The 55,393-nt window shown below is 70.1% G+C and carries 51 protein-coding genes (1 of these 51 cut by a window edge); 25 read left to right on the top strand and 26 right to left on the bottom strand.

Annotation, left to right across the window (positions count from 1 at the left end; translation table 11 throughout):
- The 3 genes from JMO03_RS08010 to JMO03_RS08000 form a co-directional block, all read right to left on the bottom strand.
- Window positions 1-140, bottom strand: partial view of a VOC family protein gene (locus JMO03_RS08010; RefSeq protein ID WP_202842287.1) — the beginning only. It extends 340 nt beyond the left edge of the window; only the first 140 of its 480 coding nucleotides appear in the window; it begins with the start codon at window positions 138-140; its stop codon lies off the left edge, out of view.
- A 110-nt stretch (window positions 141-250) separates the two neighbouring features.
- On the bottom strand, window positions 251-1,315 hold the full coding sequence (locus JMO03_RS08005; protein WP_202842285.1) for an ROK family protein: 1,065 nt from the start codon (window positions 1,313-1,315) through the stop codon (window positions 251-253).
- A gap of 115 nt (window positions 1,316-1,430) precedes the next feature.
- Entirely contained in the window at window positions 1,431-2,153 is a 723-nt protein-coding gene (locus tag JMO03_RS08000) for an rRNA pseudouridine synthase (protein ID WP_202842282.1), read from the bottom strand.
- 120 nt (window positions 2,154-2,273) lie between these two features.
- Between JMO03_RS08000 and JMO03_RS07995 the strand changes: the two genes are divergently transcribed.
- Window positions 2,274-3,134 (top strand): PA4780 family RIO1-like protein kinase, encoded by an 861-nt coding sequence (locus tag JMO03_RS07995; protein ID WP_202842280.1) that lies wholly within the window; start codon window positions 2,274-2,276, stop codon window positions 3,132-3,134.
- Window positions 3,135-3,340: 206 nt separating this feature from the next.
- On the opposite strand, the gene JMO03_RS07990 is transcribed toward JMO03_RS07995, so the two are convergent.
- Window positions 3,341-4,306, bottom strand: a complete 966-nt coding sequence (locus JMO03_RS07990; protein WP_202842278.1) for an alpha/beta hydrolase — start codon at window positions 4,304-4,306, stop codon at window positions 3,341-3,343.
- A 148-nt stretch (window positions 4,307-4,454) separates the two neighbouring features.
- Window positions 4,455-7,142, bottom strand: a complete 2,688-nt coding sequence (locus tag JMO03_RS07985) for a glycoside hydrolase family 3 C-terminal domain-containing protein (RefSeq protein WP_202842275.1) — start codon at window positions 7,140-7,142, stop codon at window positions 4,455-4,457.
- 377 nt (window positions 7,143-7,519) lie between these two features.
- On the opposite strand from JMO03_RS07985, the gene JMO03_RS21490 reads away from it, so the two are divergent.
- Window positions 7,520-8,377 (top strand): prolyl oligopeptidase family serine peptidase, encoded by an 858-nt coding sequence (locus tag JMO03_RS21490; RefSeq protein WP_202842273.1) that lies wholly within the window; start codon window positions 7,520-7,522, stop codon window positions 8,375-8,377.
- 40 nt (window positions 8,378-8,417) lie between these two features.
- On the opposite strand, the gene JMO03_RS07975 is transcribed toward JMO03_RS21490, so the two are convergent.
- Entirely contained in the window at window positions 8,418-9,116 is a 699-nt protein-coding gene (locus JMO03_RS07975) for a hypothetical protein (RefSeq protein WP_202842271.1), read from the bottom strand.
- Window positions 9,117-9,434: 318 nt separating this feature from the next.
- Here JMO03_RS07975 and gntA point away from each other — a divergent pair, with 318 nt between their 5' ends.
- Both gntA and JMO03_RS07965 read left to right on the top strand, forming a co-directional pair.
- A complete protein-coding gene (gene gntA, locus JMO03_RS07970; RefSeq protein WP_202842269.1) occupies window positions 9,435-10,184 on the top strand; it encodes a guanitoxin biosynthesis heme-dependent pre-guanitoxin N-hydroxylase GntA in 750 nt (249 codons plus the stop codon).
- Window positions 10,181-10,786 (top strand): DUF1989 domain-containing protein, encoded by a 606-nt coding sequence (locus tag JMO03_RS07965; RefSeq protein ID WP_337926379.1) that lies wholly within the window; start codon window positions 10,181-10,183, stop codon window positions 10,784-10,786. Before gntA ends, JMO03_RS07965 begins: the two co-directional genes overlap by 4 nt.
- Window positions 10,787-10,896: 110 nt before the next feature.
- Here the strand turns inward: JMO03_RS07965 and JMO03_RS07960 are convergent, their stop codons facing one another.
- Genes JMO03_RS07960 through JMO03_RS07950 form a run of 3 tightly spaced genes read right to left on the bottom strand, consistent with a single transcriptional unit; the run spans window position 10,897 to window position 14,032 of the window.
- Window positions 10,897-11,958, bottom strand: a complete 1,062-nt coding sequence (locus JMO03_RS07960; protein ID WP_202842265.1) for an ATP-grasp domain-containing protein — start codon at window positions 11,956-11,958, stop codon at window positions 10,897-10,899.
- Window positions 11,955-13,178, bottom strand: coding sequence for a tyrosine/phenylalanine carboxypeptidase domain-containing protein (locus tag JMO03_RS07955; RefSeq protein ID WP_202842264.1), 1,224 nt, complete (start codon window positions 13,176-13,178; stop codon window positions 11,955-11,957). Before JMO03_RS07955 ends, JMO03_RS07960 begins: the two co-directional genes overlap by 4 nt.
- Window positions 13,175-14,032, bottom strand: a complete 858-nt coding sequence (locus JMO03_RS07950) for an N-formylglutamate amidohydrolase (protein WP_202842263.1) — start codon at window positions 14,030-14,032, stop codon at window positions 13,175-13,177. The genes JMO03_RS07955 and JMO03_RS07950 overlap by 4 nt, the downstream gene beginning before the upstream one ends.
- 239 nt (window positions 14,033-14,271) lie before the next feature.
- Here JMO03_RS07950 and JMO03_RS07945 point away from each other — a divergent pair, with 239 nt between their 5' ends.
- The 3 genes from JMO03_RS07945 (at window position 14,272) to JMO03_RS07935 (ending at window position 17,413) form a co-directional block, all read left to right on the top strand.
- Entirely contained in the window at window positions 14,272-14,817 is a 546-nt protein-coding gene (locus JMO03_RS07945) for a YaeQ family protein (RefSeq protein ID WP_202842262.1), read from the top strand.
- A gap of 353 nt (window positions 14,818-15,170) precedes the next feature.
- Complete coding sequence (locus tag JMO03_RS07940; RefSeq protein WP_202842261.1) at window positions 15,171-16,229, top strand: GGDEF domain-containing protein; 1,059 nt, start codon at window positions 15,171-15,173, stop codon at window positions 16,227-16,229.
- A 140-nt stretch (window positions 16,230-16,369) separates the two neighbouring features.
- Window positions 16,370-17,413, top strand: coding sequence for a S66 peptidase family protein (locus JMO03_RS07935; protein WP_202842260.1), 1,044 nt, complete (start codon window positions 16,370-16,372; stop codon window positions 17,411-17,413).
- 176 nt (window positions 17,414-17,589) lie between these two features.
- Here JMO03_RS07935 and JMO03_RS07930 read toward each other — a convergent pair whose 3' ends face one another.
- Window positions 17,590-19,125, bottom strand: coding sequence for an alpha-N-arabinofuranosidase (locus JMO03_RS07930; RefSeq protein WP_202842259.1), 1,536 nt, complete (start codon window positions 19,123-19,125; stop codon window positions 17,590-17,592).
- A gap of 1,069 nt (window positions 19,126-20,194) precedes the next feature.
- Between JMO03_RS07930 and JMO03_RS07925 the strand changes: the two genes are divergently transcribed.
- The 3 genes from JMO03_RS07925 (at window position 20,195) to JMO03_RS07915 (ending at window position 23,547) form a co-directional block, all read left to right on the top strand.
- Window positions 20,195-20,410 carry a hypothetical protein gene (locus JMO03_RS07925; RefSeq protein WP_202842258.1) on the top strand — a complete coding sequence of 72 codons (216 nt, stop codon included), beginning with the start codon at window positions 20,195-20,197 and terminating at the stop codon, window positions 20,408-20,410.
- A gap of 31 nt (window positions 20,411-20,441) precedes the next feature.
- A complete protein-coding gene (locus JMO03_RS07920) occupies window positions 20,442-22,973 on the top strand; it encodes a diguanylate cyclase (protein ID WP_202842256.1) in 2,532 nt (843 codons plus the stop codon).
- A 181-nt stretch (window positions 22,974-23,154) separates the two neighbouring features.
- Window positions 23,155-23,547, top strand: coding sequence for a hypothetical protein (locus tag JMO03_RS07915; protein ID WP_202842255.1), 393 nt, complete (start codon window positions 23,155-23,157; stop codon window positions 23,545-23,547).
- A 237-nt stretch (window positions 23,548-23,784) separates the two neighbouring features.
- Here the strand turns inward: JMO03_RS07915 and JMO03_RS07910 are convergent, their stop codons facing one another.
- A complete protein-coding gene (locus JMO03_RS07910; RefSeq protein ID WP_202842253.1) occupies window positions 23,785-26,034 on the bottom strand; it encodes an LpqB family beta-propeller domain-containing protein in 2,250 nt (749 codons plus the stop codon).
- A 158-nt stretch (window positions 26,035-26,192) separates the two neighbouring features.
- Here JMO03_RS07910 and JMO03_RS07905 point away from each other — a divergent pair, with 158 nt between their 5' ends.
- The 7 genes from JMO03_RS07905 (at window position 26,193) to JMO03_RS07875 (ending at window position 34,139) form a co-directional block, all read left to right on the top strand.
- Entirely contained in the window at window positions 26,193-27,689 is a 1,497-nt protein-coding gene (locus JMO03_RS07905) for a PQQ-dependent sugar dehydrogenase (protein WP_202842251.1), read from the top strand.
- A 47-nt stretch (window positions 27,690-27,736) separates the two neighbouring features.
- Window positions 27,737-28,213: a heme-binding protein gene (locus JMO03_RS07900; protein ID WP_202842249.1), complete on the top strand. Its 477-nt coding sequence runs from the start codon at window positions 27,737-27,739 to the stop codon at window positions 28,211-28,213.
- Between the two features lie 247 nt (window positions 28,214-28,460).
- A complete protein-coding gene (locus tag JMO03_RS07895) occupies window positions 28,461-28,910 on the top strand; it encodes a Rid family hydrolase (RefSeq protein WP_202842247.1) in 450 nt (149 codons plus the stop codon).
- A gap of 176 nt (window positions 28,911-29,086) precedes the next feature.
- Window positions 29,087-30,910, top strand: a complete 1,824-nt coding sequence (locus JMO03_RS07890; RefSeq protein ID WP_202842245.1) for a right-handed parallel beta-helix repeat-containing protein — start codon at window positions 29,087-29,089, stop codon at window positions 30,908-30,910.
- A gap of 114 nt (window positions 30,911-31,024) precedes the next feature.
- A complete protein-coding gene (locus JMO03_RS07885; RefSeq protein ID WP_202842243.1) occupies window positions 31,025-31,555 on the top strand; it encodes a hypothetical protein in 531 nt (176 codons plus the stop codon).
- Window positions 31,556-31,888: 333 nt separating this feature from the next.
- On the top strand, window positions 31,889-33,178 hold the full coding sequence (locus tag JMO03_RS07880; protein WP_202842241.1) for an acyltransferase family protein: 1,290 nt from the start codon (window positions 31,889-31,891) through the stop codon (window positions 33,176-33,178).
- 46 nt (window positions 33,179-33,224) lie between these two features.
- Window positions 33,225-34,139, top strand: a complete 915-nt coding sequence (locus JMO03_RS07875; RefSeq protein WP_202842435.1) for an endonuclease/exonuclease/phosphatase family protein — start codon at window positions 33,225-33,227, stop codon at window positions 34,137-34,139.
- Window positions 34,140-34,192: 53 nt separating this feature from the next.
- Here the strand turns inward: JMO03_RS07875 and JMO03_RS07870 are convergent, their stop codons facing one another.
- The gene (locus JMO03_RS07870; RefSeq protein ID WP_202842239.1) at window positions 34,193-35,245 is read right to left on the bottom strand and encodes a sensor domain-containing diguanylate cyclase; all 1,053 of its coding nucleotides are present in this window, start codon (window positions 35,243-35,245) and stop codon (window positions 34,193-34,195) included.
- A gap of 388 nt (window positions 35,246-35,633) precedes the next feature.
- Between JMO03_RS07870 and JMO03_RS07865 the strand changes: the two genes are divergently transcribed.
- Entirely contained in the window at window positions 35,634-36,101 is a 468-nt protein-coding gene (locus tag JMO03_RS07865) for an FKBP-type peptidyl-prolyl cis-trans isomerase (protein WP_202842237.1), read from the top strand.
- A 15-nt stretch (window positions 36,102-36,116) separates the two neighbouring features.
- On the opposite strand, the gene JMO03_RS07860 is transcribed toward JMO03_RS07865, so the two are convergent.
- Window positions 36,117-37,076 carry a glutathione S-transferase family protein gene (locus tag JMO03_RS07860; RefSeq protein ID WP_202842235.1) on the bottom strand — a complete coding sequence of 320 codons (960 nt, stop codon included), beginning with the start codon at window positions 37,074-37,076 and terminating at the stop codon, window positions 36,117-36,119.
- Window positions 37,077-37,237: 161 nt separating this feature from the next.
- On the opposite strand from JMO03_RS07860, the gene JMO03_RS07855 reads away from it, so the two are divergent.
- Both JMO03_RS07855 and JMO03_RS07850 read left to right on the top strand, forming a co-directional pair.
- Window positions 37,238-37,720 (top strand): YciI family protein, encoded by a 483-nt coding sequence (locus JMO03_RS07855; RefSeq protein ID WP_202842233.1) that lies wholly within the window; start codon window positions 37,238-37,240, stop codon window positions 37,718-37,720.
- 322 nt (window positions 37,721-38,042) lie between these two features.
- Window positions 38,043-40,166 carry a M13 family metallopeptidase gene (locus tag JMO03_RS07850; RefSeq protein ID WP_238345992.1) on the top strand — a complete coding sequence of 708 codons (2,124 nt, stop codon included), beginning with the start codon at window positions 38,043-38,045 and terminating at the stop codon, window positions 40,164-40,166.
- 242 nt (window positions 40,167-40,408) lie between these two features.
- On the opposite strand, the gene JMO03_RS07845 is transcribed toward JMO03_RS07850, so the two are convergent.
- Together JMO03_RS07845 and JMO03_RS07840 are read right to left on the bottom strand one after the other, a co-directional pair.
- The gene (locus JMO03_RS07845; RefSeq protein WP_202842229.1) at window positions 40,409-41,038 is read right to left on the bottom strand and encodes a Rossmann-fold NAD(P)-binding domain-containing protein; all 630 of its coding nucleotides are present in this window, start codon (window positions 41,036-41,038) and stop codon (window positions 40,409-40,411) included.
- 61 nt (window positions 41,039-41,099) lie between these two features.
- Window positions 41,100-41,420: a DUF6122 family protein gene (locus tag JMO03_RS07840; protein WP_202842227.1), complete on the bottom strand. Its 321-nt coding sequence runs from the start codon at window positions 41,418-41,420 to the stop codon at window positions 41,100-41,102.
- Window positions 41,421-41,687: 267 nt separating this feature from the next.
- On the opposite strand from JMO03_RS07840, the gene JMO03_RS07835 reads away from it, so the two are divergent.
- Window positions 41,688-42,032: a RidA family protein gene (locus JMO03_RS07835; RefSeq protein ID WP_202842225.1), complete on the top strand. Its 345-nt coding sequence runs from the start codon at window positions 41,688-41,690 to the stop codon at window positions 42,030-42,032.
- Between the two features lie 51 nt (window positions 42,033-42,083).
- On the opposite strand, the gene JMO03_RS07830 is transcribed toward JMO03_RS07835, so the two are convergent.
- Together JMO03_RS07830 and JMO03_RS07825 are read right to left on the bottom strand one after the other, a co-directional pair.
- A complete protein-coding gene (locus tag JMO03_RS07830; RefSeq protein WP_202842224.1) occupies window positions 42,084-43,952 on the bottom strand; it encodes a M56 family metallopeptidase in 1,869 nt (622 codons plus the stop codon).
- Window positions 43,945-44,331 carry a BlaI/MecI/CopY family transcriptional regulator gene (locus tag JMO03_RS07825; RefSeq protein WP_202842222.1) on the bottom strand — a complete coding sequence of 129 codons (387 nt, stop codon included), beginning with the start codon at window positions 44,329-44,331 and terminating at the stop codon, window positions 43,945-43,947. The genes JMO03_RS07830 and JMO03_RS07825 overlap by 8 nt, the downstream gene beginning before the upstream one ends.
- A gap of 339 nt (window positions 44,332-44,670) precedes the next feature.
- On the opposite strand from JMO03_RS07825, the gene JMO03_RS07820 reads away from it, so the two are divergent.
- Window positions 44,671-45,819 (top strand): NAD-dependent epimerase/dehydratase family protein, encoded by a 1,149-nt coding sequence (locus JMO03_RS07820; protein WP_202842220.1) that lies wholly within the window; start codon window positions 44,671-44,673, stop codon window positions 45,817-45,819.
- Window positions 45,820-46,102: 283 nt separating this feature from the next.
- Here the strand turns inward: JMO03_RS07820 and JMO03_RS07815 are convergent, their stop codons facing one another.
- Window positions 46,103-46,471 (bottom strand): glycine zipper 2TM domain-containing protein, encoded by a 369-nt coding sequence (locus tag JMO03_RS07815; RefSeq protein ID WP_425491812.1) that lies wholly within the window; start codon window positions 46,469-46,471, stop codon window positions 46,103-46,105.
- Window positions 46,472-46,680: 209 nt separating this feature from the next.
- On the opposite strand from JMO03_RS07815, the gene JMO03_RS07810 reads away from it, so the two are divergent.
- Window positions 46,681-47,439: an extensin-like domain-containing protein gene (locus JMO03_RS07810; protein WP_202842215.1), complete on the top strand. Its 759-nt coding sequence runs from the start codon at window positions 46,681-46,683 to the stop codon at window positions 47,437-47,439.
- A gap of 39 nt (window positions 47,440-47,478) precedes the next feature.
- Here the strand turns inward: JMO03_RS07810 and JMO03_RS07805 are convergent, their stop codons facing one another.
- The 3 genes from JMO03_RS07805 to JMO03_RS07795 all read right to left on the bottom strand — a co-directional run bounded on the left by JMO03_RS07805 (window position 47,479) and on the right by JMO03_RS07795 (window position 50,720).
- Window positions 47,479-48,132 carry a glutathione S-transferase family protein gene (locus JMO03_RS07805; RefSeq protein ID WP_202842213.1) on the bottom strand — a complete coding sequence of 218 codons (654 nt, stop codon included), beginning with the start codon at window positions 48,130-48,132 and terminating at the stop codon, window positions 47,479-47,481.
- A 75-nt stretch (window positions 48,133-48,207) separates the two neighbouring features.
- Entirely contained in the window at window positions 48,208-49,296 is a 1,089-nt protein-coding gene (locus JMO03_RS07800) for a DUF2235 domain-containing protein (protein ID WP_202842212.1), read from the bottom strand.
- Window positions 49,297-49,394: 98 nt separating this feature from the next.
- Window positions 49,395-50,720 carry a PQQ-dependent sugar dehydrogenase gene (locus JMO03_RS07795; RefSeq protein ID WP_202842211.1) on the bottom strand — a complete coding sequence of 442 codons (1,326 nt, stop codon included), beginning with the start codon at window positions 50,718-50,720 and terminating at the stop codon, window positions 49,395-49,397.
- A 294-nt stretch (window positions 50,721-51,014) separates the two neighbouring features.
- Here JMO03_RS07795 and JMO03_RS07790 point away from each other — a divergent pair, with 294 nt between their 5' ends.
- Both JMO03_RS07790 and JMO03_RS07785 read left to right on the top strand, forming a co-directional pair.
- Entirely contained in the window at window positions 51,015-52,103 is a 1,089-nt protein-coding gene (locus JMO03_RS07790; protein WP_202842210.1) for an Acg family FMN-binding oxidoreductase, read from the top strand.
- A 57-nt stretch (window positions 52,104-52,160) separates the two neighbouring features.
- Window positions 52,161-53,111, top strand: a complete 951-nt coding sequence (locus JMO03_RS07785) for an alpha/beta fold hydrolase (RefSeq protein WP_202842209.1) — start codon at window positions 52,161-52,163, stop codon at window positions 53,109-53,111.
- Between the two features lie 173 nt (window positions 53,112-53,284).
- Here the strand turns inward: JMO03_RS07785 and JMO03_RS07780 are convergent, their stop codons facing one another.
- The 5 genes from JMO03_RS07780 to JMO03_RS07760 all read right to left on the bottom strand — a co-directional run.
- The gene (locus JMO03_RS07780) at window positions 53,285-53,638 is read right to left on the bottom strand and encodes a hypothetical protein (RefSeq protein ID WP_202842208.1); all 354 of its coding nucleotides are present in this window, start codon (window positions 53,636-53,638) and stop codon (window positions 53,285-53,287) included.
- Between the two features lie 103 nt (window positions 53,639-53,741).
- Window positions 53,742-54,083, bottom strand: a complete 342-nt coding sequence (locus tag JMO03_RS07775) for a hypothetical protein (RefSeq protein WP_202842206.1) — start codon at window positions 54,081-54,083, stop codon at window positions 53,742-53,744.
- Window positions 54,084-54,258: 175 nt separating this feature from the next.
- Window positions 54,259-54,549: a hypothetical protein gene (locus JMO03_RS07770; protein ID WP_202842204.1), complete on the bottom strand. Its 291-nt coding sequence runs from the start codon at window positions 54,547-54,549 to the stop codon at window positions 54,259-54,261.
- 66 nt (window positions 54,550-54,615) lie between these two features.
- Complete coding sequence (locus tag JMO03_RS07765) at window positions 54,616-54,924, bottom strand: hypothetical protein (protein WP_202842202.1); 309 nt, start codon at window positions 54,922-54,924, stop codon at window positions 54,616-54,618.
- Window positions 54,925-54,941: 17 nt separating this feature from the next.
- On the bottom strand, window positions 54,942-55,393 hold a 452-nt coding region (locus JMO03_RS07760; protein ID WP_202841847.1), incomplete at its 5' end, for an integrase core domain-containing protein.

Here is a 55,393-nt window from a genome sequence, read left to right as displayed (position 1 = left end):
CCCTGCTTGCCGGAGGGAAAGTCGCCCGGGGCGTAGTGGACGGCGACGACCCTGCTGTCGGGAAAGGTCTCGGCATAGAAGGTCGCGGCTTCGAGTGCAGTGCCGTCGTACCAGAGGCAGATCGTGTTCTTGTGCGTCATCTTCATGCTCCGTGGTGGATGGCGGGCGATTCGCGCGCCTGTCCCTTGACGAGGCGGGGACGCGGAATTCGACAACCCTGCGGACGCCGCGGCGTCGCAGGGTTCACCGTTCAGCGCATGGTGTAGCTCGCGTTGCCCAGGCCGGTGCCGATGGTCAGCACCGCCCAGCGCCGCGCCTTGCGCATGCGGCGCAGTTCGCTCAGGCCCTGCACCACGGCATCGTTGTGCATCACCACGGAGGGCGGCGTACCCGCGACCGGGTCGAGTCGGGCGCCCAGCGCCCGTGGCAGGTGGAAGGGCTGTTCCCAGTCGCCGGGGAGGTTCTGCGCGCCGGCCGACAGGCTGCCGTCGGCCTCCACCTGCCCCGGGCAGGCGATGCCCACGAACGGTGCGAGCCGGATGTCCAGGGTCCGGGCGAACGCGGACAGGCCGTTGAGCATCGCCGCCAGGCGTGCGACCGCTTCGTCGCGCCCGGGTCCATCCCCGGCGTGTCGCCACTTCAGGCTTTCGAGCACGCGCGCCTTGCCGCCGTGCCGATCCTTGTGCAACCGGTGCTGGACGATGCCGCAGCGGATGTTGGTGCCGCCCACGTCCACGGCCAGGAACGCGTCGTGGGCGCGCGCATCGTCCGGGAGCAGGGGCACCCAGCCGAGCAGGCCGCCTTCGTCCGGATCGTGGCGCAACGGGTGCAGGGTCGCGCCGGTGTCCGCCAGTTCGAGCAGGCGCATGGCGCGGCGGATGGCCAGGTCGCCGGTTTCGTGCTCGGGAAAGCCGCCGCCCAGCACGATCCGTTCCACTGCGCGCCACTGCGGCTGCGCCAGGAACACCTGCACGACGTAGGCGAGGCGGCGCGCGTACTCCTCCACGGCCAGGTGGATCGCGTGGGCGGCATCGGGATCGCCGCCGACCAGGGCCAGGTCGATCGCGTCCTTGGCCACTTCGGCCGCGGGCGTCTTGCCGAACGGGTCCTTGCCGGTCAGGTGGTGCGCGCGTGCGACGTCCAGCAGTGCGCGGAACGCGGTCTGGCTGGCGCGGTCGCCCAGAAAGCCATCGCCTTCGGGATCGCGCAGGCGCAGGTTGTAGTGACCGATGTCGAGGCCGGGCAGGGAGGTCGCCCCGTGCCGGCCGCGGTCGTCCCGCGCGGAGTCGAGTTGCTGGTTGGCCTTGCGTGCCATCGGCGGAAGCCCCGCGGGAAGAGGACTCCACGCTAGCCGGACACCGGTGAGGTCACGGTGGAGGGGAGAGGATCCGCGCGAGCCGGGCGCGCGCTTCATCCCGCTTTCCGCAATTTCAGAACCGCTCCCCCACCGGCAGGTAGCGCCACGCACCCGCCGGCATCTTCGCCAGCGACACCTTGCCGATGCGCAGGCGCCGGATCGACACCACGCCCAGCCCGACCTGCGCGCACATGTCGCGCAGCTGTCCGCCCTGCACCCCCTTGATCGCGAACCGCAGGCGGATCTCGTTCTGCCAGCTGACCTTGCACGGCGGCAGCTCACGGCCGCCATAGGACAGGCCATGCTTGAGCCTGTGCAGGCCGTAGGGCGCGATCTCGCCGCTGACCTCGACCACGAATTCCTGCTCGATTTCATCGCCGTCCTCGGTGAGCCGGCGCCACACACGGCCATCCTGGGTCAGCACCATCAACCCGCTGGCATCATGGTCGAGCGGCACCAGCGGCGTGAGCCGATGGAAGTGGCGCTGGAGCAGGCGCACGCCGGACGCATCCGCCTCCCATCGCGTCGCGGGCTCCACCAATGCAGAGGCGGGCCGGGGCCCGCTGATCGTGTCGTAGCCGGCCGGCTTGTGCAGCAGGATCGTCGCCGGCTCGACGGCTTCGAGCCGCGCCGCCGGATCGAGTTCGACGGCTTCGCCCCTCACCGGATGCTGCGGATCTTCCACCACGCGTCCGTCCACCCGGACCCAGCCGCCCTTCACGTACTGCTCGGCCTCGCCGCGGGAGCAGCGCGCCAGGTCGGCCACGCGCCTGGACAGTCGAACCGGATCGGACATGAATCGGGGCCACGGGAATCGGGACAGGCAGTGTAGCGATCAGGCACTCTGTCGCCCCGGATTCCAGCCGGCGGCGCGGCTTCGGCCCGCGCGTCGCACCGTTTTCCCCCTCGAGATGCCATGAAAACCCCTGCAGGTCTGCAAGCGCTGATCGACGACGGCGTGATCGACGAGGTGATGCGCCCGCTCAAGAGCGGCAAGGAAGCCGCGGTGTACGTGGTGCGCGCGGGCGAGGAGATCCGCTGCGCCAAGGTCTACAAGGACATGGCGCAGCGCAGTTTCCAGCAGCGCGTGCAATACCAGGAGGGGCGCAAGGTGCGCGGCAGCCGCGAGGCGCGCGCGATCGGCAAGGCCAGCAAGTACGGGCGTCGGCAGCAGGAAGCCGAGTGGAAGAACACCGAGGTCGACGCGCTGTACCGGTTGCGCGACGCCGGCGTGCGCGTGCCCGAACCTCACGGGTATTTCCACGGCGTACTGGTGATGGAACTGGTGGTCGACGCCGACGGCCACTCCGCGCCGCGGCTGGGCGAGGTGGAGCTGTCGCACGACCAGGCCTGCGGCTTCCATCGTTTCCTGGTGCGGCAGGTGGTGAAGATGCTGTGCGTCGGCCTGATCCATGGCGACCTGTCGGCCTACAACGTGCTGGTCGCGCCCGATGGCCCGGTACTGATCGACTTCCCGCAGGTGGTGAGCGCCGCCGGCAACAACGCCGCGCGCAGCATGCTGCTGCGCGACGTCAACAACCTCACCGCGTGCCTGGGCGCGTTCGCGCCGGAATTGCTGGAGACCTGGTACGGCGAAGAGATGTGGGCGCTGTTCGAGGCCGGCGAACTGCGGCCGGACACCGAGCTGAACGGCGTGTTCGCCCACGACGAATCGGAGATCGACGTCGATGGCGTGCGCCATGCGATCAACGATGCGCGCGAGGAAGCGTTGATCCGCCAGCAGGGACGCGAAGCTGCCGAGGAAGATCCGGGCTGACGTCCCGCGGAGCCGGCAGAAAGGCTGTCGGCCCTTTGCGGGACACCGGAGGCTGCGCGGTCTTGCCTTGGGCCGGTAGCGCGGAGATGCCGCGAAGGTCGCCTGTCGGGCTGCGGCCAGTTACGTCGGCAAGGGTGTCAGGCCCGGTACGGCGAAAGCAACCGCGCCGGGCAGTGCCGGCGAGCTTCCGCCCGACAGGTGGACGATCACGAGCCCTTGCGTTCCAGCATGCCGTGCATCTTCATCCACGACACCCAGGCCTCGAACCAACCGGTGCTGGTGGTGTCCTTCGGGTACATGCCGAAGCCGTGGCCGCCGCGTTCGTAGTAGTGGAACTCGACCGGTCGCCCGGCCTTCTGCCAGCTCTCGATCAGGCCGAAGCCGCTGTTGGAGAACAGCCCGTCGTCCGCGGCGAGCGCCACGAACAGCGGCGGCGCATCGCCCGGCACCTGCAGCGGGGCGATCGGGCCGTAGATGTTGCCGATGAAGGCCGGCCTGGCGTCCTCGCCGGACAGCGCGCTGACCATGGTCAGCATCGCGCCGGCGGAAAAGCCGACCATGCCGATGCGGTCGGGATCCACGCGCCATTCGTCGGCGCGGCTGCGGACCAGCGCGAACGCCGCGCGCGAGTCCTGCAACTGCGGGGCGAGCATGGCCGCCGACTCCGGCGAACCGGGATCGCGCGGCGGACGCGGGCCCGCCAGCATCTCGCGGATCGACCGCGCGAAACCGTCGAGGTCGGCGGGCGTCTGGTTCAGGCGGTACTTGAGCACGAACGCCGCCACGCCGCGATCGGCCAGCGCGCGCGCCACGTCCCAGCCTTCGTTCTCCATCGACAGCGAACGGAAGCCGCCGCCCGGCGCGACGATCACGGCGGTGCCGGTCGCCTTGTCAGGGTCCGGCAGGAACGCCGTGAGCGTGGCCTGCGTGACGTTGCGCGCGAACACGCTGCCGTACTGGCGATGCCAGGATTCCGCATTCCCCGCATCGGGCAGCGGCCCGGTGCCGAGTGCGATGGCGTCGGGCTGGGCCGGAACGTCGATGGGCGTCATCGTCTCGTCCAGCGCGAACGCAGGCAGCGACAGCATGCCCAGCAGCGCGACGAGCGCGATGGGCGCGCCCCTGCGCGTGGCGCGGACGACGGCATGCAGCAAACGTGTCTTGGGTGTCATCGGAGAGCTCCGGCAGGGCAGGGTGAAGGCGTGCGGTGTCGCTGCAGCGGCCGAGGAGAGGGCACGTGGACGGACGCGTCGGCGGTCGATCCGGAAACGCATCGGAGCGACCACCACTTGCGCAGGGCAGCGAGTCGCGACGCGAGCATCAGCGTGCCACCGGACGCAGGCGGTCGATCGCGAAGGCGGCTTCCCGGCCCGCCACGCCGGTGCCTGGCTGGCCGGATCCGACGAACACGCGATAGCGCCCGGGCATCACCTGGCGCCTGCCCTCGGCGTCCACGGCGCTGAGGTCGCGCGGATCGAGTTCGAAGCGCAGCGTGCGGCGCTCGCCGGCGGCCAGATGCACGCGCCGGTACCCGCGCAGCGCGATGCGCGGCACGCCTTCGATGTCGGGGAAATCGAGGTAGAGCTGGGCGACCTCGTCTCCGGCGCGCTCCCCGCTGTTGCGCACTTCGATGGTCACGACCAGCCCTTCGGCAGCGCCCTCGGGATTCGGCTCGAGTTGCAGCGTCGCGTAGTCGAAGCGGGTGTAGCTCAGGCCATGGCCGAACGGATAGACCGGCGTGCCTTCGAAGTAGCGGTAGGTGCGACCACGCATGTCGTAGTCGCCGAACGGCGGCAGGTCGTCGACCGACCGGTAGAAGGTCAGCGGCAGGCGCCCGCCCGGATTGACGTGGCCGGCCAGGACGTTGCCGACCGCCAGCCCGCCCGACTGTCCGGGGTACCAGGCCTCGATGATCGCGTCGGCATGCTGCTTCGCCCACGCCAGGTTGACCGGGCTGCCGTTCATCAGCACCACCACCAGCGGCTTGCCGGTGGCCTTTGCGGCCTCGAGGAAGGCCTGCTGGTCGGGCAGCAGGTCGAGCGAGGTCTTGTCGCCGCCCTTGAACCCGGGCACTTCGATCGGCGCTTCCTCCGCCTCGAGGTCGGAGGTGAGGCCCACCACCGCGACCAGCACGTCGCTCTCAGCGGCCGCGACGCGCAGGTCGTCCCCGGGCGTGTCGGAGACGCGCTTCCACACCATGCCGATGCCGGTGAGGATCCGCGCCTGTGTGGTGACCCTGATCGGATAGCGCCGGCCGCCTTCCAGCCGCACGGTCCTCATCGTCGGCAGGCTGTTCCAGGACGCCTTGCTCAGGTCGACGAAGGGCTGGCCGTCGAACTGCAACTCGCCGTTGAAGCCGCCGAGGCCGAGGCGGTAGGTGCCCGATTCCGGCGGCACCAGGTAACCGGTCCACTCGACCCGGTGCACGTCGCGCACCTGTGCAAGGTCGAGGCTGCGCGAGTTCACGTCGCGCTCGATCCGGGTGACGACGGGGTCTTCATCGAAGCCGGTGTCGCGGATCCAGGCATCGAGCTCACCGGGCGCGAAGCGCACCGGCGGTACCTTTGCGGCGTTGTAGTAGCGGGCGAGCAGGCCGGGCTCCCCGTCCGGCGTGAGCAGGGCGCTGGTGGGCACCGGGTCGCCGTCGGTATGCGATTCGCCGTACGGCACGTGGCGCACCCGCGCATCGGGCAGCGCGCGCCTGAGCCCTTCGAACACCGAGATCGGCGGTGCGGACTGCGGCGAGGAGTAGTTGCCGCGCAGCACGCGGGTCGCGTCGCCGAGCGGGCCGATCACCGCCACCCGCGCATCCGCGCGCAGCGGCAGGAGGCCGTCGTTCTTGAGCAGCACCAGGCTCTTCTCGGCGGCCTCCAGCGCCAGGGCCGCGTGCGCAGGCGCGCCGACGTCCTCCGGCGACACGCTTTCGGTGGACAGCGGCCGCAGGCCCGGCAGGTCGCCGGTGCGGTAGCGCGCGGCGAACAGCCGGACCAGGGCGCGATCGATGTCGGCCATGGTCAGCAGGCCGCGCCGCAACGCCTCGCGATAGGGCTCGGCCAGGCCATCGGTATCGGTGAGCGTGGCGCCGCTGCATTCGTTGTCGACGCCCGCGCGCATCGCCGCGGCGACGGCGCTCGCCGCATCGGGCGCGAAATGATGCTGGGCGCGGATGTCGTTGACCGCATCGCAGTCCGACACCACGTAGCCCTTGAACGACCATGCGCCGCGCAGCACGTCGCCGAGCAGCAGGTCGCTGGCGCAGGCCGGCTGCCCGTCGACGCGGTTGTAGGCGCACATGATCGAATCCGCGCCGCCCTCGACGACCGCGGCGCGGAACGCCGGCAGGTAGGTGTCCTCGAGATCGCGGCGCGACACGTAGACGTTGGCGTGGTGCCGGGTCGATTCCGGGCCGCTGTGCACGGCATAGTGCTTGGGCGTGGCGACCACGTCGATCCACTCCGGATGCATGCCCTGCATGCCCTGCACATACGCCACGCCCATGCGCGCGGCGAGGAAGGGATCCTCGCCATAGGTTTCCTGGCCCCGACCCCAGCGCGGATCGCGGAAGATGTTGATGTTCGGCGACCAGGTATTGAGTCCGGTCCCGATCCGGCCGGTGCGCCCGGTTTCGCGCGCGAGCGCGTGCAGTCCGCGAACCTCGGTGCTGATCGCGCCGGCGACGCGCCGCACGAGATCCTCGTCGAACGTGGCCGCCAGGCCGATCGGCTCGGCGAAGTTGGTGGTGGGAATCGTTCCGAGCGCCCCGTGCAGCGACTCGGTCCACCAGTTGTAGCGCGGCACGCCCAGCCTCGGGATGGCGGGCGCGGTGTTGAGCAACTGCGGCAGCTTCTCGTCCACACGCATGCGCGCGACCAGGGCCGCGGCCAGTGCCTCGGCCTTGCCAGAGTCATGGTTCGGCTGCGGCGATGGCTGCTGCGCGGACAGGGGCAGGGTGGCGAGCAATCCAAGTGCCAGCGCGAACACGCGCGTGCGGTTCACCGATGCGTGCATCGTGTTCTCCTGTCGTCCGCCCTGCGGGCGCGCGACCGGGCGTCGCGCACTCGTGGATGTCGGGCAAGGCCCGGACGGCCATGCGAGAGCGCATGCTGCCAAAACGGCGGGTTCAAGAACGGTATGGGTCGATTCGTTTTTCGGCATACCTGCATCCGCGCGCGGAATGCTGCTCGACCCGATGCGGCAAGGCATGACCATCGGACCTCCCGGCTGCCGTGCCGGCGCGGCAGAATCCATTCGTCCCCATCGCCTGGATGCCCATGCGCCGCCTCGTCTGGTCGATCCTCGCTTGCCTGTTCTGTTCGCCGGCCATTGCAACGGCTACTCCCGGGGCGGAGCCGGCATGCGCGCCCGCGCCCGCAGGCCCGCCGCGCGTGCGCGAGGTCGAGCTCGCCGGCGTCCCGGCGATCATCCGTGTGCCCGCCCGCATCGCGTCGCCGCCCGTCGTGCTCTGGCACGGCTTCGGTCCGCCCGCCAGCGAAGAAGCGCTGATGGACCTGCTGCCGCTGGACGAGGTGCCCGCGGTGAAGGTCTACCTGGGGCTGCCGCTGTTCGGCAAGCGCGCACCCGCGGATCCCGCCGAGCTGGCGCGACGTCAGGCGGAAGACCTGGCGACGGGCGTGTTCGAACCGGTGGTGCTGGGCGCGGGGCGCGAGCTGCCCGGGATCGCCGGTGCAATGCGCGAGCTCGGTTGCCTCGCGCCGGGCCAAGGCATCGCCGTGTTCGGCTTTTCCGCAGGTGGTGCGGCGGCGCTGTATGCGCTCGCGCAGCGCGAGGTGCCGGTGTCGGCGGCGGTCGTGCTGAACACCTCGACCGGGCTCGGTGCGTCGGTCGGCGCATACGAGCGCGCCACGAGGACGCGGTTCGCCTGGACGCCCGAGGCCCGCGCGCTCGCCCGCGTATCGGACGCCACCCGGCGTGCCGCGGAGATCGCGCAGGGCGAACCGCCACCGGCACTGCTGATCGTGCATGGCGCGGCGGATACCATGCTGGACGATGCCGGCGTGCGGCAACTGCATCGCGCCCTCGCGCCGCACTACACCGGCCGCAACGTGGAGCGCCTGCAACTGGAGGTCGTCCCGGACCTGGCGCACGCCATACGCTCGGCCGACGACATCTCGGCCGTGCGTGGACTGGTCGGCAGTTGGTTCCTGCGCTTCGCCGGGGATGCGACCGAGGCCGCACCCCGCACCACGACCGGACCGGGTGGGCTGGCGCAGCACGGGACGTAGAGGGGCGCCGATGCGACCGCAGACCACCGGCGCACCGGGGTCAGGCGTACTCGTCCGACCCCTGCACCCACAGGAACGACTGCAGGTCGATCATGTCGCGCGGGCGCAGGTCCGCGAGGTCCTGCCTCACCAGCCCGGCGAAGGCAAGCAGGCTGGCGTAGGTCTCCCACGATGGCCGCGAGCGATAGGGCAGTTCGAAACCATAGACGCGGGCTGCGGCGCGCATGGTGTTGGGTTTCATGAACATGTGCCTCGTCGGCTGGGCGATGAAGCCGAAGACGGTGACCAGGGGCCAGGTCAGTACCCGCGTCTGCCGGCGTGGCAGGGCGTCGATCGCGGCGACCCATTGCTCGAAACGGCGTTCCATGCTGCCGCGTCCGTGCAGGTATTCGTACAGGCCGTGCGCGAAGTCGTGTGCGCCCTGCGGCGAGCGCAGGGCGTCGCGCAGCGCCATCTTCTCGAACGAGAACAGCATGCTGTGGCGCGAACGCTGCTCGACGCGCACCGCGCGCGCGGCCGCTTCCGCCGCCTGCCGGTCGCGCAGCAGATCGCGAAAGGTATCCCGGGACAGCGCGTCCAGCCAGCGCCGGTGCGTTTCCAGCTTGTAGTCGCGCTCCCATTCCAGGTAGGCAGGATCGCGGAAGCCGCCCGGAAACCGCCGCAGGAACTTGCGTCGGCAGCGCAGCGCACCCGGAAGTCCGGACGAGGGAGTCGGCGCGGCGGGACGCGTGCGGGTCATGGCGCTGTTCTAGCACCCGCCGCTGCAACAGCGTGTTCACGTCGACGCAGGGAAGCCGTTCGCCGATACCGACGGAGGTCTGTGGGAAGGCGAGTGGGTCGCGGGCCCGTAGTCGCGTTCGGCGCAGATCGCCCCGGGCGTGGACGGGCGGATCGCCCTGGCGGCGCCACGATTGCGATCGGCGCGCCAACCGCAACATGAACGAGCCGTGCGCGAAGTGCGGCGAAGTGCGTGGCGTACACGCCGCCATGTCGCAGGCATCGCTAGCCTTGGACGCATCCGTTGCCGCGCGATGCGCGCTCACTCCCCGAGAACCCGATGAATTCCTGTCCCATCCGGCGTCGCAGCGACGCCACCACGACTCCCGGTGCGTTCGCCGACCCGAAGCCCGATGCCCGGGGGGGCGTCCTGGCGGCCGAATTTCTCGAGTTCGTCGGCTCGGCCGAGTTTCCCTGCGTCGGCTCGAAGGCGGCGCTGGCGCGCGATGCGATCCAGGCGCACGAGTTCGCGCGCATCGGCGACCGCGCCAACGACGCGTCCCTGCTCGACGCGCTGCGGGAGTTCGCGACAATGGTGGACGCGGCCGATCCCGACGACAGCACGGTGCATTCGCTCGTTGCGATCTTCGATGGCCCCCGGGACACCGACGAGCGGCGGTTCGAGGCCATGCTGTGGTCGCAGATTCAGCGCCTCCACGACCTCGATGCGCGCCGCGGCACGCGCTGGGCGCCGGACGTCGGCCGCGACCCCGACGATCCGAAGTTCAGCCTGAGCCTGGCGGGACATCCCTTCTTCGTGATCGGACTGCATCCGGGGGCATCGCGCCTGGCGCGGCGCTTCGCCTCGCCGGCGCTCGTGTTCAACTCGCACCGGCAGTTCCAGAGGCTGCGCGCAGACGGACGCTACGCCAAGATGCAGGCGGCCACCCGCGAACGCGACACGGCGCTGCAGGGGTCGATCAACCCCAACCTGGCCGACTTCGGCACCGCCCCCGAGACCCGGCAGTACAGCGGCCGCGCAGTGGAGCCGGACTGGACATGCCCGTTCCGGGTCAGGAAGTCGGGGTGAGCGGGCAGCCTTCCTGCGACCGGATACCGCCGTGCTCCGGGCGGGCGGTGGAACTGGAGCGCGGCGACGAACTGGTCGTGATCGATCCCATGGGCCAGCAGGTCAGCGATCTCACCGCGTTCTCGCGCGAGGATCTTGCCGAGTACCTGTCCTCCGGCCGATCGATCGACTACGCGTCGAAGCTGTGGCTCAGCACCGGCGATGTGCTGTATTCGAATCGCAGTCGCCCCATGTTCACCATCATCGAAGACACTTGCGGGCGCCACGACTTCACGTTGACCCCGTGCTCGAAGCGGATGTTCGAGATCCTCTACGGCGAAACCGAGGGCCGTCCCGGGTGCGAGGGCAACCTCGCCGCCGCGCTCGCGCCCTACGGGATCGACAGCGACCGCATCCCGATCGCGTTCAACATCTTCATGCACGTCACCGTGGACGGTGCGACCGGCGCGGTCGCGGTGCTCCCTCCGCTGAGCCGTGCGGGGGACTTCATCCGGCTGCGCGCGGAAATGCCGCTGGTGGTCGCGATGACGGCGTGCTCGGCCGGGCAGTCGAACAACTTCAGCTACAAGCCGATCGATTTCCGGGTGGAACGCAAGGCCTGATGAACGCAAAGCCTGATGAACGCAAGGCCTGATCGCGCCACCAGGACGCATCGCACGACCGCACGGCGCACCCGCCGCGGATCGTGCGCCTGCCGCGGGTGCCGGCGGCCCTACAGCATCGCCAGCTCGACGTTGCGCAGGGTGCCGCCGTACTGGTTGCGCAGGCGCACCTTCCGCTCCAGGTCGGCGATCACGTGGCTGCTGAAGTCGACGCCGGTCAGTTCCTCGGCCATGTTGACGCCGCCAGGGGTGTCGACGTTCACTTCCATCAGCTTGTCGCCGACGATGTCGAGGCCGGCGAAGTACATCCCGTCGCGGATGAGCTTGGGCGCGACGATCTCCGCCAGGCGCAGGGCGTCGGCGTCGGGCTCGGCGATCTCGATCTTGCCGCCGGCGCTGATGTTGCTGCGGGCGTCGCCGCTGTCGTTGTAGCGACGGAAACACGCATACCGCCCGTCGACCCGCAACGGCCGGCCATTGAGCGTGAGCAGGCGCAGGTCGCCTTCGGCAGCCCTGGGCAGGTACTCCTGCACGATCGCGTAGCCGTCGCGGATCACCGCATCGATCATCTGGTTGAGGTTGGCGCCGCCGTCGCCATTGACCACGAATACTCCCTGGCCGCCGGAACCCTGCAGCGGCTTGATCACGCCGCGACCGTCATGTGCATTGATGAAGGACTTGATCTCGTCGGCATCGCGGGTGATGCAGGTGACCGGGCGCACGTCCTCGGGAAAATGCTGGAAATAGGTCTTGTTCGAAGCGTCGGTCAGGTGGGTCGGGTCGTTGAGCACGATCACCCCTCGGCGGGTCACCAGTTGCGCGAACAGCAGGGCGCTGTTCGGCGCCCAGGGCCGGTCGACCACCTCTTCGGCCGGATCGCTGCGCAGCATCAGCACGTCGAGCGCCTCGACGTCGATCCGCTCGACGTCCGCGCCTTCGCCCTGGATCTCGGCCAGCAGCGCGTCGTCGTCGGCATAGCGGTCGCCGCGCGGCACGTGCGCCCGCGCGCGGACCGTGCCGTTGGCGTCGTAGATGAAGTCTGCCAGCCCGATCAGCGCCACTTGGTGTCCCTGGTTGAGGGCCACGCGCGCCAGGCGGATGGTGGTGTAGTTGTTCTTCTCGGTCGCGACGTCGTTGACGACGAAACCGAGGCGCATCGGTGCGCCACTCATGCGGGAAGTTCCTGGGCTGGGGTCTGGGGCGGATGGACGTGGTAGAGCGCGTCGACGCCGAGCGTCCGGCAGCGTGCGAGCGCCCGCTCGAAATCGTCCGCGGCGGTGTAGCGCGGCAGCAGCGCGGGCGGCGCGACCCAGCCGGCCTCCGCCAGTTGCTGCAGCACCACCCGGTGCGAGAGTGCGAACTTGCCGGCGAACAGCGGCTCGAACGCGCCGCCGCCGCGCAGGTCGTCGAGCAGGTCGCGCAGCCCCCGCAGGTACACCGCATCCTTGGTCAGGCCGCCGCCACGGCAGGCGCGGACCGCGACGTCGAAGGCGTCGTCCGTGGCGAAGCCGTGGGTCTCGTGGAGGCTGGCGAAGATCGCGGGGATCTGCGCGCCGTGGATCGCCATGTCGGCCGCGACCACGCGCGCGGCCAGGATCCGCAAGCGTTCGCCGGGCAGGTAGCCGGAGAGGTACTCGGCCAGCACGCCCAGACCCTCCTGCAGGGCGTCGTACTGCGCCAGGCCCACCGCCAGTTGCCGCAACGGCTGGCGCGCGCCGTTGTAGCGCGTGACCACATGGGTGCCGACCTCATGCTGCACCAGTGGCTGCACGCGCGCCCGCGGCAGGCGCAGCTCGGCATCGAGGTAGAGCCGGCCGTGGGAGACCATCATCAGCGAGCCGACGTCGGCGTCGACCCGGATCTCCAGTCCGAAGTCCGGCGCCTGCGTCCGGTACCAGGCCACCTCGTCCTCGACGGCGGCGACCACTTCGTCCACGCCGCTGTCGGCCGGCAGCGGGTCGCTGGCGGCGACTTCGGCGAGGATCCGGTTCGCCAGTTCCAGCAGGCCGGCCTCCACGCCGCCGAACAGGTCGATGCTCGCGGCGACGAAGCCATCGGTGCCGCGCAGGCGCAGCAGTTCGATCGTACGGTCCAGATAGCGCTGCTTCTCCGACAGTACGCCGGCCAGCAATGGCGATTCCACGCGCTCCATCGGCAGCGCCAGAAGCCGCCGCCGCATGGCATCGAGGTCGAGCAGGGGCTCGGCGTAGCGCAACGCGGACACGCGGGTGCGGCCGCTGGCGTCGAACTCTTCCCACAGTCCATCGGTGCCCAGCGGATTGAGTGCGAGCAACCAGTCCAGATCCGCGTCGATCGAGGCGAGCGCCGCATCGACCTCGCCCGCGACCGGCGGCAACGCCCGGACGGCGGGCGCGGCGGCATCGGGGCTCACCGCCGCCTCCCGAACAGGGGCCGGACCGCGTCGACGGCCCCGTGCAGGCCGTCGCGCAGCGCATGCAGCGCGCCGATGTCCGCATGGCCCGACCATTCGTCCATGAAGATCTTCTTGTACTCGGGCGAGATCGTGCACACCCGCTCGCCCCACCGGGCGTAGACCCATTCGGGGAAGTGGCCGCCGGTGGGAAAGCGCACGTTCGCTCGCACGTCGGGCGCGCGCCCGTGCACCGGCGCCGCCCGCAGCGCGTCGGCGAAGCGTTCGGCCGCCGCGCCCCAGCGTGCGGGATCGACCGTGGTGAGGCCCAGTTCGATGTCGGGATTGTCCGCCTGCGGTTGCGGCGCGGCGTCGGCGCCGTCCCTGCGATGGTTGTAGCTGTGGAGATCGATCAGCAGCACCGCTTCCCAGCGTTCGAGCATGCGATCCAGCAACTCGGCCACCATGGCGTAGAAGCGGTCCCACAGCACCAGCGAACGCTCGATTTCCGCATCGGGCAGGGGGGCGTGCCACGCTTCCAGGCCCCAGCAGTGCTCGGGCCGCACATAGACCGCGCCGTCGCGCGGGCGGTTGAGGTCGACCTCGAAGCGCGACGTGGGCACGCGGATGCGCACGTCGCCGGCGGTGGTCAACAACCCGGTGAGCGGATCCTCCTCGCGCAGCCGTTGCTGCGGCGAAAGCGCCAGCCATTGCCGCAGCGAGGGGCGGATGGCATGGCCGTCGTGGATCGCCGTCGCCACCACGGGCCCATCGGCCAAGGAGATGTCCCACGCCCGCGCGGATGGCGTGGGGACGAACATGTCCTGCGGCGTGAAGAAAGCGGGTGGCCGGTCGTGCGTCTCGCGTCCGATCATGGCGGGAATGCTGTCATCGGTACAATGATCGTGCCGTGATGGACCAGCGACGCCACGCCAGGCGCGCGTTGCACTGCGTCCCGAAGGCCTGCGGACCCTTGCGCCATGCACCGGACCGTCGCCGTCCCGTGTCGAAACCCGTCGGCGATCGGCAATGGCGGCAGCCGGGCCGCGCCTGCGTCGCGCCGATCTTCCCGCCGGGCCGACTACAATCGCGCCTCTTTCCCTCCGGCAGACCGATGGCGCCCAATTCGACGATCTACAAGGTGGAGCTGCAGGTCAGCGACATGGACCGGCACTACTACGCCAGCCACAACCTCACGCTCGCACAGCATCCGTCCGAGACGCCGGCGCGGCTGATGGTGCGGCTGATCGCCTTCGCGCTGTTCGCCGACGAGCGCCTGGAATTCGGGCGCGGGCTGAGCAGCGACGAGGATGCCGACCTGTGGCAACGCGACTACACCGGCGACATCGAGCGTTGGATCGACCTGGGACAGCCGGACGAGAGCCGGATCCGCAAGGCCTGCGCCCGTGCGCGTCAGGTGGTGGTGGTGAACTACAGCGGCAACGGCGCGGAGATCTGGTGGAACAGGATCGCTTCGGCGCTGACGCGGTTGAGGAACCTGACGGTGCTCGACCTCGACCCGGATGCCGTCGAGGCGACGGTGGGCCTGCTCGAGCGCGGCATGCGCCTGACCGCGATGATCCAGGACGGCGAGCTGCAGCTCATGAGCGAACATGCCAACGTGGCGATGACGCCACGCGTGCGCGTGAAACCCGCCTGACCCCGACGCCGGCGGCCAACTGACGACGCCGGCGACAACCGGTCTCGACGCGCGCTGTCCCGGCCGAGCCTCGTGCCAACGCCAGTGGTGTCGGGGAGGCGCGGCAGCCGGTCCGGACTTCGCGGCTGCAAGGCTTTCATTCTCCGGCGTTCTGGTGCGCTGCAGAACGACGCGCCAGGCGCACACCGCGGAAGCGTCGAGCCTGGCGCGGATGGGCTCCGTTCACGCCGGCGCGGCCGCCGGTCCGCTAGTGTGGCGGCGATTGCGTCCCGGGCATGCTTCCTTGCCTGTGGTCGTGCCCGTTGCGATACGGGTATGCGACGCACCCACGCAGCCACGCAGCCACGCCCCGAATGCGAACACACCGCGAGATGTGGAAGACCAGGCTCAAAGGCGATTTCCATCTCGCGATCATCGTGATGTTCGGCGCGATCACCGCCCTGGGCATCACGCCATTCGCGGTCTATCGCTTCTTGAGCGGGCAACCGCTGGTCGCGCTGGTCGACATGGTGATCGTAGTCGGCATCGTCGCCAGTTCGGCCTATGCGTGGCGCACAGGGCGAACGCCGGGTGCGGCGCTCATCGCGTCGGTCACGTACTCGATCGGCTGCGTCGCGGTGGCGCACCTTGCCGGGCTGTCCGGTCTGTTCTGGGTCTATCCGGTCCTGGTCGCGAACTTTCTCCTCGTCGGCCGCTGGCCGGCTCTCGTGGTCTCCACGCTCGCGATCGCGGCGATCATCGCGAGTGATGCCGCCCTGGTCAGCTCCCTGCAGAAGGTCATGTTCGGGGTGACCGCCGCGGTCGTCAGCCTGTTCTCGTTCGTATTCTCGTCGCGTGCGGAGCTGCAGCGGTCGCAGCTCGAGGCGGTCGCGCTGCACGACCCGCTCACCGGCGCGGGCAATCGTCGCGGCCTGGAGACGGAACTGGAGATCGCGATGGCATCGAGCATGCGCAGCGGCACGCCGCTGGGCTTCGTAGTCTTCGACCTCGACCGTTTCAAGCTGGTCAACGACGACTTCGGCCACGAAGCCGGAGACGACGTGCTCGTCCAGGTGTCCGAACTGGTGCGCAGTTCCACGCGCAAGGACGATCGCTTCTTCCGGCTCGGCGGCGAGGAATTCGGTCTGCTGTGCCCCGGCGCCAGCCCGGACGCGTTGTGGAACATCGCGGAAAAGCTGCGGGTTTCGGTGGAGCGCGAGGTGCGGTGCCACGGACGCAGTATCACCGTTTCGCTCGGCGCCGCGCCCTTCCGTCCCGGCGAATCGGCCGGCGACTGGCTGGCCCGCGCCGACGCCGCCATGTACCGCGCCAAGCGCAGCGGACGCAACCGCACCGTGATCGAGGATCGATCCGGGCCGGACGACGGCGCGCCCGTGCCGGGGCCTCTGGTTCCCGGCCGGGCGGAGGGGTGAGGAACCGTTCCCGCGTCCGCGACGGATCGGCGATCGGCTGCGGTGCGGAACGCATCCGTCGCCTCGCGTTGCGCCCGGCGGATTGTTGCGCGTGACCGGTGCTAATCTGGTCCGGAACCGGGTCCGACAGGCAGCCACACATGCACAGGCGGGACTTCCTCGGCAACGCTGCGTTGGCGGCCGCCCTGCTTCCACTTGCCGCCGTGCGCAGCGCGAGCGCGGCGCCGCACGCACGCCTGCTGCCGGTGCCGCTTGCGCCCGGCGATACCGTATGCCTGGTCAGCCCGTCGTCCGCAGTCGACGACAGCTTCGATCTGCAGCTCGCGCGCGAGGCAATGGAGGCGCTGGGCTTCAGGGTGAAGACCGGCGCGCACTACGCGGCGCGCCGCGGTCACCTCGCCGGCACCGATGCGCAGCGTGCCGGCGACATCAACGCCGCCTTCGCCGACCGGGACGTCAAGGCCATCGTCTGCGCGCGCGGCGGCTCCGGCGCGGCGCGCCTGCTGCCGCTGCTGGATTACGACGCGATCCGCGCCAACCCCAAGGCGCTGCTCGGCTATTCCGACGTCACCGCGCTGCACAGCGCCATCCATGCACGGACCGGCCTGGTGACCTTCCACGGCCCCATCGGCGCCGGCAGCTGGAACCGGTTCAACGTCGACCAGTTCCGGCGCGTGTTCTTCGAGCGCGAACTGATGCGCTACGAAAACCTGGTCGAGGCCGGCGACGAACTGGTGCCGCGCAAGAACCGTACGGTCACCATCACCGGCGGCAAGGCGCGCGGTGAACTGGTGGGCGGCAACCTGACGGTGCTCACGGCCATCGCCGGCTCGCCGTACGTGCCCGACTTCGGCGGCAGGATCCTGTTCCTGGAGGATGTGTCCGAGGCGCCCTATCGGGTCGACCGCATGCTGACCACGCTCAAGCTGATGGGCGCGCTCGACCGGATCGCCGGCTTCATCTTCGGCGAGTGCACCGACTGCGACCCCGGCGACGGCTACGGCTCGTTGACCCTGTCGCAGATCCTCGACGACCATATCAGGCCGCTGGGCGTTCCGGCCTATCGCGGCGCGATGATCGGCCACATCCGCCAGCAGTTCATCGTGCCGGTCGGGGGGCGGGTGGAACTGGACGCCGATGCCGGCACGTTCCGGCTGCTCGAACCGGTGTTCCAGCCCGCGTAATCGGGCCGGGTACGCGTACGCCCGTCGCAAGCGGCGTGCCGTCGGGGATGGGGGCGCGGCAGGGGGAGAAAAGCGGATGCCATGCGCGGGGACCGCGAGGCACGGAGGGCCATCGCATTGGCCCGCCGACGCCCGCCCTGTGGTCTCCGCGGGCCGGGTCCATGCGGACCTCGCAATTACTCCAGGGTCAACACGATCAGCGACTTGGCGGGCAGGGTGGCGGTCAATCTCCCGTCCGAGACGCGCGCGCCTTCGAACGCCACCGGGTGGACGTTGTCCGGATCGTCGAAGGTGTTGTGCGCGTCGATCGCGTCCGCGGTGAGCACTTGCCCGGTCGCGCGGGTCGCCTGCGTGCCGTGGAGCGCGAGCGAGACGTTCATCGCCGCGTCCGGATCGATGTTCACCAGCGCGACATGCAGCTTGCCGTCGCGGCCGCGCGCGGCGGTGCCGTCCACGGCCTCGAGGCTGCCGTAGGCGGGCGAGTCCAGTTGCAGCGGCAGCGAGGTGGCGCCCTGGAACGGCCGGTACATCCGGAACGCATGGTAGGTGGGCGTACGCAGCATCTTCGCGCCGTCGGTGAGGATCATCGCCTGCAGCACGTTGACCATCTGCGCGATGCCCGCGGCGCGCAGACGCCGGGCGTTGCGATGGAAGATATTGAGGTTGACCGCCGCCACCAGGCCGTCGCGGATGCTGTTCTGCTGCTGCAACCAGCCGCCTGGCGAGCCGGGCGTCGGGTCGTACCAGGTGCCCCATTCGCCTATCACCAGCGCCTTCTCCGCCTCCGGATCGAACTCGTCCATGATCGCGGACTGTTCCCGGATCATCGGCTCGATCATGTAGGTGCGCTCGAACGTGGCCCGCCATTGCGCCTGGTCGAAGCCGGTCGCCGGGCCCTTCGCGCTCCAGTCGCCGGTGGGCAGGGTGTAGTAGTGCATCGAGAATGCGTCGAGGTGCTCGCCGGCGAGTTCCATCGTGGTGCGGGTCCATTCCGCGCTGGTCGCGTCGGGGCCGGAGGCGATCATCGTCGTGCCGCCATGCGGGGCGATGAAGCCCGAGTACTGGCGGAACAGGTCGGCGAAGGTCTCCGCGCGCATGCGGCCGCCGCAGCCGTTGGGTTCGTTGCCGATGCCGAGGAAGTCGATCTTCCACGGTTCCTCGCGGCCGTTGCGGCGGCGCTCCTGCGCGAGCGCCGAATTGGTGGGCGAGGTGATGTATTCCACCCACTGCGCGGCCTCGCGCGGGGTGCCGGTGCCGACGTTGACGTTGAGGAAGGTCCTGGCGCCGAGCAGTTCCGCGAATTCGAAGAACTCGTGGGTGCCGACGGCGTTGTGTTCTTCCTTGTTGCCCCACCAGCGGTTGAGGGTGACCGGGCGCCGGTCGCGCGGGCCGATGCCGGTGCGCCAGTCGTAGATGTCGGCGTAGCAGCCGCCCGGCCAGCGCAGCACCGGGACCTGCAGTTCCTTCAGCGCCGCCAGCACGTCGTTGCGGAAGCCGCGGGTATTGGGGATGTCCGAATCCGGGCCGACCCAGACGCCGCCGTCGACGCCGGTGCCGAGCTGCTCCATGAACTGGCCGTAGAGTTCCGGCGCGATCACCGGACCGGGTTTGTCGGCCTGGACGGTGCCGGTGACGGTGGCGGCGAACAGGTGCGGGGAGGCGGAGAGCAGGGCGCAGCAGGCGACGGCGCGCAGGGAATTCAGGACGGTCATGGGCGTTTGGCGTTCCTTGGGCTGGCTGTGTTCGCGTCGGGCATTTCGTGCGCGCGATGCGCGCAGGCGTGCCCGGCAGCGGGTGGGATCGGAGTCTGTCGAAAAGCCCTTGCCGAGTCGAATCCCGCGCGGCATCGGGGTAGTACGCGGATGGGCCGGGACGCAACGGTCGGTCCGCGTGCAGCGCCGGTACCAGGACCCCGGTGCGTCGAAACGCCCGATCCCAAGGGCGTTGGCGGCGGCAGGTGGGCATCGGCTTCGGGCGGGCGATCGTTGCCGCGCACGAGGGCGACATATGCGGTCGGGTATGCACCACTGCCGTTTCCGATATGGCGGGCGCCGGTCGTGCGCACGCGCTCGCGGCCTGGCCCGTACGCAGACGTCCCGGTCAGGACTCCGGATCGACGCCGCGCCCCGGCGCCCGGGAATCGCCCGTCGCTTGGCCAGGGCCGCTGCGCGGTCCGGCCACCCGGCAGCGCATCCGGGCGGCCGCCCGGATGCGCGCGGCAAGCCGCGCACGCGATCCGCGCTCACCGGGCCGTGAGTCGCGCGCAGAACATCCATGTCTTGCTGGCGTGGTCCCAGGGGACCGGGGCGCAGATCGTCGCCGCTCCGATCGCGATGGCCCGATGGCCCGCTGGCGAGCGCGACCGCAGCCGGCGCTCCTGCGGCATCGCGGTCCGCGCGGTCGAGTGGACGCGAGGGTGTACGCGATGCCCGACGCGGGATCGCGCGCTGCGCTCTCGACGACAGGTGCCTGGTCCGGCGGATTCCGGATCAACGGGCATCGCCCGCGGTCCGGAAGTGGGCCCGCGCGGGGGCGCTCGATCGGTACCGGTCCATCCCGGACCGCCGAAGCACGCAGCACAGGCACCTTGTTTCCCGCTGCGCCGATGATGCGCCCGTGTCGGGCTGCCACCGCCGTACGGGCATGGTCCTGTGCTAATGTCGGCCTGTTCCGCGGCGCCGGAGGCGGCGTGTACGTCGGGGTGGTTGTCATGGGGTCACTGCATCGCGCCGGGTCGCGTTCGCGAGGTGACGATGCCTGGTCGATTCAGGGGGAAAGAACATGTCGAAACTGCTTGATCTGATGCGCAAGCTTGGCAGCGATGCGGCGCTGGCCGCGGAGTACGACAAGGACCCGGAGGCGGTGATGCAGCGCGCCGGCCTGGCCGACGCCGAGCGCAGGGCGATGGCGGAGAAGGACTACGCTGCGATCAAGAAGCTCACGGGGCTGACGGACGGACAGTTCGCCACCAACCACAGCATCAAGTGCTACGAGTAATCGCCTTCGCGGCAACGTCCGTCGCAAGCGCATGTATCGGCTGATTCCGCTCGCAGTCCTGCTGCTGGCATTGGTCGGCATGCCGTCGTTGGCCGCGGACGCGCTGGAGGCGCAGGTCAGCGAGATCGAGGCGCTTGCGGTCACCGCGCACTGGCGGGAATCGAACGCGAAAATCGAAGCGCTGGCATCGCGGTCCGGTGCGCTCACCACGGAGCAGCGCCAGCGCATCGAGTATGTCCGCCTGCGCAACCTGGCGCTCGCCGGGCGGCTGACGGAGGCGCTGGAGGGCCTGGCAGCGCTGCTGGCGGAGGAGATGCCCGCAGCGCTGCGCATACGCATCTACGGTACGGCCATCAACGTGGCCGCCAATATCGAGGACTGGTCGCGGGCCTTCACCTGGCTTAACGAGGGCCTGTCGTACCTGCCCGAGGCGCCCGAGCAATCGCACACCCTGCTCGGAACCGCCAGCTACCTGCATACCCTCGTCGGGGAAACGGAGAAGGCGCGCGACATGGCGCTGCGCGCCGTCGAGGCGGTCGAGGCGAGGGACGATGCCCGGGGCCTGTGCGTGGCCCTGTCGGAAATGGCCCTGGCCGAGGACCACGCCGGCAACTTCAGTGCCGCGGAAGGCTGGCGGCGCCGGCAGATCGAAGCCTGCACCCGTGCCGGCGACCCGGTTTTCACAGCGGTCGGCAGGTACGGCGTCGCCAAGATGGCGATGAGGCAGGGCCGGCATGAAGAGGCCTGGGGCTGGGCCCGGCAGGCGCTCTCGGAGTTCGAGGCCGCGGGCTACGCGGCCGGCGCCTGGAGCACGCGCCTGGTCATTGCCGAAAGCCTGATCGTGTCGAACCGGGATCTCGACCACGCCAGCGCCTTGCTGTTCGACACCCTGCGCTACTACCGCGAACACGAATCCAACCTCGCCATCGCCGAGACCGAGCACCTGCTGGCCAGACTGGCCGAACGGCGCGGCGACCTCGTCACGGCCCTGGCGCATCTCAAGCAGGCCATGTCGGCCTCGGCGGCCGCCGAGGCCGATGCCCGTGCGCGGCGCCTGACCTACCTGCAGGTCGAATTCGACACGCGGATGAAGGAACAACAGATCGCATTGCTCGAAGCCGAGCGGGAGCTGGCTGCCCTGCAGGTCACTGCCACCAAGCGGCGGCAGTGGCTGCTCGCCGCGGGCGTGGTCGCCCTGCTGGCCACGGCATTGCTGCTCACCGTGCTGCTGCGCCGCTCATTCCGGGAACGGCGCCGCTATCGCTGGCAGTCCGAGCACGACAGCCTGACCCGCCTGCACAACTACCAGCACGTGCGCAGGCTCGGCGAAGTAGCGTTCGCCCGCGCGCGCGGGAACGGGCGGCCGTTTACCGCGATCGTCGCCGACATCGACCGGTTCAAGGAGGTCAACGATCGCCACGGCCACGCCGCGGGAGACGAGGCGCTGCGTTCGCTGGGGACCTGGATCCGCGAGATCGTCGGCGAGCAGGGCATCGCCGGGCGCAGCGGCGGCGACGAATTCACCATCCTGCTCGAGGCGGAGGCCGCGCAGGCGCGAGGCCTGCTGCAACGCCTGCGCGACCGGATCGAGCCGATCAGCGTGTTCGGGCAGACCGTGCATTTCAGCATCAGCTCGGGCGTCTGCCAGGCCAACGGCCATGCCGCCACGCTCGAACAGCTGATCCATGAGGCCGACCAGGCGCTGTACCGCGCCAAGTACGAAGGCCGGGACCGGGTGGTGTGCGCGAACGAGGAGGCGGCCGAATCGGCGGCGGGTGCGGGCCTGGTGGTGGTCGGCAGCGGCATCGAATTCGGGCGCCACGTCAACGAGCGCTGCCTGTCGGAGATCCGCGAGGCGCAGGTGGTGTTCTGCCTGACCGATCCGTTCGCGCTGGCGATGATCCAGAACTTCCGCCCCGACGCGATCAACCTCGGCGCGCACTACGCCGAGGGCAAGGACCGGCGCCAGACCTATCGCGAGATCGATGCGGCGATCATGGACCAGGTGCGCGACGGCAAGCGCGTGTGCGCGGTGTTCTACGGCCATCCGGGCGTGTTCGCCGACGTCCCCCACGCTGTGGTGCGCAAGGCGCGCGCGGAAGGGATCCCGGCGCGCATGGAGCCGGGGATCTCCGCCGAAGCCTGCCTGTACGCCGACCTCGGCATCGATCCGGGCCGTCGCGGCGTGCAGTCGATGGAGGCGACCCACTTCCTCCACTACGATCGCCAGCCCGACACCGCCGGGCTGGTGCTGCTGTGGCAGGTGGCGCTGTCGGGCGACCTGTCCTGCACCCGTTTCCACGCCGAGCGCGAGGGCCTGCAGGCGCTGGTCGACAAGCTGCTGCGCTGGTATCCGCCCGGGCACGAGGTGATCCTTTACGAAGCCGCGCGGCTGCCGATCGAAACCGCGCGCGCGGAGCGCCTCGCCCTGCGTGACCTGCCCACCGCGCACTACGAGGAATACACCACACTGGTCATCCCGCCGCTGGGCGAGCTGCGCGGCGACCCCGGCGCACCGGGCGTGGAGCCGTCGCTGGCGGATGCGCTGGCCGGGAACGATTGAAGCGGGCGGGTTCGCTTCGCGCGGTTTCCCGAGCGGACCTCCGACGACGGCCGGCGCGTGCGTCTCAGGCTTGCGGAACCCGCGCCCCTCGTCTGCGAACCGCGAGCGAACGTGCGACACGGATCGCCTCGCCCGCGTGTGCGACAGTGACGCGATCGGCCTTCCAGCCCGAGGAGTCCCCATGCCGCGATACCCCTGTCATGCACGCTTTCAGGCAGCCCTCTGCCTGGCCCTGTCGGCCGCGGGCTGCGGCACCGCGCCCGATGCGGCGCCCGATGCGGCGCCCGATGCCGGGTCCGCGTCCGGCGACCCGGTCCCGGTCGAGGGCATGATCGTGTCGATCGATACCCGGCCGTGGACCTACGACGGCAACGCGATCGTGATGATCGACGTGCCCGGACGTGGCTCGGTCTCGGTCCACCTGCCGGCGCGCTGGAACCTGTGCGAAGCGCCGCCGGTGGCCGTCGAGGCGCTCGCCGCCGGAATGCGGGTGCGCGCAACGGGAGCGTCGACCGGCCCGGACGAACTGGTCGTGTGCGAACGCGCGTCGCACGGCATCGTGCCGCTGCGCTGATCCCGGACGCCGGGCCCTTGACCTCCGGTCAGCGGTGACGCTCCTCCGGATGCACGGGACGGATGCGGATGTCGCAGGGGCCGCACTTCGTCGGCCCCGGAGTGCGGCCGGGTCTGGGCCGATCGCCGCCGCCCGCGCCCGGACCGCAGGAATGGGGGCAGGGGACTGCCGCGGCACGCGGATGCAGTCCCGACCGACCGCGCCGGCGAAGGACATCGATGTCGACCCCGGCGCCGGTCATCGACGGGGGACGGCCAGGCGCAGGTCGCTTTCCCGGGCGATCATCTCGGAGAACAGGAGCCGGGACTGGTCCGGGGACAGGTCGAAGCCCCCTCCCTCGAAGTCCGAGGACAGCGCAACCAGGTCGGTCGCGGTCGCGTCCGCGTGGGCGAACAGCGAGAGGACCGGCACGTCCCCCGGCGGACGACGCAGGAAGTACACGCCGGCGTCCGCGGGCGCCCAGCTGCCGCCATCGCGGGGGTCGAGCCCGGCGAACAGGAGGGTCTCCTCAGCGCGTCCGGCCCGGGTCCGCCAGTCCGTCCGCGGCAGCGACCAGAGGCCGGGCACGTCGGGCTTGCTGTAGAGCAGGTGGCGGCCGTCGGCCGACTCGCGTGGATGGGCACCGGGCCCGGCGGTCACCGCGATCGCATCGCCACCATTGGCAGGCAACGCATGGACGCGCCATTCGCCACTGCGGTTGGACTCGAAATAGAGCCAGGCGCCGTCGCGCGACCACGCCGGATTGCGGTTGTCGCCGGGACCGTCGACGATCCGCTGCGGGGTGCCGCCTTCCGGGGAGACGGTGAAGATCGCGGTCCTGCCCTCGGGGCTGGCGTCGAAGGCGATCAGCGCACCGTCGGGCGACCACGCGGGATTGTCGACGAACATCCCCTCGAACGCGGCGATCTGCACCGCGCCGCTGCCGTCGCGCTGGCTGACCCATACCCCGTGCGGTCCGCTGCGGTTGGAAATGAAGGCGATGCGTTCACCGTCGGGCGACCAGGCCGGGTTCGAATCCCAGCGGGTCGAATGGAGCAGGCGCCCGGCGTCGGCGTCGGCCTGCCCGGACAGGTCGATCCGGCGCAGCTGCGAGCGGTGCATCCACTGTTCGAAGGCGATTGCGTCGACGCCCGGCGCGGTCGCCGGTTGGTGGACGTCTTCGTTGCCCAGCCCCACCGCCTCCAGCGCGCCGCTGTCCGGATCCGCAGACCACAGCGCGTACGTCCCGGAGCGGGTCGAGGTGAACAGGATCCGGCCGCCATCGGGCGACCATGCCAGGCCGTTGATCTTGCGGTTGTCGAAGGTCAGGCGGGTCGCCTCGCCGCCATCGGCGCGGACCCGATAGACGTCCTTGGCGACCTCGTTGACGCCGCGGACGAACACGATCGTACGGCCGTCATGGGAGAAGCGCGGGTCGGTGTCGCCCAGCGTTCCCGCGTCGGGCGTCGACAGGATCCGGCGTTCGCCGCCCTCGAGCGTGGCCACGACGATGCGGTACGGCTCGCTTGCACCCTGGCGCCCGGCGTAGGCGACACGAGTGCCGTCCGGAGACAGGCTCATGCCACGGATCTCGCGCATCGTTCCGTCGCGCAGCACCCGGGTGACGCCGCCACCGAGCGCGGACACGCGCATGAGCGAAATGCCGGTGTCGTCGGTGCGCGCGAACAGCAGGGCGCGCCCGTCCGCGGTCCACAGCGGATGGCGCTCGTCGACCGGGCTGTCGGTGAGGTTGAGCACCTCCTCGCTGCCGATCGTCTTGACGTAGACGTCGAAGGCGCCGCCGCCATCCCAGATGAAGGCGACCCGGCTGCCATCGGGCGACAGCGCGGGTTCGAGTTCACGACCGACGAAGCTGGTGAGCGGCCGGACGTCGTGCGCCAAGGCGGGCGCGGTGGCGGACCCGGACGGCGCGCGAGGGAGCAGCAGCCACGCCGCCAGCGACAGCGCCGCGACGCCTGCCAGCGCCAGGACGATCGGCGTCGTGCGTCGGCGGACCTCCGGCGCTGCCTCCGGTTCGGCGGGGTCGGCCGCGGCCGGTGTCGGGCCGGCGGGTTCGGTTGCGTCGGGCGACGCGCCCGGTGCGGGCGCCGCGAGAGCGGCAGCCACCCTGGCCGGTGCGATCGGTGCGATCAGGCGGTAGCCGCCCTTGCGGATCGTCTCGATGTAACGCGGCGCCTGCGGATCGTCGTCGAAGATCTTGCGCAGCTCCGAGACCGCGCGGTTGAGCAGGTAGTCGTCGGCGATGGTGCCGGCCCAGACGGTGTCGAGGAACGTGTCCCGCGAGATCACGGTCCCCGGCCGCTCCGCCATCAGCACCAGCACCTGCATGACCTTGGGTTCGACCTGGGCGACGCGGCCGCGGATCGAGATGCGGTTGAGCGTGGGCTGGACCAGCGCTTCGCCGGCACTGAAGTTCAAGGCCCCGGCGCGGCCCGGACGCTCCGCCGGCGATACCTCGATCTTTCCGATGGCCGTCTGTTCGCTCACCCGTTCCACCACCCGATGCCGGGCTCCTCCGCGACGCCCGACGGGCGCCTGCACCGAATCTATAGCAAAACCCTAGGGTTCCTCCATCCAGAAGGACCGGGCATCCAGGTTCTCCTGCCCGGGTCGCGGCGGCTCGCCGCTGCCCAGGAGGACCTGCCATGCCTGTTGCCCGTACCCGAACCCTGGCCCTTGTCGCGGTTGCGCCGCTGCTGGCGCTCGCCGCCGGCACGTCGATCGCGGCCTCGCCTGACGGCTCGGCGCTCTACCAGCGCAATTGCGCGTCCTGCCACGGCGCCGACCGGCAGGGGACGGGCCTGGGGCCGGCGCTCTCCGCGCGGACCTATCGCTATGGCGGCACGCGTGGCGACATCGAGCGGGCCATCCACATCGGCGTGCCCTCGCAGGGGATGCCGGCCTTCGGCGGGATCCTGGCCGCGGAGGAGATCACCGCGATCGCGGCGTACCTGCCCGCGCGCGAAGGACAGGCGGAGCCGGAACCGGACGAAGATGAACAGGCCGCCGCCGAGGAACCGCCCCGCGAGTTCGATGCCGTCCCCGGCGTGGTCGACACGCTGGACTACGCGGTGCGGGTGGAGGTGTTCGCCGACGGGCTCGAGACGGTCTGGGCGATGGCCTTCCTCGACGCCGACACCGTGCTGGTCAGCGAGCGGCCGGGCCGGCTCCGGATCGTCCGCGACGGCGTGCTGCAGCCGCAGCCGGTGGCCGGCATCCCGCCCGTCTATGTCCACAGCCACCGCTGGAACCAGGCGGGGCTGTTCGACATCGCGGTGGATCCGGAGTACGGCAGCAACGGCTGGATCTACCTCAGCTACAGCCATCCGCTCGACACCACCGGTCCCGAGGGCGGCCCGCTGGCGATGACCCGGGTGGTGCGCGGGCGCCTGCGCGGCAACGACTGGGTCGACCAGCAGGTGGTGTACGAAGCCGACCACGACCACTACGGCGAGCCGTTCTGGCACTTCGGCGGACGCATGGCGTTCGACCGCGAGGGGCGACTGCATTTCTCGGTCGGCGACCGCGGCGTGCAGGAGCTCTCGCGCGAACCGGGACGGCCGAGCGGCAAGATCCATCGCATGCTGCCGGACGGAACGCCGGCACCCGGCAACCCGTTCCAGGGCCGCGAAGATGCGCTGGCCTCCGTCTACAGCCTCGGCCACCGCAATCCGCAGGGCATGGCGTTCGAACCGGCCACGGGGCGCCTGTGGGCGACCGAACACGGTCCGCGCGGCGGCGATGAGCTGAACATCGTCCGCCGGGGCGGAGACTACGGCTGGCCGGTGGTCACGCATGGCATCAACTACGACGGCACCGTGCTGACGCCGCACCAGCGTGCCGATGGCGTGGAGCAGCCGGCGTGGTACTGGCGGCCCTCGATCGGCGTCTCGGGTCTGGCGTTCTACGCCGGCAACCAGTTCCCGCTGTGGCAGGGCAAGGCCCTGGTCACCGCGCTCTCGCCGCGCCAGTTGCGCCTGCTCACCATCGACGGCGATCGCGTCCAGCACGAGGAAATCCTGGTGACCACCCAGGGGCGTCCCTACGAACCCGTGGTCGGGCCGGACGGGGCGATCTACCTGGTCACCGACAACCCCGGCCAGATCCTCCGGCTCACGGCGCAGGAGGAGCGTCGGCAATAAGCGCCGCGCGACATCCGTCCCGCGGCCCACCTTTCCGAGGAGATCCCATGAAACACGTCTTCACCTGCCTGATCGCCATCGCCTTCGCCTGCTCCAGCCCGGGCGTTGCGGCGCAAGGCACGCGCGCCGTGCTCGAATCGGCCACCGCGGACGCCATCCGCAACCACTGTCTCGCACACGCGGCAGCCGCGGGCTTCACCGTCGCCGTCGCCGTGTTCGACCACGGCGGCGACCTGGTGAGCTTCGCCAGGCACGACGGCGCGACGCCGGCCACCACGGCGGTCGCGCACTGGAAAGGCCGTTCGGCCGCCGTGTACCTCAATCCCACGGCCGACACCGGGACCTGGAACATGCCGACCGCGCCGATGATCGCCACGATCGGTGGCGGCATGCCGCTGTTCACGCGCGACGGCATCGGCATCGGCGGCGTCGGCGTATCCGGCGCGCCGCCGGAGTTCGACGCCGAATGCGGAACGCTTGCCGCGCAGGCGGCCGGATTGGCGGTGGCGCCGCCGGGCGGGTGATGCGCGCGACGCGGACGGCAGGGCAGACGACGGGCGACCGGGAACGCAGCCGCCTGCGGCTGCCGCTGGCGACCGGCCAGGGTGTGGCCGCAGCTGCCGACGCACACGCCCGCCCCGAGGATCGGAACCTCGGGGAAGACCTGCACCGAACGGATGCGACCGAACCGGCAGCGGTCGCGCCGGACCAACCCGCCGGGATCGCAAAGCGCGATCGGGTCCGGCATCGAATCCAGCAGGACGACGACGCATGCGCTCCAACATCTCCTCGGGGTCCGAGCTCGAATCGAGCATCGGCTTCTCGCGCGCGGTCCGCATAGGCAACCTGCTGGCCGTGGCCAGCACCGCCCCGGTCGCCGCTGATGGGTCGGTGGCCGCACCGGGCGATGTCTACGGGCAGACCCGGCGATGCCTGCAGATCATCGCCGCGGCGATGGGAGCTGCAGGCCTCGGCATGGGCGACGTGATCCGCACCCGGATCATGCTGACCGACATCGACACCTGGCGCGATGCCGCGAAGGCGCACAGGGAGTTGTTCTGCAGGAGCAAGCCGGCGTGCACGTTCGTCGAAGTGTCCCGCTTCATCGACCCGCGCTGGCTGGTCGAAGTCGAGGCGGACGGCGTGTTCGGCGGCGCCGCCACGACCCCGGGGGCGGAGACGGCAAGGTCCCGGCCAATGGCATCGCTCGACGACGCGTGACATCGCGGGCCGCCGTGGTGGCCGCATCCCATGGGTCGCGTCGCGGCCCGTCCTGGTGCTAGAGTTGGTAGCGCTAACATGCATCGCTACGCCTGGTTGCATGCTCCGCATCCGACAGTTTCTGGGAGGAATGCATGTCGATGTCGCACCCTGTCCGCCTCGCGTTCCGTATCCGGATGTCCCGACTCTGCCGGATCGCCCTGTGCGCCTTCGGTGCGATGCTCGCCGCACCGGGTGCGGCGCAGCCCTCCGGCGGCCCCTACGGTCCGGTCGCGCAGTCCTACGAGGTACCTGCACAAGGGAACGTCTACTACGTGGCCCCGAATGGCGTTATGGACGCGACGGGCACCGCGCCTGCGCAGCCGACCACGCTCGAGTCCGCGATCGCGCGCGTGGTCACCGGCGACACCATCGTCCTGCGCGGCGGCACCTACCGTACCGGCGGCCTGCAGCTCAACCAGGGCATCACCCTGCAGCCGTACCGGGACGAGCGACCGGTCCTGAAGGGCACCCGCGTGGCGAGCGACTGGGAGGAACTGCGCGACGGCGTCTGGCGCACGAAATGGACCACGCTGTTCCCGGCGCAGCCGCTTGCCTGGTGGCGGCGCGAGCGCGAGGGCATGCGCACGCCGCTGCACCGCTTCAACAACGACATGGTGTTCGTCGACGGCAAGCCGCTGCTGTCGCAGGGCTGGGCCGGCGAACTGGGCGAGGAGGGCTACTACATCGACTACGAACAGGGTTACGTCTACATCGGCGTCGATCCGGCTGACCGGCTGGTGGAGATCACCGCGCACGACATCGCCCTGCATCGGCCATCGCGTGCCGTGCACGGGAAGGAATCGGATGGCAAGGGCCCGACGATCCGCGGGCTCACCTTCACCCAGTACGCGTTCCGCGCCATCGACATCGAGGGCAAGAAGCCTTCGACGGGGCCGAACGAGGAACCGACCGACGACCCGGTAGGCCCGTCCGACCCCGCGGACCACGGCAAGGAAGTGGTCGGCACCACGCTCGAGAACGTGACCATCAGCTTCACCTCGCGCGTGGCCGGCTACTTCCGCGGCGACGGGCTGGTGATCCGCAACTCGCTCATCAGCGACACCGGCACCGAGGGCATCTACGTGATCGGCTCGTCGGACGTGCTGCTGGAGCGCAACATCATCCGCCGCAACAACATCGAGCGGCTGACCGGCTACTACCCGGCGGCGGTGAAGATCTTCAACCAGTCGTACCGGGTCACGGTGCGCGACAACCTGGTGATCGAGCACCCGCATTCCAACGGCGTCTGGTACGACGTGGGCAACATCGACGGCGTGTTCGCCAACAACCACGTCGAAGGCACGCAGATCGGATTCTTCTTCGAGATCTCCAGGGGCGTGGTGGTGGCGGGCAACGTGTTCGTGGACAACGAGCAGGGCATCCGCGTGCTCAACAGCGCCGATGCGCGCGTCTACCACAACACCTTCCTCGACTCGCCGGTGCTGTTCGACCGCAACGAGCGCAGCGCCCAGGGCGACCACTTCGGCTGGCATCCGCAGACCGGCCCGGACGTGGACGAGCGCGAGGGACACGTGTTCGAGGGCAACCTGCTGGCGGCGAGCGCCGGTTTCGACGCGCCGCTGCTGCGCTTCGAGCAGCCGGCCGCGATGTGCGGCTCGCTGAAGCGGCCGATGACCACGCGCGTGGACGGCAATGTCTACGTCCGCGCGGAGCCGGGCGGCGAGCCGTTGCTGCTGTGGAGCCCCGCGCGCGGCAGGGATTGCGAGGCGCGCTTCGCGACGGTGCAGGACTTCCGCAAGGCCACGGGACTCGGCACGCGCGACGTGTTGCTGGACGGGTATGCGGGAGCGCTGTTCCGCAGCGTCGAGTTGCGCCGCTTCGAACTGGCGGGGCGTCCGCCCGGGGTGGAGGAGGTGGCGGTGACGCCCGAGGCGCTCGAGGCGCTCGGCTGGCGCGCAGGGAAGACGTTGCCCGGGGCGGTTCCGGCGGCCGACTGACCCTCGGCGCGACCATGGTCGCTACCGGGTTCGCCGATCCGGTGCCACGGCCCTCTCACATCGGATCGACGCGCGCCCTGCGAGAATCCCGGCTTGCCACGAGGAGCCGCTGCGATGTCCGACCATCCCGTGACCGGCGAGGTCTCCAACAGCAAGCTGGCCGCGGTCTTCGCCAGCCGCGACGCCGCGCGCGACGCGGCCGCGTCCATGATCGCGGAACTCGACGTGCAGCCGGCCCAGGTCAAGATGGTCACGCCCGAAAGTGCGGACGTGGACATCAAGCTGGAGCCGGAAGGCGGCGGCATCTGGCGCACGATCGTGGTCGCGCATGTGCGGCTTGGCATCGCGGGCGCGGTGGTCGGCCTGATCCTGTTCGGGATCCTGATGTGGGTGGGCGTGCCTTTCGTCGTGCAGTCGCCCTGGGCGGCCGGCCTGGCGGCGCTGGGGTTCGGCGCGACCGCCGGGCTGCTGGTCGGCGGACTGGTGTCGTTGCGCCCCGACCACGACCGCTACATCCAGGCTACGCGCGATGCGATGGACGAGGGCGGGACGACGATCGTGGTCCATGCATTGTCGGCGGAACAACAGGCGCGCGCCGCGGAGTTCCTCACCCGTCGCGGCGCCGAGGTGACGCAGACGCTCTGAGATCGCCGTCCGCGCCGCCCGGCACGCTGCGTTCGCCCCTCCTGGACTGCAACGTCGCATCGCACCATGTGGATGGCGCGCGCCCGACGTCTTCGCCCATGCGGCTCGTTGCGGCGATCGCGCGCACGCGCAGGACAGGCGAACGCCGCGCTGGATCGAGGTTTCGACAGAGCACAGGTGCGCCGCGCCAGTGCGTCGCGATCCACCTGCCCGCCGCCGGCGGGTGGCGCGTCGGGCGGCCGCAGCCGTGCGGCGGAACATGCATCCCACGGCCGGTCTTTGTGCGCGGCCCGACCGCTACCATGCGCCTGGTGTCCGGCCCAGGCGATCGTGATGTCCAAACCGCAACGCGACCCGTATCCCGACGCCCTGCGCGCCTGCGCGCTGCTGGTGGTGGTCTTGGGGCACTGGATCGCGACCCTGCCGCGGCTGCAGGACGGACAACTGGTCGACACCGGCCATCTGCTGGCGAGCTGGGAGGCGGCCGGCCCGCTCACCTGGCTGGTGCAGGTGGTGCCGCTGTTCGTCTTCGTCTCGGCCGCGGTCAGCAGCGAGGGCGTGGCGCGGCGTGTGGCCGATGGCGGTCAGTGGAACTGGTGGGCGACGCGCGCGCTGTCGCTGGCACGGCCCACGGTGACCTACCTCGCGGTGCTGGTGGCGCTGGCGGCGGTATCGCTGCTGTCGGGCGGGCGACTGCTGGGCGTGTTCAACCAGTCGCTCACCATCCACCTGTGGTTCCTGGCGATGCTGCTGACGGTGCAGGCGCTGTTGCCGTGGTGCCTGCGGCTCGACGCGCGTTTCGGCCTCGGCGCGGTACTGGCGCTGGTGGCGCTGGCGGCAGGACTCGACCTGGCGCGCGCGGGCGCGTCGTCGCTGGACGACCTGCGCCGGCTGGGCGCGCTCGTCGACGCGCGCCCGGCCGGAGTCGCCTGGCTCAACATGCTGGTGGTGTGGCTGCTGCCGCAACAGCTCGGCATCGCCTGGAAGCGTGGACGCTTCCATGGCGTGGGCGTGGGAGCGGGCTTTCTCGCGCTGGGCGCTGCATGGCTGGCGCTGGCGTTGGCCAGCGGCTATCCGGTGGCCATGGTGGGCGTGGCGCTGGCCGGCAACAACATGTTGCCGCCGACGTTGGCACTGGTCGGGGTGATGTGGCTTCAGGTGGGCGCCGTGCTGCTGTTCGAACCGCTGGCGCGTCGCCTGCTGGCCGGCCACGCGCCGGCACGCGCCATCGCGGTGCTCGGCGCGCTCGGCATGCCGCTGTACCTGTGGCACAAGCTGGCGGAACTTCCCGCGGCGTGGCTGGGCGAGCGGCTCGGTCTGCCGATCGATGCGGGTCTGCCGGGCGAGCCGGGCTTCTGGGCCGGGCGTGCCGGCTGGATCGCCCTGTGCCTGCTGATGGTCGCGCCGGTGATCGCGCTCGTGCTGCGCTTCGAGTTGCGTCGCGACCGCGACGTGCCGGCCGTGGACGATGCCACGCGTGTGATCGTCGGCGGCGTCGCGCTCTACGCCGCGCTCGCGGCCGCCCTGGTCTGGGGCGTGTGGCCGGGCGCGGCGATCGCGCTGCCGGCGGTGTTGCTGGCATCCTGGCAACTGCGGCGGCGCTCCGCCGCGGCACGCGACTGAAGCGTCGAGGAGGCGCATGGACACCGGGTTTGACTTCGCGCGGATGATGCGCCCGCGCGCCCTGCGAAATCCGTTGCGGCCGTTGCGATGGCCGACGGCCTGTCTGCTGCTCATGCTGCTCGTGTTGAACGGGTGCCAGTCGGTGGAGGTGGGGCCGCCGTTGCGGGTGATGAGCTTCAACGTGCGCGTGCCGGTCGACGCGGACGGCCCGGACCGCTGGGAGCTGCGCCGCGAAGCGATGGTGCGCACGATCCGCGAAGCGGACCCGGACCTGATCGGCACCCAGGAACTGGTTCGCGGGCAGGGCGAGTTCCTGGCGGAGCGCCTGCCGCAGTACGACTGGTTCGGGCGCGACCGGCGCGGTGGACGGGACGACGAACAGATGGCCGTGTTCTACCGGCGCGATGCGCTGCGCCTGCTCGAATCCGGCCATTTCTGGCTGTCGGACACGCCCGAAGCGGTCGGCAGCATCAGCTGGGGACATCCGTATCCGCGCATGGTCAGCTGGGGGCTGTTCGAGCGCCGCGCGGACCGGCTGCGGTTCTACCTGTTCAACACCCACCTGCCGTATCGCGCGGAGGACGAGGCGGCGCGGGTCCGCGGTGCGGAGCTGATCCTGCGGCGGCTGGCGGAGTTGCCGCCCGGCGTGCCGGTGATCCTGGTCGGCGACTTCAACGACGTGCCGGGCGGCGCCGTGCATCGCGCGCTCGCCGGCACCCTGCGCGACGCCTGGACACAGGCCCCGCTGCGCGAGGGTCCAGAAGGCACGTTCCACGGCTTCACCGGCGATGCGGGCAACCGCATCGACTGGGTGCTGCATCGCGGCCTGCGCGTCCGTCGCGCCCGGACGCTGGACCAGCCGGTGGACGGGCGCCTGCCTTCGGACCACTTCCCGGTGCTGGTCGATTTCGCGCCGCCCGCATCAGGTCGCGCGGAAGGCGACCACGATCCGCCGCGCTGAGCGGCGGCACCGGCACCCGACGCCGGGCCGGTGGGCGCACCGGATGCTCCCGCTCAGGCGGCCACCACGCGATCCCTGCCGGCGGCCTTGGCCCGGTACAGGGCCCCGTCCGCGGCGCGCACCCAGGCATCGAGCGTGGCGTCGTCGGCGGTGGCCTGCGCCACGCCGATGCTGAGCGTGCAGCGCAGGCCCGGTTCGGCATCGAACGTCTGCTGCGCGGCTTCCTGCCGGATCCGCTCGGCGACCTGCAACGCCCGGGCCGTGTCGGTGTCGACCAGCAGCACGGCGAATTCGTCTCCGCCGTAGCGCGCCGGCAGGTCCGCCTCGCGCACGCTCACGCGCAGCAGGTCGGCGATGCGCTTGAGCACGATGTCGCCCATGCCGTGCCCGTAGCGGTCGTTGATCGTCTTGAAGTTGTCGACGTCGAGCAGCAGCAGGGTCGCCGGGCGTCCGGAGCGGCGGAAGCGGGCCAGCTCCATCGAGGCCACCGCCTCGAAGTGCGGCCGGTTGGGCACCTGCATCGCCGGATCGGTGCGGTTGAGGCGCTCGAGCTCGCGGTTCTGGGCGAGGATCCGGCTCCTCAGGCGATGGGTCACCACGCTCAGGACGACCGCGTAGACGAACATGAAGGGTATGCACAGCAGCAGCGTGCGCTGCGACGTGATCGGCTGGAAGGGAAACCCCATGAGGGTCCAGACCAGTAGGAAGGCGCCCAGCAGCGCCAGTGTCGATCGCCGCACGAACGGCCAGCCGCCGGCCGCGATCTTGTCGGCGGTGGCCATGGTGACGAACAGGGCGGCGGGTGCGGTGCTGACCGCGATCGCCGCGACCCAGGCACCCGCGGATGCCGAATCCAGCGCCAGGCAGCGGAACTGCGCGGCGACCGGGTCGCGCGCGCGCCGGCTCGCGTGGGAGGCGATCTGCGGCCATGCCAGCGCATTGAGCGCGAGCAGCGCCCAGGCCCAGGGCGGCGCCCCGCGCTCGTCCAGCACCGATGCGATCGGCAGCGCGCTCAGCAGCGTGCCCAGCATGCGCATGCCGTGGATGCGCCGGACGAACTGCAGGTTCCGTGCTCGCGTTTCCCCGGCAATCGAGTCGTTCGGCATCGCCCGGATCGGTGGCGTCGGTCCCGGCATGGTAGCCCCGCGATGTCTGCGTAACCTGAAGATGCCACGGGTGGAGGACGGCACCTGTCACGGTTTCCGACAGCCGCCGCGATCGTGTCGAGGCCGTATCGCGCGAGCGGCGTCAACGTCGTCGCCCCGAAGGCGATACCGCGCGTTCGCCAGACAACGATCGACCGCAGCATCGCGGCCCGGAAGATTGTGCATATGCAGCAAGACCGGGCGTTCCGCGCCCGCTTGCACCAATGCCGCATTTGCGTCATCCGCGCGCAGTCGCTAAGGTGGTGGCGCGTCCACGCTTCGCACCGTGTATCCACCGGTGCCATTCCGGACCACCCTCACTACATCCACTCGTCCAAGGAGATCTTCCATGGAGATTACGCCTGCGCGCGTTGCCAGCATCCACTACACCCTGACCGACGACGACGGGCGGGTCATCGACCAGTCCTCCGAGACGCGGCCGCTGCGCTATTTCCACGGCGCCGGCAACATCATCCCCGGCCTGGAGAAGGCGCTGGCGGGCCGCCAGGCCGGCGATGCGCTCAAGGTCGACGTCAAGCCGGAAGAAGGTTACGGCGTGCGCAACGAGGGTCTGGTGCAGGACCTGCCGCGCGAATCCTTCAAGGGCGTGGACAAGGTCGAGCCGGGCATGCAGTTCGAGGCGCGTACCGAACGCGGGCCGTTGCTGGTGACGGTGGTGGCGGTCGACGACGACAGGGTGCGGATCGACGGCAACCATCCGCTGGCCGGGCAGACGCTGCACTTCGACGTGCGCGTGCTCGATGTGCGCGAGGCGACGGACGACGAGAAGCAGACCGGCCGCGCGGGCTCGCCGTAACCCGAAGGGGCGGCGTCAATCCGCGTCGAACGCGAAGATCGGTCCCTGGGGTACGATTCCGGTCGGATTGATGTGACGATGGCTCTGGTAGTAGTGGCGCTTGATGTGGTCGAAATCGACCGTCGGCGCCACCGCCGGATGCGCGTACAGCCGGCGCGTGTACCGCCACAGCGCCGGATAGTCGACCAGCCGCCGCAGGTTGCACTTGAAATGGCCGTGATACACCGCGTCGAAACGCAGCAGGGTGGTGAACAGCCGCCAGTCGGCCTCGGTCATGCGTTCGCCGCAGAGCCACTCCGCGCCCGATAGCCGCCGTTCCAGCCAGTCGAGCGTCTCGAACACGCCGCCCACCGCCTCGTCGTAGGCCGCCTGCTTCTTCGCGAAGCCGGCCTTGTACACGCCATTGTTGAGTCCGTCGTAGACGCGCGCGTTGACCGCGTCGATCTCGTCGCGCAGCGCCGGCGGCGAGTAGTCGCCCTCGTGCGCGCCGACGCTGTCGAAGGCGCTGTTGAACATGCGCAGGATGTCGGCCGATTCGTTGCTGACGATGCAGCCCCGGGCCTTGTCCCACAGTACCGGCACGGTGACCCGGCCGGTGTACGACGGGTTCGAGCGCACATAGAGTTGCCACAGCGTGTCCACGCCGAACAGCGGGTCGGGCACCACGCCGGGCCCGGGCTGGAAGGTCCAGCCGTCGTCGGCCATCAACCAGTGCGTGACCGACAGGCCGATCATGTCCTGCAGACCCTTGAGCTCGCGGAAGATCGCGGCGCGATGCGCCCAGGGGCAGGCGCGGGCGATGTAGAGGTGGTAGCGGCCGGGTTCGGCACGGAAACCGCCTTCGCTGGTCGGTCCGGGACCGCCATCGGCCGTGATCCAGTTGCGGAACGCCGCGTCCGGGCGCTTCAGGCGTCCGCTGCCGTCGGTCAGCGCGTCCTCGTCGTTACTCCAGCAGCCCTCGACCAGCATGCCCATGGCGTGCGCCTCCTTCGGCTGCGTCGCGTCTCGGTCGCCAGTATGTCGTCGCCGACGTCAACCCCGCGTGCCCGGGAAGACCGACGCCGTCCGTCCGACGACGCGCTCGCATCGCACCCGGCGGATCTAAAGTGCGTGGAACCCGTCGCCGGAGTCCCGCCATGCCCTTGCAGACTCTCCTGCTGGCCCTGTTGCTGCCGGCTTCGCTGCCGCTCGCCGCGGCGCCCCCCGCGGCTGCGATGGAGAAGCCTGCAGGCCACGACGCCGCGCTGGCGGCACGCGTCGGCGCGGACGAACGCGGCATGCGCCGCTACGTGCTGGTGATCCTCAGGACCGGCACGCGGCGCATGCCGGACGGCCCCCGGCGCGACGCGATGTTCGCCGGGCACTTCGCCAACATGAAGCGTCTCTCGGACGCAGGCCAGCTGGCGCTGGCCGGACCCTTCGTCGAGCATCCGGAGGGTTGGCGCGGGCTGTACGTATTCGCCGTGGACAGCCTCGACGAGGCGAAGGCGCTGGCGGAGACCGACCCGGTCGTGGTCGAGGGCGAAATGGTGCCCGAGTACCACGCGTGGTACGGCAGCGCGGCGTTGATGATGATCCCGCAGTGGCACGAACGCCTGGTACCTCCGGTCGAACCATAGGTGCGTACGGCCAGGCGGCCCGTCCGCCCGGGACCCGGTGCACCGCGGCCTCCTGCCCGCGCCGGCCGATGCCCCGGGCATACGCTCCGGCGCGTCCCCGGCAAGCGCCTCCGATTCAGCCGCGGCGAGCCGGATGCGCGTTGTAAGCCTGAGACGACGCCCGCGCTGCCGGCAGGAGCCGATCGCAGGTCCGCAGGCAACTCGGACGCCGTGTGCGCCATGCCATTTGGCCCGGGTGTCGACGCACATGCCTCGGTATCCTTGCCGCGAAAGAGACGCCCGTTACCGCGGTTTTTCAAAATCATTGGCTTGGAGCTTAAAGTTGAAGAAAAACATCATGTATGCGGCCTCGTTGCTGGCCTGCGCAGCGGCGGCGCCGCTGACCGCGCACGAACCGCCACAGTGTCTCGATGACGCCTGCCACCTCCAGGGGCGGGTCGCGATCGCGGGCGACGGCGGGTCCGGCGCCGGCGGGGAAACAATCGCCGCCAGGCGCTATGGCAGCTGGGGTTTCGACACCGCCGGCATGGACCGCAGCGCTTCGCCGGGCCACGACTTCTTCGCCTATGCCAGCGGCCAGTGGGCGAAGACCACCCGGATCCCGGCCGACCAGTCGAGCTACGGCAACTTCCGCGTACTGCGCGACTTGTCGGAAGCGCGTGTGCGTGCGTTGGTGGAGAGCTACCCGAAGGGCGACCCGGCGAGCGGCGGCGATGCCGCGAAGATCGCCTCGCTCTACCAGGGCTTCATGGACGAAGCGTCGGTCGAGGCGCTCGGCGGACAGCCGTTGCAGCCGTTCCTGTCGGAACTGAAGGCGACGCCGGACGAGGCCGCGCTGGCAGGCGTCATCGCCGCGCGCGGCGGCTTCGGCGGCGGCATGTTCAGCCTGTTCGTGTCGGACGACCAGCGCGATCCGGACCGCTACACCCTGTATCTGAGCCAGTCGGGCCTGGGCCTGGGCGACCGCGAGATGTACCTGCGCGAGAACTTCGCCCCGCAGCGCGAGCGTTACCTGAGCTATATCGCGCAACTGCTTGAACTCGCAGGTTGGAACGACCCGCAGGGCAATGCCGAAGCGGTGATGGCGCTGGAAACCCGGATCGCGCAGGCGCACTGGACCCGGGCCGAGAGCCGCGACCGCGACAAGACCTACAACCCCACGGCGCTCGCCGATTTCGACCGGGTCGCGCCGGGCTTCCCGTGGGCCGCGTACTTTGCCGCCTCCGGCGTCGACCAGGCCCCGGTGGCCGTGGTGCGCCAGGACAGCGCGATCCCGAAGATGGCCGCGATCTTCGCCGACGCCGACCTCGCCACCCTGCAGGCCTGGCAGGCCTTCCACGTCACCGACGGCATGGCGCCGCTGCTGTCGAACGCCTTCGCCAACGCGCACTACGAGTTCCGCGAGAAGTTCCTGTCCGGCCAGCCCGAACCGCGCGAGCGCTGGAAGCGCGGCGTGTCCTTCGTCGAAAGCGCGATGGGCGAGGCGATCGGCCGCGACTACGTGGCGCTGTATTTCCCGCCCGATGCCAAGGCCAAGATGGACGACCTGGTCGCCAACGTGAAGCTGGCGATGGGCGCGCGCCTGGACGCGCTGGACTGGATGAGCGCGGACACCAAGGCGGAGGCGCGCGCCAAGCTCGCCGGCTTCGGCCTGAAGATCGGCCATCCGGACGAGTGGCGCGACTACAGCGGCCTGGACGTGCGCCAGGGCGACCTGTTCGGCAACGCCATGCGCGCGCGCCTGTTCGAGTGGGAGTACCGTCGCGCGCGCCTGGGCAAGCAGGTGGACAAGGCCGAGTGGGGGATGACCCCGCAGACCGTCAACGCCTACTACAACTCGGTCAAGAACGAGATCGTGTTCCCGGCCGCGATCCTGCAGCCGCCGTTCTTCGACCCCGACGCCGACCCGGCGGTGAACTACGGCGCCATCGGCGGTGTGATCGGCCACGAGATCATCCACGGCTTCGACGACCAGGGCCGCAAGTCCGACGGCGAAGGCGTGCTGCGCGACTGGTGGACGGCCGGGGACGCGGCCAAGTTCGAGGCCCAGGCGGCGAAGCTCGGCGCCCAGTACGAGGCCTACGAGTTTCCGCAACTGCCGGGCATGCACATCAATGGCCGCACGGCGATGGGCGAGAACATCGGCGACCTGGGCGGGCTGAGCATCGCGCTGGAGGCCTACCGCCGCTCGCTCGACGGCAAGCCGGCGCCGGTGATCGACGGCTTCACCGGCGAACAGCGCCTGTTCCTGGGCTGGGCGCAGGTGTGGCGCACGCTGTGGCGCGACGATGCGCTGCGCCAGCAACTGGTCAACGGCACCCATTCGCCGGGGCACATCCGCGCCTTCGCGCCGCTGCGCAACATCGATGCCTGGTACGAGGCGTTCGGCGTGGGCGAAGGCGATGCGCTGTGGATCGCGCCTGAGGATCGCGTCCGCATCTGGTGACGCGCATGCCGCCAGTCCGGTCGGTGCCGGACTGGCGGGATTGCGTCGTGGACACGAGATCGCGACGGCGACACCTTCCCTTCTTCCCCGGTAGAAGGTGGCGCGAAGCGCCGGATGAGGGTGCGGCGGAGCGGAACGGGGCCGGAAATTTCGCCAGGCGTGAGGCGAGGGGCCGACAAGCCGACTGCTCCAGGGAACTCACCTGGCGAGTTCCCGGCGATGCCGGATATCTGCCCTCGAACTCAGGTCAGCGCGCCGGATTCCACCACGTGCACGCCCGGACGCCGCGCGATCGCCGCCTCCAGCAGTTGCGCCGCGATCGTGACCGCCGGATTGATCCGCCAGCCTCGCGGCAACACCGGATGCAGGGCCGCGAGCAGCCGTCCGGCCCATTGCTCGCCGGCGCGCGGCTGCGCACGTTCGCCACCGATCAGGCCCGGGCGCACGAAGGTGAGCGAGTCGAAGCCGATCGCGCACAGCGACTGCTCCAGCTCGCCCTTGGTCCGCGAGTAGAAGAACGGCGCGCGCGGATGCGCGCCCTTCGCCGAATTGAGCACGAAGCCGGGCACGCCGTCGCGATGGGCCAGGCGGGCGATGGCCAGCGGATAGTCGTGATCGACCCGGTGGAAGGCTTCGCGCGAGCCAGCGACGCGCATCGTGGTGCCCAGGGCACAGACCACGGCGTCGGCGCGCCACCAGCCCGGCGTCTGCGGCAGGTCGTCGAAATCGACGGTCGGCGCGCGCAGGCGCGGATGCGCCGGCAGGGGCGTGCGCGTGGGTGCGAGCACCGATCGCACGCGGGCATCGGCGAGTGCGAGCGCCAGCACGTGGCGGCCGACCAGGCCGGTGGCGCCGACGAGAACCAGTTGCATGCGCTTGTCTCCCGGGTGGCCGCCGGCACGATCATCGCGCAAGGCCGGCCTGCGCGACATCTCACATCAGCAGGCAGTCGATCGCGTCCAGCGCGATGTGGATCAGCAGCCCGGTACCGAACCAGCGCGTCCGTCGCGGGATGGCCAGCGCACCGTAGGCGAGGATCGCCGGCCAGGTATGCAGCGGATGGAAGCCGATGCTGCAGCGACCCGGCGCATACACCGGGTCGGCCAGCAGGTGGTCGATGTCGATCGCCCAGCCGGCCAGCATCCACAGCGCTGCCCGTTTCCACTGCGCGGGCCAGAACAGGCGGGCGACCGCCAGCGGCACCGCCGCGTGCAGCACCAGGTGGACCATGGCGCGCAGTTCGAGTTCGGGCATGGAGCGGTCGACCGTCGACGCCGGGAGGGCCGCACAGGATGGCGCGGCGGCTGGCGGCTGTCATGCACTTGCCACGCGGTGCATATCGTGGCGCCGGAAAGGCACCGCCGCCCGCATCGCCACCGGCGATTCCGTCGCAGCGTGCGCCCGCGCGCCATTCACAGCCACACGGCGACCACGGCGCGTCTGCGCCGCCCGGCCTCGACCTGCTTCACGCGTCCGCGCGATTGCCCTATCGTGCCGGCTCCCTTTCCGCAGGAACTTCCGATGATCCAGCGCATCGACGCAGGCCCGCGCATGTCCGAGGCCAGCATCCACAACGGCGTGGTCTACCTCGCCGGCCAGGTTCCCGAGACCGATGGCGCCGACATCGAGACCCAGACCCGGGAGGTGCTCGAAGCGATCGACGCGCTGCTGGCGCAGGCCGGCAGCGACAAGTCCCGGATCTTGCGCGCGCAGATCTTTCTGGCCGACATCGCCGATTTCGCGGGCATGAACCGCGCGTGGGACGCCTGGGTGGTCGCGGGCAATGCGCCGTCGCGCGCGACGGTCGAGGCGAGGCTGGCGCGGCCGGAGTGGAAGGTCGAGATCGTGGTGACCGCGGCCGTCTGAGTCCCCGCCGGACCGGCGGCCACCCGGCCGCCGGCTTTTCGTTCGCGCGATCTACTGCGCGGTGGGCGCGGGCGTCGCCAGTCCGCGTGCCCAGGCATCGTCGATGATCCTGCGGATCTTTCCATCGGCCACCTTCGCCGCCTGTTCGATCCGCGCGCCCAACGCTTCCATGTCCTTGCCGATGGCCTCCATCGGCTCCGCTTCGGCCTCCATCTCGCGCGCCAGCGCCTGCATCGGTGCGTGGCTGGCCTCGATGCGGCGGCCCTCGGCCTCCAGGATCGACGCGTGCCGGTCCATTTCCCGGTGCAGTGCCCGCTGGCGCGCATCGAGCGCTTCCATTTCCGACTGGAGCCGTTGCGGATCGCCCGCCTGCATGCGCCGGGCGAGCGCGGCCTGTTCCTGCGCGATGTCCTGCATCCGGCTCGAAAGCACCTGCATCTGCGCGCCCGCGGCCCGCATCTCGGCCGACTCCGTGCCGGCCTGCGCCTGCAACGGCTGCATGCGGGCGGACAGGGCCTGCATGCGGTCGCTGTGCGGCTGCATCCTGCCCTGGAGCATGCGCATCTGCGACTGGAGCGGTGCCATCGGCTGCCATGCGCCGCGGACGCGGGCGACGGTGTCGGTGTCACTCACGATCCAGGCCTTGCCGTCGCGACGGAACCACAGGAAATCGCCGTCGATGGCGCGCGACGCGAAGCCGATGGCGTCGGCATCGGCGACGTGCCCGGACATGGAGAAGCCGTCCTCGCCCTCGCGGACCAGCGCATATCCGTCCTCGCGATCGGCGCGGGCGCTCGTCCTGCGCGCCGCGTCCGTGGCCGCGGCCGGATCCGATGCGGGAGCGGGCAACGGGGCGGGGGATGGGCTCGCGGCGGCAGCGACCGCCTGCGCGATCGAGGCGGGCGTCGTGGCCAGCGCATCCACCTTGCCGGCGTGGACATAGAACGCGGCACCGGTGGCCAGCAGGACCAGTACCGGCAGCGCGAGCAGGCTGCCGGGGCTGCGGCGTTCGGGACGGACCAGTCGACGGATGCGGGACATGAGGTGACCTCCGTGCGCGGCTTGCGCGAATTGGACCAGGGGAAAAGACGATCGCGGCATCGCGATGCGATCGAGTTCGGCGAGCGCGACCGCCATCCGGCGCGGATCGCCGAGGGCGGCCGCGGCGAGATCGTCGGCGACGAGCTCACGCTCCTGGCGGATGCGGTGCGACAACCACCACACCACCGGGTGGTAGAACAACAGGACCTCGACCACGCCCTGCAGCAGGTTGACGAGGTAGTCGCGGCGGCGTACGTGGGCGAGTTCGTGCGCGAGCAGCGCTTCGAGCAGATCGACCGGCATGCGCGCGAGCACCGCCGCGGGCAGCAGCACGACCGGGCGCCACCAGCCCATGGTCGCCGGGCTGTCGCCCGCATCGACGATGCGCAGCGGAACCGGTCGCAGGCCGAGGCGCGAGGCGAGGGCATCCATGCGCGTCTGCCAGGCGGTTGCGGCAGGTGAACCGCCTTCGCGCAGCCGCTGCACCCACAGCAGTCCCATCGCCATGCGCAGCGACAGCAGCGCGCATCCCGCCGCCCAGAGCGCCACGATCCAGGAGAGCGTGGCAGGGGTCGCGGCCAGGCCCGCATCGGGCAGGGGCATCGCCATTCGCCACGTCCCGCCGTCCTGCGCGGTCATGGCCGCATGCGACAGGGCCGGCGCGCGCGCGTTGGCGATCGCGTCGAACACGTACCAGGCCGGCACAGCCGCGCACGCCAGCAGGGCGAGACACGCCACCCCATAGCGAACCTGCGGGCGCGCGCCGCGCAGGGCGACCAGCGCCAGCCACGCCAGCAGGCCGACCAGGGCGCCCTGCCACAGGAAATGCAGCAACGCCATGGCCAGCGCAGGCACGAGCTGCGCGGCGAACTCATTCATCCCGGGTCTCCTCGAGGAAGCGCTGGATTTCCTCGCGTTCGGCGTCGCTGACCCGGCCACCGCGCAAGGCCGCCATCACCAGGTCCTTGCCGGAGCCGGCGAAGGCCTTGTGGATCAGTTCGTCCAGCAACCGCGTCTGCAGCGGGCCACGCGCCTGCGCCGCGGCATAGACGTGCGAGCGCTGGCTTTCGTCGCGCCTGAGCAGGCCCTTGCCGTGCATCACCTGCAGCAAGCGCAGTACGGTCGCGTAGGTCGCATCGGGGCGCTCGCGCAGGCGCGCCTCGTGCACCTGCTTGACGGTGGACGGGCCCAGGCGCCAGAGCAGGCGCAGCAGGTCTAGCTCCGCGGCGGTGGGTCTGGGGAGTGGATTGCGGGCCATGCGGGACCTGTGTCCGGTGGGGGGCGACGATTGCCACGCTAACCCGTCTAGAACGGTTTGTCTAGACCACTTGGTCTGGATCTGGCCGTTCCAGGCTTGCCGTTTCTGGCGGCTTGCAACGCACGGGACGCCCGGGTGCGACCTTCGCGCCAGCGGTTGCAGCGCGCCGAAGACGGACCCAAGGGCGATATGTCACCGGCCGCGCGGGCGCTGGCCGTCCGCGACCTGGGTCGCGACGGCCATGCCGGGACTGGCCGCAGCGCAGCCCCCCGGACTTCCGGCATGGGCCGGCGCCTCCAGCGGGTGCTAGAACGCATGCACATCAAGGGGAACACCACCATGCGCACCTCCCGCCGCGACCTGTTCAAGCTCGGCGCGCTCGCCGCCGCGTCCACCGTGTTGCCCGCGATCGCCAACGCGTCGCCGACCGCCTCGACCGCGATCGAACGCGCGCAGCGCCCGCTGAAGATCCTGATCCTCGGCGGCACCGGCTTCACCGGCCCGTTCCAGGTGCAGTACGCGCTGGCCCGCGGCCACCAGGTGACGCTGTTCAACCGCGGCAAGCGCCCGTCGCCCGAATGGCCGGGCGAGGTGGAACAGCTGCACGGCGACCGCAACACCGGCGACCTTTCCGCGCTGGCGGGCCGCAAGTGGGATGTCTGCATCGACAACCCCACCTCGCTGCCGTTCTGGGTGCGCGACGCGGGCCAGGTGCTGAAGGACAACGTCGGGCACTACCTCTTCATCTCGACCATCTCGGTCTATGCCGATGGCTCGAAGGCCGGCATCGCCGAGGATGCACCGCTCGCGCCGTACCGCGGCGCCGACGCGATGGCCGAGACGCGCGAAAGCCTGATGGCCGACATCGCCAACCTCTACGGTCCGCTCAAGGCACTGAGCGAGGCCGAGGCGCGCCGCCAGTTCGGCCCGCGCACCACCATCGTGCGTCCGGGCTACATCGTCGGCCCGCGCGACGACACCGACCGCTTCACCTACTGGCCGCACCGCATCGCCCAGGGCGGCGAGGTGCTGGTGCCGGGCGACGGTCGCGATCCGGTACAGATCATCGACGGCCGCGACCTGGGCGAGTGGATGATCCGCCTGGCCGAGGCGGGCACGACGGGCACCTTCAATGCCTGCGGCCCCGACTATGCGCTGAGTACCGACGCGATGGTGCATGGCTGCCATGCCGTCACGGGCGGCCCGGTCGCCTTCACGCACGTGCCGGCCGATTTCCTGGAAGAGCAGCAGGTGGGCCTGCCGATCTGGGTATCGCGCACCCATGCGACCTATGGCGGCTACGGTGCGGTCGACAACACACGCGCGATCGCCGCGGGGCTTACGTTCCGCCCGCTCGCCACCACGGTCGAAGACCTGCTGGCGTGGTTCCGAAGCCTGCCCCCGGAGCGCCAGGCGAAACTCGAAGCCGGCATCAGCCGCGAGCGCGAGGCGGAACTGCTCAAGGCGTGGAAGGCGCGGACGGCGTAGGCGACCCCGCCAACAAGGACCTGCAGTGCCGCCCTGCAGGCTGCAGGGAGGACCTGAACAAGGCGGGATTGTCATTCCGAACGCAGTGAGAATCTAGGGGAAATCAAGCGCAGGGAAATCAAGCGCATGGCTTGACCGGCTTCGCTGTTGTGAAGCGCTTCTCGCTGCGCTCGAAATGACATTTATTTCAGACGCTGTCTAGCTGACGAACGGATCTGGTGTTCTGCAGCTCACCTGGCGGCGGAACATGCCCAAAGCCGCCGCCACGGGTTGCGAGCGGGCTTCAGCGCCAGACGCGCTCGCAGCGTCGTTCGACGACGCGATCGCCGCGCGCTTCCTGCCGATCGCCCTGCACCTTGCGGCCAACGGCACCACCGGCGATCGCGCCGCCCACCGTCGCCAGGTCGCGTCCCTTGCCGCTGCCGATCTGGCTGCCGACGACACCGCCGATCACCGCGCCTGCCGCGGTACCGGCGATGCGGTTGGGGTCCTTGCTGCCGCGCTCGACTTCGACGTCCTCGCAGACCACGCGGCTTCCATCGCTGAAACGACGGCCTTCGTCCTGCTCGCCGTAAGTCTGTGCCTGGGCGGCACCCATGGTGGCGAGCGCCAGCGTCGCAGTGGCGATCGCGTGGATCGGTCTGATGTTCATGCCGCGGCCTCCGGGTCGTGTTCGGGTGCGGCCCATGCTGGGGAAGGCGCTGCGAATCGCCGGTGAAATACCGCATCATCGGCGCGTGCGGTTCAGTTCCCGGACATGCCCGCGCGCATTGCGCATCGGCTGCTGGGGCGTGCGATGCATCGGTCGCAGACCGGCGTCCCTCACGCACGCTTGTGTGGGCGCGCGCGATCATCTGGCGCATGTCCACGGCCCCGCCACGCCGCCGCTACGGCGGATTGCTGTTCCTGCTGCTGATCGCACTGCTGGCGTGGACGTTGTCGTCCGACGCGATCCGGATCCCCGACCGGTGGAATCCCTGGGCGCCGCTGCGCATCGACGACGCCCCGAACCTGCTGACCCGCTTCAAGCTCGACCGCACCTCTGCCGACCGTGTCGCCTGCCGGGACGCGCTGGCGCAGGCCGTGCTGCGCCTGCAGCCGGTCGAGGACCGCAGCACGGGACCCGGCTGCGGCTTCGACAACGCGGTGCGCATCACGCGCACCAGCGTGGCGGTGGGCGAAGCGTTCACGCTGAGCTGCCGGGCGGCGCTTTCGCTGGCGATGTGGGAGCGGCACGCGCTGCAGCAGGCGGCGCAGGCGCACATGGGCGGTAGGGTCTCGAGGATCGAGCACTTCGGCTCGTATTCCTGCCGCAACCTCTACGGCCGGGAGGGCGGACGCCGCAGCCAGCACGCGACCGCCGACGCCTTCGACATCGCCGGCTTCGTATTCGAGGACGGACGCCGGATTCGCGTGCTCGGCGACTGGCAGGCGAACGAGGCCGGCTCGATCGCGACAGCGCCGCCCGGAGCCCCCGAGGTGTCGGCCGAAGCGTCGTTCCTGCGCGCGGCCCGCGATGGCGCCTGCGACTGGTTCGATGCGGTCTTGGGCCCGGACTACAACGCCGCGCATGCGGACCACTTCCATTTCGACCGCGGACCCGCGCGCATCTGCCGCTAGACAGGAGGTGCTCCGGCGATCACGTCGACCGGCGAACGCCTACTCGTCGCCGATCGCGCCCAGCGGAAAAAACTCCCGGAACGGGCGCGCCTCGTCGACCACACGCGCGAACGAGGGCCGTGCGAGCAGTCGCTTCCGATAGCCCAGCAGCGTCGTGTGTCGCTCGGGGATCGCATGCGTCCAGTAGGCGTAGAACAGGAACGGCGCGGCCGCGCAGTCGGCCAGGCTGAACCGTTCGCCTGCGGCCCAGGTGCGGCCGGCCAGGCGCTGGTCGAGCCAGGCGTAGGCGGTGTCGAGCATCGCGTTCGCCTCGGCCACGCCGTGCGCATCGCGCACCCCGGCAGGGCGCACTGCGTCGAACACGCACTTCTGCTGCGGCGTGGAGACGTAGTTGTCGAACACGCGATCCATCATCCGCACCTCGATCGCGGCGTCGGGATCGTCCGGGATCAGCGGCAATTCGCCGGGGTAGCGCCATTGCAGGTACTCGATGATCGTGCTGGCCTCGATCACGGTCCGCCCGCCATCGACCAGGATCGGGAAGCGCCGCATCGGCCAGCGCACGGCCAGCTCGCGCAAGTGTGCTTCCTCGTCGATGCGGCGGTACTCGAACGCGGTGTCGTGTTCGTACAGCGCCACCAGCACTTTCTGGCAGTAGGACGAGAAGGGATGGGCGTAGAGGATCGGCTTCATGCGGGGGCTCCGGGGCAGGATCCGTGGACGACGATCCGGGCGCCTGCGGATCGACATCCGGCCCCGTCGCCGCGCTCAGCCTTCGCCGCGCGGGTCGCCGATGGTGCGGAAGTAGTCGCGCAGGTTGCTGGGCCGGTATCCCGCATCGCGGTCCCAGCGCGTGAGCACGCTCGGATGCAGGGACTGGGTGGGATCACGCCGGGACGAGGTGCCGTCGGGCTGTTCGGTCGGCTCGGCAGCCACGCCGATCACCCGGTCGTTGCCGGGCGTGAGCCGGTATAGGCCCTTTTTCGACACGTGCAGCGCGGCCATCGGGTCGGGGCGCGGTGGATAGGTGGCATCGACGTCCGGATCGATGGCCAGGCCCGCGGAGGTGGCCTTGTCGCGCATCCACTGCAGGGCGATGTTCGACAGGCCGGATTCCTCGATCGGATAGCCGCCGCCGACGTCGCTGTGCACGCCGCAGAACCAGACCTGTTCGACCGTTTGCCCGGGCTTGGGCTTGTAGGCCCAGCGGGCCGCCTCGAACGGCGCCCGCCGTTCATCGATCGCCAGCGCCTGGCAGGCGTGCTGCACGATTCCGCTCAGTTCCACGTCGTGGAAGCGGTACTTGTCGGCGGTCAGCGCACGCAGGCCGCGCACCGGAATGCCGAGCGAACCGACCGTGTCCCATACCCCGACGAACCGGATCGGGACGGGGTCGCCCTGGGTCACCGAGCATTCCGTGCGGAAGCTGCGTGCGCGGTCCTCGTCGGGATGGCTGTCGTCGCAATACAGCGCGATCGCATCGCGATAGCGCAGCGCGTGGCGCAGCCGCAGGATCCCGCACTTGCGCACCATCCCAGCCAGGCTGCGCGCGGTGTACGCGCCGCGGCTGAAGCCGAACAGGAAGATCTCGTCGCCCGGCTCGTAGTTGAGCACCAGGAAGCGGTAGGCCGCGTACAGGTTGTCGTCCAGGCCCTTGCCGAAGGCGCCGCCGGTGAGCTTGTCGATCGACCCTCCGGTCCCCACGCCCTGGCCGTAATACACCACCTGCGACACGTCGCCGTGGCGCTGCGCGGTACGCAGCGCCAGCTTGATGACGTTGGTGGGGCAGGGCGCGCCCTCGTTGGCCTGGTCGGCACTGTTCCAGGTGCCGTCGCAGAAGATCGCGATCCGCTTCATCTCGCCGCCTGCAGGTGGGCGCGGGGGCGCCCTCGTTGCAGTCAACGTGGGGCCGCGCCACGGAAGGACAGCGGCGCGGCCCCGGCAGGGTGGAGCGGTCAGCCCGGCGGCGTCAGCCTGAGCAGTCGTCCGCCGGCACCATCTTCCAGCAGCCAGATCGCGCCATCCGGCCCCTGTTCCACCTCGCGGATGCGCTTGCCCATGGAATAGCGCCGGTACTCGGTCGCCTGCGTGCCATTGAAGCGCACCCGCACCAGCGCCTGCGAGGCCAGGCCACCGATGAAGGCATCGCCGCGGAAGGTGCGGAACAGGTTGCCCGAGTAGATGATCATCCCGGACGGGGCGATCACCGGCGTCCACCATTCCTTCGGCGCCTCGAACTCGGGACGGGTGCTGTGGTTCGGGATCGGCGTGCCGTCGTAGTGGTTGCCGTTGGAAACGATCGGCCAGCCGTAGTTGCGCCCGCGTAGGATCAGGTTGAGCTCGTCGCCGCCGGCCGGCCCCATCTCGTGCGACCACAGCCGACCCTCCGCGTCGAAGGCGATGCCGAGCGGGTTGCGATGCCCCAGCGTCCACACCTGCGCGGCGATGCCGCCCTGGGCGAAGAAGGGATTGTCGCTGGGCACGCTGCCGTCGTCGTTGAGGCGGATGATCTTGCCGAGGTTGACGCCCATGTCCTGGGCGGGCTCGAACTTCTGCCGGTCGCCGGAGGTGATCCACAGTTTGCGGCTCGAATCGAACGCGAGACGGTGGCTGAAGTGGCCCTGGCCGCTGACTTTCGGCGCCTGCTCCCAGATGCGGGTGATCTCGGTGAGGTTGCCGCCGTTGCCGGCATCCAGGTTCAGCCGCGCGCGGACCACGACCGCGCCGTAGATCGCGCCGCTCTGCTCGATGTAGCTCAGGTAGATGCGGCGGTTGCTGGCGTACTGCGGATGCAGGATCACGTCGCCGAGGCCGCCCTGGCCGCCGACTGCCACCGTGGGCACGCCGCTGATCGTGCCGACCTGGCCGGTGGCCAGGTTTACCAGTCGCAGCGCGCCACCTTTCTCGGTGACCAGCAGGCGGCCGTCGGGCAGGAAGGCCATCGCCCAGGGCTCGTTGAGCGTAACGACCGGTGTGCTTCGGAACGGCGGATCGGGTTCGATGACCTGGCGGCGCGGCCCACGGCCGCCGGTACCGCGTTCGGCCGCGACCGCACTCGCCGGTGCACGGACAGGGATGCGCGGGGGCGTTGTCGTCGCTGGCGCGACGGTCGCCTCGGCGGGGTTTGCGAGCGGGCGATGCGACACGGCCAGGCGGGGCGCGGAGGCCGCCGATTCGGCGTTCTCCGTCTTGTCGTTCTCGGTGGGGGGTTCGACGAAGACGTCGTCGCAGGCGGTGAGCAGCAGTGCGGAACAGGCGAAGGCGGCAAAGGACAGGCGCATCCGGGCTTCCTGTGGCGTGTGGGGGAGGTGGCCCTACGATACGCATGCGGGCACTTGACTCCAGTAGCGTCGGTCACGTTATGGGGATGTGATTCCCTGGAGCGCACGGCTGATGCGACGCCGGCACCATTGAACGGCAGGACTTTCGCAGTGCGACACGTCCCATGTCGTTGCGCTGCAACATCCTCGTGGCCCCCTGGTTCTCGCCGACCACCGTTACCAGGGGGTCACTGGCATTGAGCGAAGTCAACGACATGTCGCTTCAGGCGCGTAGAGTCGGCCGCAGGAGGCACGATGAAACGTCGACACGTAGTGGCTGGAGTGGGCGGCGTCGCCGTGTTGGCGGGCGCGGGCATCCTTGGCTGGCGTTCGCAGGTCGGCACCAGGGGCGGCTACGAGGCCTACACCGAACAGTTGCGGGCACCGCTGCCGGCGCAGGCGGGGATCGCGGATCTGGTCCGCTATGCCACGCTCGCCGCCAACAGCCACAACACCCAGCCGTGGCGGTTTCGGGTCGGGGAGCATTCGCTCGACATCCTGCCCGATCCGTCGCGGGCCACGCCCGTCGTCGATCCGGACGACCACCACCTGTACGTCAGCCTCGGCTGCGCGGCCGAGAACCTGGCCATTGCCGGTGCCGCGAGCGGACGGCCCGGCACGCTGGCGCCGCAAGCAGACGGCAGCATCCACTACGCCTGGTCCCCGGCACGATCGCACCATGAACCGCTGCTCGCTGCCATTGCGCGGCGGCAGTCCACGCGCGCGCTCTACGACGGCCGCTCCGTTCCCGCCACCGACCTCGAGGCGTTGCAACTCGCCGCCCGGATGCCGGGCGTGCGCATGCTCATCCTGACCGATCGCGCGCAGATCGATCGGGTGCGCGACCTGGTGGTCGCCGGCAACGATGCGCAGATGCGCGATCCCGCCTTCATGGCCGAACTCGAGGCCTGGTTGCGCTTCAGTCCGCGCAGCGCCATGGCGACGGGCGACGGCCTCTACTCGGGCGCCACCGGCAATCCGGCGCTGCCGGATGTCCTCGGCGGCCCCGCCTTCGATGCCTTCGTCACCGCCGAGGCCGAGAACGACAGGTACGCCAGGCACATCGATTCCTCGGCGGGCGTCGCGGTCTTCTTCGCCGAGCGCGAAGACAGGGCGCATTGGGTCGCCGTTGGCCGCGCCTGCCAGAGGTTCACGCTGACGGCGACCACGCTCGGCCTCAAGCACGCCTACATCAACCAGCCGATCGAGGTGGCACGGCTGCGCCCCGAACTGGCCACGCTCGTCGGCGCGCCCGGAATGCGGCTGGATCTCGTGCTGCGTTTCGGCTACGGGCCGACGCTACCGTACTCTCCCCGCCGTCCGGCGGCCGCCGTCCTGGTCTAGCGAAAACGGGAGACGGGCATGCGAAGGAGCGGAAAGGTGTCGTTGATCGTTATCGCCGTGCTGGCGCTCGTGCTGGCCTTGGCACTCGTTGGCTATCGGAGCGACATTCGGCAGGCGCGGGCCGCCGTCGAAGGCGCTCCGGTCGCGGCCACCTCCGCAGGGCCGATCGAGTATTCCGAAGCAGGCCGGGGCATGCCGGTGCTGTCGATCCACGGCGCCGGCGGCGGCTGGGACCAGGGCCTGGCCAATGTCGTCGACGTGTTCGACGCAGGGTTCCGGGTCATCGCCCCGTCGCGCTTCGGCTACCTGGGCACGCCGCTGCCCGACGATACCTCCGTGTCCGCGCAGGCCGATGCCCATGCGGCGCTGCTCTCGGCGCTGGCCGTGGACAGGGCCGTGGTGGTGGGTGTGTCCGCCGGCGCCCGCTCGGCGCTCGAACTGGCGTTGCGACATCCGGACCGGGTTTCGGCGCTGATCCTGATCGTGCCCGGCACCTATGCGCCCGACAGCCCGGTCGCGATCGAGGACAGCCGCGGCAGCGCGCTGGCGTTCCGGCTGGTCAATGCCGGCGCCGACTTCACCTGGTGGGCGGTGGAGAAGATCGCACCGTCGACGCTCGTGCGTTTCCTCGGGGTGGAGCCCGCGTTGCTGGACACGGCATCACCCGAAGAACGCGACGCCGTACTCGACGTTGTCCGCAATGTCCAGCCGCTTTCCCGGCGCGTGGCCGGGATCAACCTCGACAGCAAGCCGGACGCGGCCCGGCCGCCACTGGAACGCATCGCCGTGCCGGCATTGATCGTCACGGCCCGCGACGACCTGTTCAACACGCTACCCGCCGCCGAGTTCGCCGCCGACATGATCCCCGGCGCCGAGCTGGTCGCCTACGACACGGGCGGCCACCTGCTCGTCGGGCATGGGGAGGCGTTGAGACGGCTGGTGCGCGAGTTCCTCGCGCGGGCCGGGATCGCTGCCGAGTCCGTGGGCGGCGGTGGAGCGGGAGGGTAAGCCCCAGCGAATCAGGCCAGCACAGACGCCACGCAGGCTCCGGGTGCCGCCCCTGTGTCAGCGCCTTGTCGCTATCCGATCTCCCGTGCAGGGCGACCGGGAACCAGCGTGAGATCCCCTTTTCCCCAGCCTGAGCACCGGGAACCGGCACGGCTGCCAAATGCACTGGACCGTCACGCCCCGACTCCGAAGGCGTAAAACGCCAGCGACAGAAAGAACAGGCACCACCCGAGGACCTTGCCGATCCGGGCGAAGCGCCGATAGTCGATCTCGTTGTCCCGTCGATCGTAGTGGTCGACGACCACCGAAAGCAGCACGGCGCAGGCGCAGACCATGGCCGCATACATTGCCCAGGCTGCCGGCCCCTGCAGCGCAACGCCGGTGGGACCGCTGGTCCGCCTGCCCGGGATCAGAAGGTCGCCAGTGGTCAATCCGAGTACGCCGATGGCAATGATCACCACGGCGTAAAGCACACTGATGAAGCGTTCGCTTCCGGAAATGTGATTGGGCGTGTAGTCGGCGGCCATGGAGTTCACCGCTCGGGTTCAAGGCTGAACCGGACGCATGAAGTCGACCGCCTGACGTCGGAATCCAGCCGGCCCGCGAAGCGACACCGGCCTGGACCATCCGTCAGCACTCGGCAACTTGCCTGATCTCAGCCAGTTGTCCGGGTTTGCAGACCAGCTCGTACCTGGCGCCTGAGGAAAAGTCATGTGTGACCTTCGATCGGGGGCCAGCCGGGCACGAGTACCAGACTGTCCTGCGACCTGCGGGAAGCTCAACGCTGGCTCGCTTGTCGAGCGTTCCCGGATATCCGTCAACCGCATCGATGCCGTAGAGCGAGCCCGCCAGGACGTTGCCGTCCGGGTTGAAGCTCAACGTGGCGGAATCCGCCGCCCTTGCCTGCGTCATTGCAAGAGGAGATGCCATCAGGGCCACGACTGCCACCGCTGCCAGTGCCGATGCGTTCATCGCTTGTCTCCACAAGGGGGTTCGCGGACAGGATGTAACAGTTCGAGGCGAGGTTCGGTTCAGCAGAAGGTGAGGGGCCGGACAGACGGTATGAACGAAACGACGAGAGGCCGGTGAGGCCGCGCCAACGCAGGGCTGCGCCGCGCCGCGAAACGGGTTCGGCTGAAATGACCCGCTAGGCACCGTCGCCGCGCTCGAAGGCGTCGATCTTCGAACAGAGCGAATCGAACACCGGCGCCGCCCTGAACTCGCTGGCCAGGCGCCAGTAGCAGAACAGGACAAGACCCGCGAAGCCCAGCGCCAAAGCGACCAGGTCCGTATGGATGATGCCGTAGACACCGAAGCCGACGGCAGGCACAAGCGCTGCCGAATAGAACCATAGTCGGTGAAGGCGAGGCTCTTTCGCCGAGGCGACCTGCGCGACCAGCGCACGCTCTTCTTTCGTCAGGCCGAGTTTGCTGGTCATGTGGGGCTCGAATCCTGAGTTACGCCGCGAAGCGGCGTCGGCTCGAGTGAATCGTTGGGCGCGCCGCTAGTCACTTGAGCCACCCTCTCCCGATCCCGCGAAGTCGGACGGCGTCGGAACCCAGCCTTGCTGTGGCTGGCCACCGTCGCCAGGCGTGTACAGCAGGTCAAAGCCCCTGGTCGGATCATAGGGGCTTTGGCTGCGCACAAACAGTAGCAGGCCCACCACTCCGAAGACCGGCAACAGCCAGACAATGACGAGCTGGGACGCCAGGTGCCGTTTCGTGGGGTAGTGGCTTTTGGCGGCCACGATACTGACAATGACATTCAGCGCGAGAGCGGCGACGATCGGGATTGACCACCACATCACGTTCAACCGACGTCCCCCCGCTTTCAGTAGCGGTCTGATCTGGAGTCCGGGTTCACTGTAGCGGATTCAGCTAGCTGCTTGGCATAGGCGGCTGGCGTCAGGCCACCAAGTGCTTTCTTGGGTCGTTCTTCGCAGTACTCGCGGCGCCAGGTTTCGATCACCGTGCGTGCGTGGAGCAGGCTGGTGAACAGGTGCTCGTTGAGGCATTCGTCGCGCAGCCGGCCGTTGAACGATTCGACATAGGCGTTCTGGTTCGGCTTGCCCGGCTCGATCAAGCGGAGCTGGATCCCGCGCTCGTGCGCCCAGGCGACCATCGCCTTGCCGCAGAATTCCTTGCCGTTATCGGTCCGGATCACCTTCGGAAGACCCCGGCTGAGCGTAAGCCGATCCAGTACACGGCTGACGCCGTTTCCACAGATCGCCCGCTCGACCTCGATCGCCACCGGTTCGTGCGTGGCATCGTCCACGATCACCA

Source organism: Luteimonas saliphila, from assembly GCF_016774335.1.
Taxonomy (GTDB): Bacteria; Pseudomonadota; Gammaproteobacteria; order Xanthomonadales; family Xanthomonadaceae; genus Luteimonas; species Luteimonas saliphila.
Note: the sequence above shows the minus strand (reverse complement) of the source record. Positions and strands in the feature narration are given on the sequence as shown.

Excerpts from the sequence above, each read along its gene's own strand:
- JMO03_RS07795 (WP_202842211.1), bottom strand. The coding sequence starts at position 50,720 with ATGCGCCTGTCCTTTGCCGCCTTCGCCTGTTCCGCACTGCTGCTCACC.
- JMO03_RS07950 (WP_202842263.1), bottom strand. The coding sequence starts at position 14,032 with ATGATCGGACGCGAGACGCACGACCGGCCACCCGCTTTCTTCACGCCG.
- JMO03_RS07830 (WP_202842224.1), bottom strand. The coding sequence starts at position 43,952 with ATGAATGAGTTCGCCGCGCAGCTCGTGCCTGCGCTGGCCATGGCGTTG.
- JMO03_RS07915 (WP_202842255.1), top strand. The coding sequence starts at position 23,155 with ATGCCGCGATACCCCTGTCATGCACGCTTTCAGGCAGCCCTCTGCCTG.
- JMO03_RS07770 (WP_202842204.1), bottom strand. The coding sequence starts at position 54,549 with ATGACCAGCAAACTCGGCCTGACGAAAGAAGAGCGTGCGCTGGTCGCG.
- JMO03_RS07960 (WP_202842265.1), bottom strand. The coding sequence starts at position 11,958 with ATGAGTGGCGCACCGATGCGCCTCGGTTTCGTCGTCAACGACGTCGCG.
- JMO03_RS07820 (WP_202842220.1), top strand. The coding sequence starts at position 44,671 with ATGCGCACCTCCCGCCGCGACCTGTTCAAGCTCGGCGCGCTCGCCGCC.
- JMO03_RS07940 (WP_202842261.1), top strand. The coding sequence starts at position 15,171 with ATGCGAACACACCGCGAGATGTGGAAGACCAGGCTCAAAGGCGATTTC.
- JMO03_RS07860 (WP_202842235.1), bottom strand. The coding sequence starts at position 37,076 with ATGGGCATGCTGGTCGAGGGCTGCTGGAGTAACGACGAGGACGCGCTG.
- JMO03_RS07975 (WP_202842271.1), bottom strand. The coding sequence starts at position 9,116 with ATGACCCGCACGCGTCCCGCCGCGCCGACTCCCTCGTCCGGACTTCCG.
- JMO03_RS07985 (WP_202842275.1), bottom strand. The coding sequence starts at position 7,142 with ATGCACGCATCGGTGAACCGCACGCGCGTGTTCGCGCTGGCACTTGGA.
- JMO03_RS07875 (WP_202842435.1), top strand. The coding sequence starts at position 33,225 with ATGCGCCCGCGCGCCCTGCGAAATCCGTTGCGGCCGTTGCGATGGCCG.
- JMO03_RS07800 (WP_202842212.1), bottom strand. The coding sequence starts at position 49,296 with ATGAAGCGGATCGCGATCTTCTGCGACGGCACCTGGAACAGTGCCGAC.
- JMO03_RS07845 (WP_202842229.1), bottom strand. The coding sequence starts at position 41,038 with ATGCAACTGGTTCTCGTCGGCGCCACCGGCCTGGTCGGCCGCCACGTG.
- JMO03_RS07840 (WP_202842227.1), bottom strand. The coding sequence starts at position 41,420 with ATGCCCGAACTCGAACTGCGCGCCATGGTCCACCTGGTGCTGCACGCG.
- JMO03_RS07865 (WP_202842237.1), top strand. The coding sequence starts at position 35,634 with ATGGAGATTACGCCTGCGCGCGTTGCCAGCATCCACTACACCCTGACC.
- JMO03_RS07990 (WP_202842278.1), bottom strand. The coding sequence starts at position 4,306 with ATGACACCCAAGACACGTTTGCTGCATGCCGTCGTCCGCGCCACGCGC.
- JMO03_RS07780 (WP_202842208.1), bottom strand. The coding sequence starts at position 53,638 with ATGGCCGCCGACTACACGCCCAATCACATTTCCGGAAGCGAACGCTTC.
- JMO03_RS07805 (WP_202842213.1), bottom strand. The coding sequence starts at position 48,132 with ATGAAGCCGATCCTCTACGCCCATCCCTTCTCGTCCTACTGCCAGAAA.
- gntA (WP_202842269.1), top strand. The coding sequence starts at position 9,435 with ATGAATTCCTGTCCCATCCGGCGTCGCAGCGACGCCACCACGACTCCC.
- JMO03_RS07880 (WP_202842241.1), top strand. The coding sequence starts at position 31,889 with ATGTCCAAACCGCAACGCGACCCGTATCCCGACGCCCTGCGCGCCTGC.
- JMO03_RS07905 (WP_202842251.1), top strand. The coding sequence starts at position 26,193 with ATGCCTGTTGCCCGTACCCGAACCCTGGCCCTTGTCGCGGTTGCGCCG.
- JMO03_RS07930 (WP_202842259.1), bottom strand. The coding sequence starts at position 19,125 with ATGACCGTCCTGAATTCCCTGCGCGCCGTCGCCTGCTGCGCCCTGCTC.
- JMO03_RS07810 (WP_202842215.1), top strand. The coding sequence starts at position 46,681 with ATGTCCACGGCCCCGCCACGCCGCCGCTACGGCGGATTGCTGTTCCTG.
- JMO03_RS08000 (WP_202842282.1), bottom strand. The coding sequence starts at position 2,153 with ATGTCCGATCCGGTTCGACTGTCCAGGCGCGTGGCCGACCTGGCGCGC.
- JMO03_RS07870 (WP_202842239.1), bottom strand. The coding sequence starts at position 35,245 with ATGCCGAACGACTCGATTGCCGGGGAAACGCGAGCACGGAACCTGCAG.
- JMO03_RS07895 (WP_202842247.1), top strand. The coding sequence starts at position 28,461 with ATGCGCTCCAACATCTCCTCGGGGTCCGAGCTCGAATCGAGCATCGGC.
- JMO03_RS07995 (WP_202842280.1), top strand. The coding sequence starts at position 2,274 with ATGAAAACCCCTGCAGGTCTGCAAGCGCTGATCGACGACGGCGTGATC.
- JMO03_RS07775 (WP_202842206.1), bottom strand. The coding sequence starts at position 54,083 with ATGAACGCATCGGCACTGGCAGCGGTGGCAGTCGTGGCCCTGATGGCA.
- JMO03_RS07945 (WP_202842262.1), top strand. The coding sequence starts at position 14,272 with ATGGCGCCCAATTCGACGATCTACAAGGTGGAGCTGCAGGTCAGCGAC.
- JMO03_RS07790 (WP_202842210.1), top strand. The coding sequence starts at position 51,015 with ATGAAACGTCGACACGTAGTGGCTGGAGTGGGCGGCGTCGCCGTGTTG.
- JMO03_RS08005 (WP_202842285.1), bottom strand. The coding sequence starts at position 1,315 with ATGGCACGCAAGGCCAACCAGCAACTCGACTCCGCGCGGGACGACCGC.
- JMO03_RS07835 (WP_202842225.1), top strand. The coding sequence starts at position 41,688 with ATGATCCAGCGCATCGACGCAGGCCCGCGCATGTCCGAGGCCAGCATC.
- JMO03_RS07935 (WP_202842260.1), top strand. The coding sequence starts at position 16,370 with ATGCACAGGCGGGACTTCCTCGGCAACGCTGCGTTGGCGGCCGCCCTG.
- JMO03_RS07925 (WP_202842258.1), top strand. The coding sequence starts at position 20,195 with ATGTCGAAACTGCTTGATCTGATGCGCAAGCTTGGCAGCGATGCGGCG.
- JMO03_RS07855 (WP_202842233.1), top strand. The coding sequence starts at position 37,238 with ATGCCCTTGCAGACTCTCCTGCTGGCCCTGTTGCTGCCGGCTTCGCTG.
- JMO03_RS07825 (WP_202842222.1), bottom strand. The coding sequence starts at position 44,331 with ATGGCCCGCAATCCACTCCCCAGACCCACCGCCGCGGAGCTAGACCTG.
- JMO03_RS07890 (WP_202842245.1), top strand. The coding sequence starts at position 29,087 with ATGTCCCGACTCTGCCGGATCGCCCTGTGCGCCTTCGGTGCGATGCTC.
- JMO03_RS07900 (WP_202842249.1), top strand. The coding sequence starts at position 27,737 with ATGAAACACGTCTTCACCTGCCTGATCGCCATCGCCTTCGCCTGCTCC.
- JMO03_RS07815 (WP_425491812.1), bottom strand. The coding sequence starts at position 46,471 with ATGAACATCAGACCGATCCACGCGATCGCCACTGCGACGCTGGCGCTC.
- JMO03_RS07920 (WP_202842256.1), top strand. The coding sequence starts at position 20,442 with ATGTATCGGCTGATTCCGCTCGCAGTCCTGCTGCTGGCATTGGTCGGC.
- JMO03_RS07885 (WP_202842243.1), top strand. The coding sequence starts at position 31,025 with ATGTCCGACCATCCCGTGACCGGCGAGGTCTCCAACAGCAAGCTGGCC.